The organism is Pseudomonas sp. GW823-FHT02F05 (assembly GCF_058797315.1).
On the sequence record NZ_JBXAJM010000022.1, the window covers coordinates 1 to 56,887 of the forward strand.

General features: G+C 61.4%; 57 protein-coding genes. 11 read left to right on the forward strand and 46 right to left on the reverse strand.

Annotated elements, in window-relative coordinates:
* Positions 1-162: 162 nt before the first annotated feature.
* The gene (locus AC1RAC_RS23100) at positions 163-951 is read right to left on the reverse strand and encodes a substrate-binding periplasmic protein (protein ID WP_072448046.1); all 789 of its coding nucleotides are present in this window, start codon (positions 949-951) and stop codon (positions 163-165) included.
* Positions 952-1,043: 92 nt separating this feature from the next.
* Positions 1,044-1,667, reverse strand: a complete 624-nt coding sequence (locus AC1RAC_RS23105; RefSeq protein ID WP_034126813.1) for a TetR/AcrR family transcriptional regulator — start codon at positions 1,665-1,667, stop codon at positions 1,044-1,046.
* A gap of 153 nt (positions 1,668-1,820) precedes the next feature.
* On the opposite strand from AC1RAC_RS23105, the gene AC1RAC_RS23110 reads away from it, so the two are divergent.
* From AC1RAC_RS23110 to ppnP, 8 genes are all read left to right on the forward strand, one after another.
* Positions 1,821-3,599: an acyclic terpene utilization AtuA family protein gene (locus tag AC1RAC_RS23110; protein WP_492617019.1), complete on the forward strand. Its 1,779-nt coding sequence runs from the start codon at positions 1,821-1,823 to the stop codon at positions 3,597-3,599.
* Between the two features lie 12 nt (positions 3,600-3,611).
* Positions 3,612-4,484: an SDR family oxidoreductase gene (locus AC1RAC_RS23115; protein WP_492617020.1), complete on the forward strand. Its 873-nt coding sequence runs from the start codon at positions 3,612-3,614 to the stop codon at positions 4,482-4,484.
* A 4-nt stretch (positions 4,485-4,488) separates the two neighbouring features.
* Complete coding sequence (gene atuC / locus AC1RAC_RS23120) at positions 4,489-6,102, forward strand: geranyl-CoA carboxylase subunit beta (RefSeq protein WP_127881070.1); 1,614 nt, start codon at positions 4,489-4,491, stop codon at positions 6,100-6,102.
* Positions 6,103-6,195: 93 nt separating this feature from the next.
* Positions 6,196-7,353, forward strand: a complete 1,158-nt coding sequence (atuD, locus tag AC1RAC_RS23125) for a citronellyl-CoA dehydrogenase (RefSeq protein WP_057976972.1) — start codon at positions 6,196-6,198, stop codon at positions 7,351-7,353.
* Complete coding sequence (locus tag AC1RAC_RS23130) at positions 7,350-8,111, forward strand: enoyl-CoA hydratase/isomerase family protein (protein ID WP_492617021.1); 762 nt, start codon at positions 7,350-7,352, stop codon at positions 8,109-8,111. The genes atuD and AC1RAC_RS23130 overlap by 4 nt, the downstream gene beginning before the upstream one ends.
* 109 nt (positions 8,112-8,220) lie before the next feature.
* On the forward strand, positions 8,221-10,104 hold the full coding sequence (locus AC1RAC_RS23135; protein ID WP_492617022.1) for an acetyl/propionyl/methylcrotonyl-CoA carboxylase subunit alpha: 1,884 nt from the start codon (positions 8,221-8,223) through the stop codon (positions 10,102-10,104).
* Between the two features lie 74 nt (positions 10,105-10,178).
* A complete protein-coding gene (locus tag AC1RAC_RS23140) occupies positions 10,179-10,721 on the forward strand; it encodes a 3'-5' exonuclease (RefSeq protein WP_181125474.1) in 543 nt (180 codons plus the stop codon).
* A gap of 222 nt (positions 10,722-10,943) precedes the next feature.
* Positions 10,944-11,228 carry a pyrimidine/purine nucleoside phosphorylase gene (gene ppnP, locus AC1RAC_RS23145; RefSeq protein ID WP_003226701.1) on the forward strand — a complete coding sequence of 95 codons (285 nt, stop codon included), beginning with the start codon at positions 10,944-10,946 and terminating at the stop codon, positions 11,226-11,228.
* Between the two features lie 47 nt (positions 11,229-11,275).
* Here ppnP and AC1RAC_RS23150 read toward each other — a convergent pair whose 3' ends face one another.
* Both AC1RAC_RS23150 and AC1RAC_RS23155 read right to left on the reverse strand, forming a co-directional pair.
* The gene (locus AC1RAC_RS23150; protein ID WP_054920414.1) at positions 11,276-12,082 is read right to left on the reverse strand and encodes an MOSC domain-containing protein; all 807 of its coding nucleotides are present in this window, start codon (positions 12,080-12,082) and stop codon (positions 11,276-11,278) included.
* 38 nt (positions 12,083-12,120) lie between these two features.
* Positions 12,121-13,056, reverse strand: a complete 936-nt coding sequence (locus AC1RAC_RS23155; RefSeq protein WP_034126805.1) for a chemotaxis protein CheV — start codon at positions 13,054-13,056, stop codon at positions 12,121-12,123.
* A gap of 547 nt (positions 13,057-13,603) precedes the next feature.
* Between AC1RAC_RS23155 and AC1RAC_RS23160 the strand changes: the two genes are divergently transcribed.
* The 3 genes from AC1RAC_RS23160 (at position 13,604) to AC1RAC_RS23170 (ending at position 15,954) form a co-directional block, all read left to right on the forward strand.
* Positions 13,604-14,047 (forward strand): hypothetical protein, encoded by a 444-nt coding sequence (locus AC1RAC_RS23160; protein WP_169918712.1) that lies wholly within the window; start codon positions 13,604-13,606, stop codon positions 14,045-14,047.
* Positions 14,048-14,404: 357 nt separating this feature from the next.
* Entirely contained in the window at positions 14,405-15,298 is an 894-nt protein-coding gene (locus AC1RAC_RS23165) for a sensor histidine kinase (protein WP_060765047.1), read from the forward strand.
* Entirely contained in the window at positions 15,295-15,954 is a 660-nt protein-coding gene (locus AC1RAC_RS23170) for a response regulator (protein ID WP_492617023.1), read from the forward strand. The genes AC1RAC_RS23165 and AC1RAC_RS23170 overlap by 4 nt, the downstream gene beginning before the upstream one ends.
* On the opposite strand, the gene yegS is transcribed toward AC1RAC_RS23170, so the two are convergent.
* From yegS to AC1RAC_RS23380, 42 genes are all read right to left on the reverse strand, one after another.
* Positions 15,913-16,833 (reverse strand): lipid kinase YegS, encoded by a 921-nt coding sequence (gene yegS, locus AC1RAC_RS23175; RefSeq protein WP_072448056.1) that lies wholly within the window; start codon positions 16,831-16,833, stop codon positions 15,913-15,915. The two genes, AC1RAC_RS23170 and yegS, sit on opposite strands and share 42 nt — an antisense overlap.
* Before the next feature lie 223 nt (positions 16,834-17,056).
* Positions 17,057-17,449 carry a DUF2802 domain-containing protein gene (locus AC1RAC_RS23180; protein ID WP_057976958.1) on the reverse strand — a complete coding sequence of 131 codons (393 nt, stop codon included), beginning with the start codon at positions 17,447-17,449 and terminating at the stop codon, positions 17,057-17,059.
* Positions 17,450-17,932, reverse strand: coding sequence for a chemotaxis protein CheW (locus tag AC1RAC_RS23185; RefSeq protein ID WP_003192896.1), 483 nt, complete (start codon positions 17,930-17,932; stop codon positions 17,450-17,452).
* A 79-nt stretch (positions 17,933-18,011) separates the two neighbouring features.
* Positions 18,012-18,803, reverse strand: a complete 792-nt coding sequence (locus AC1RAC_RS23190) for a CheW domain-containing protein (RefSeq protein ID WP_492617024.1) — start codon at positions 18,801-18,803, stop codon at positions 18,012-18,014.
* Entirely contained in the window at positions 18,803-19,591 is a 789-nt protein-coding gene (locus AC1RAC_RS23195; RefSeq protein WP_014719332.1) for a ParA family protein, read from the reverse strand. Before AC1RAC_RS23195 ends, AC1RAC_RS23190 begins: the two co-directional genes overlap by 1 nt.
* Before the next feature lie 51 nt (positions 19,592-19,642).
* The gene (motD, locus tag AC1RAC_RS23200; RefSeq protein ID WP_014719333.1) at positions 19,643-20,530 is read right to left on the reverse strand and encodes a flagellar motor protein MotD; all 888 of its coding nucleotides are present in this window, start codon (positions 20,528-20,530) and stop codon (positions 19,643-19,645) included.
* A 205-nt stretch (positions 20,531-20,735) separates the two neighbouring features.
* Positions 20,736-21,476, reverse strand: coding sequence for a flagellar motor protein (locus tag AC1RAC_RS23205; RefSeq protein WP_003192902.1), 741 nt, complete (start codon positions 21,474-21,476; stop codon positions 20,736-20,738).
* Positions 21,476-22,606, reverse strand: a complete 1,131-nt coding sequence (locus tag AC1RAC_RS23210) for a protein-glutamate methylesterase/protein-glutamine glutaminase (RefSeq protein WP_034126798.1) — start codon at positions 22,604-22,606, stop codon at positions 21,476-21,478. Before AC1RAC_RS23210 ends, AC1RAC_RS23205 begins: the two co-directional genes overlap by 1 nt.
* Positions 22,607-22,654: 48 nt before the next feature.
* The gene (locus tag AC1RAC_RS23215) at positions 22,655-24,856 is read right to left on the reverse strand and encodes a chemotaxis protein CheA (RefSeq protein WP_072448066.1); all 2,202 of its coding nucleotides are present in this window, start codon (positions 24,854-24,856) and stop codon (positions 22,655-22,657) included.
* Between the two features lie 11 nt (positions 24,857-24,867).
* On the reverse strand, positions 24,868-25,656 hold the full coding sequence (locus tag AC1RAC_RS23220; protein ID WP_003192906.1) for a protein phosphatase CheZ: 789 nt from the start codon (positions 25,654-25,656) through the stop codon (positions 24,868-24,870).
* An 18-nt stretch (positions 25,657-25,674) separates the two neighbouring features.
* Positions 25,675-26,049, reverse strand: coding sequence for a chemotaxis response regulator CheY (locus tag AC1RAC_RS23225; protein ID WP_003192908.1), 375 nt, complete (start codon positions 26,047-26,049; stop codon positions 25,675-25,677).
* 167 nt (positions 26,050-26,216) lie between these two features.
* The gene (gene fliA / locus AC1RAC_RS23230) at positions 26,217-26,957 is read right to left on the reverse strand and encodes an RNA polymerase sigma factor FliA (protein WP_003192909.1); all 741 of its coding nucleotides are present in this window, start codon (positions 26,955-26,957) and stop codon (positions 26,217-26,219) included.
* A complete protein-coding gene (gene fleN / locus AC1RAC_RS23235) occupies positions 26,954-27,787 on the reverse strand; it encodes a flagellar synthesis regulator FleN (RefSeq protein WP_003192912.1) in 834 nt (277 codons plus the stop codon). Before fleN ends, fliA begins: the two co-directional genes overlap by 4 nt.
* Before the next feature lie 105 nt (positions 27,788-27,892).
* Positions 27,893-29,209, reverse strand: coding sequence for a flagellar biosynthesis GTPase FlhF (gene flhF, locus AC1RAC_RS23240; protein WP_003192914.1), 1,317 nt, complete (start codon positions 29,207-29,209; stop codon positions 27,893-27,895).
* An 11-nt stretch (positions 29,210-29,220) separates the two neighbouring features.
* Positions 29,221-31,335 carry a flagellar biosynthesis protein FlhA gene (flhA, locus tag AC1RAC_RS23245; protein ID WP_034126796.1) on the reverse strand — a complete coding sequence of 705 codons (2,115 nt, stop codon included), beginning with the start codon at positions 31,333-31,335 and terminating at the stop codon, positions 29,221-29,223.
* Between the two features lie 461 nt (positions 31,336-31,796).
* Positions 31,797-32,000: a cold-shock protein gene (locus tag AC1RAC_RS23250; protein ID WP_054920168.1), complete on the reverse strand. Its 204-nt coding sequence runs from the start codon at positions 31,998-32,000 to the stop codon at positions 31,797-31,799.
* Between the two features lie 679 nt (positions 32,001-32,679).
* Positions 32,680-33,816, reverse strand: a complete 1,137-nt coding sequence (gene flhB / locus AC1RAC_RS23255; RefSeq protein ID WP_054920172.1) for a flagellar biosynthesis protein FlhB — start codon at positions 33,814-33,816, stop codon at positions 32,680-32,682.
* Between the two features lie 3 nt (positions 33,817-33,819).
* Positions 33,820-34,605, reverse strand: coding sequence for a flagellar biosynthetic protein FliR (gene fliR, locus AC1RAC_RS23260; RefSeq protein WP_034126792.1), 786 nt, complete (start codon positions 34,603-34,605; stop codon positions 33,820-33,822).
* 4 nt (positions 34,606-34,609) lie between these two features.
* A complete protein-coding gene (gene fliQ / locus AC1RAC_RS23265) occupies positions 34,610-34,879 on the reverse strand; it encodes a flagellar biosynthesis protein FliQ (protein ID WP_003192936.1) in 270 nt (89 codons plus the stop codon).
* Between the two features lie 4 nt (positions 34,880-34,883).
* Positions 34,884-35,627 (reverse strand): flagellar type III secretion system pore protein FliP, encoded by a 744-nt coding sequence (fliP, locus tag AC1RAC_RS23270; RefSeq protein ID WP_003192937.1) that lies wholly within the window; start codon positions 35,625-35,627, stop codon positions 34,884-34,886.
* Positions 35,627-36,061, reverse strand: coding sequence for a flagellar biosynthetic protein FliO (fliO, locus tag AC1RAC_RS23275; protein ID WP_034126791.1), 435 nt, complete (start codon positions 36,059-36,061; stop codon positions 35,627-35,629). The genes fliP and fliO overlap by 1 nt, the downstream gene beginning before the upstream one ends.
* A gap of 1 nt (position 36,062) precedes the next feature.
* Positions 36,063-36,530, reverse strand: a complete 468-nt coding sequence (gene fliN / locus AC1RAC_RS23280) for a flagellar motor switch protein FliN (protein ID WP_003192941.1) — start codon at positions 36,528-36,530, stop codon at positions 36,063-36,065.
* Between the two features lie 43 nt (positions 36,531-36,573).
* Positions 36,574-37,542: a flagellar motor switch protein FliM gene (gene fliM / locus AC1RAC_RS23285; RefSeq protein WP_014719344.1), complete on the reverse strand. Its 969-nt coding sequence runs from the start codon at positions 37,540-37,542 to the stop codon at positions 36,574-36,576.
* Positions 37,543-37,551: 9 nt separating this feature from the next.
* Positions 37,552-38,052 carry a flagellar basal body-associated protein FliL gene (gene fliL / locus AC1RAC_RS23290; protein WP_019818373.1) on the reverse strand — a complete coding sequence of 167 codons (501 nt, stop codon included), beginning with the start codon at positions 38,050-38,052 and terminating at the stop codon, positions 37,552-37,554.
* Between the two features lie 253 nt (positions 38,053-38,305).
* A complete protein-coding gene (locus tag AC1RAC_RS23295; RefSeq protein WP_492617025.1) occupies positions 38,306-39,610 on the reverse strand; it encodes a flagellar hook-length control protein FliK in 1,305 nt (434 codons plus the stop codon).
* Positions 39,611-39,694: 84 nt separating this feature from the next.
* Positions 39,695-40,042 carry an Hpt domain-containing protein gene (locus AC1RAC_RS23300; RefSeq protein WP_014719347.1) on the reverse strand — a complete coding sequence of 116 codons (348 nt, stop codon included), beginning with the start codon at positions 40,040-40,042 and terminating at the stop codon, positions 39,695-39,697.
* Positions 40,043-40,072: 30 nt separating this feature from the next.
* Entirely contained in the window at positions 40,073-41,791 is a 1,719-nt protein-coding gene (locus AC1RAC_RS23305) for an ATP-binding SpoIIE family protein phosphatase (protein ID WP_057976942.1), read from the reverse strand.
* A complete protein-coding gene (locus AC1RAC_RS23310; protein WP_034126788.1) occupies positions 41,788-42,093 on the reverse strand; it encodes an STAS domain-containing protein in 306 nt (101 codons plus the stop codon). Before AC1RAC_RS23310 ends, AC1RAC_RS23305 begins: the two co-directional genes overlap by 4 nt.
* A gap of 183 nt (positions 42,094-42,276) precedes the next feature.
* A complete protein-coding gene (gene fliJ, locus AC1RAC_RS23315) occupies positions 42,277-42,726 on the reverse strand; it encodes a flagellar export protein FliJ (RefSeq protein WP_034126787.1) in 450 nt (149 codons plus the stop codon).
* A 3-nt stretch (positions 42,727-42,729) separates the two neighbouring features.
* Positions 42,730-44,088 (reverse strand): flagellar protein export ATPase FliI, encoded by a 1,359-nt coding sequence (gene fliI, locus AC1RAC_RS23320; RefSeq protein WP_034126786.1) that lies wholly within the window; start codon positions 44,086-44,088, stop codon positions 42,730-42,732.
* Entirely contained in the window at positions 44,078-44,842 is a 765-nt protein-coding gene (gene fliH / locus AC1RAC_RS23325; protein WP_096143464.1) for a flagellar assembly protein FliH, read from the reverse strand. The genes fliI and fliH overlap by 11 nt, the downstream gene beginning before the upstream one ends.
* A 10-nt stretch (positions 44,843-44,852) precedes the next feature.
* A complete protein-coding gene (gene fliG / locus AC1RAC_RS23330) occupies positions 44,853-45,869 on the reverse strand; it encodes a flagellar motor switch protein FliG (protein ID WP_003192957.1) in 1,017 nt (338 codons plus the stop codon).
* Entirely contained in the window at positions 45,862-47,637 is a 1,776-nt protein-coding gene (gene fliF / locus AC1RAC_RS23335) for a flagellar basal-body MS-ring/collar protein FliF (RefSeq protein WP_014719351.1), read from the reverse strand. The genes fliG and fliF overlap by 8 nt, the downstream gene beginning before the upstream one ends.
* A 16-nt stretch (positions 47,638-47,653) precedes the next feature.
* On the reverse strand, positions 47,654-47,983 hold the full coding sequence (fliE, locus tag AC1RAC_RS23340) for a flagellar hook-basal body complex protein FliE (protein ID WP_003192959.1): 330 nt from the start codon (positions 47,981-47,983) through the stop codon (positions 47,654-47,656).
* A gap of 261 nt (positions 47,984-48,244) precedes the next feature.
* Positions 48,245-49,621 carry a sigma-54-dependent transcriptional regulator gene (locus AC1RAC_RS23345; RefSeq protein ID WP_032897832.1) on the reverse strand — a complete coding sequence of 459 codons (1,377 nt, stop codon included), beginning with the start codon at positions 49,619-49,621 and terminating at the stop codon, positions 48,245-48,247.
* A gap of 7 nt (positions 49,622-49,628) precedes the next feature.
* Complete coding sequence (locus AC1RAC_RS23350) at positions 49,629-50,840, reverse strand: sensor histidine kinase (protein WP_492617026.1); 1,212 nt, start codon at positions 50,838-50,840, stop codon at positions 49,629-49,631.
* A 110-nt stretch (positions 50,841-50,950) separates the two neighbouring features.
* Complete coding sequence (locus AC1RAC_RS23355) at positions 50,951-52,423, reverse strand: sigma-54 dependent transcriptional regulator (RefSeq protein WP_034126784.1); 1,473 nt, start codon at positions 52,421-52,423, stop codon at positions 50,951-50,953.
* 169 nt (positions 52,424-52,592) lie between these two features.
* Complete coding sequence (gene fliT, locus AC1RAC_RS23360) at positions 52,593-52,889, reverse strand: flagellar protein FliT (RefSeq protein ID WP_034126783.1); 297 nt, start codon at positions 52,887-52,889, stop codon at positions 52,593-52,595.
* Positions 52,890-52,914: 25 nt separating this feature from the next.
* Complete coding sequence (gene fliS / locus AC1RAC_RS23365) at positions 52,915-53,319, reverse strand: flagellar export chaperone FliS (protein ID WP_054898643.1); 405 nt, start codon at positions 53,317-53,319, stop codon at positions 52,915-52,917.
* A gap of 139 nt (positions 53,320-53,458) precedes the next feature.
* Positions 53,459-54,862, reverse strand: coding sequence for a flagellar filament capping protein FliD (fliD, locus tag AC1RAC_RS23370; protein ID WP_096143466.1), 1,404 nt, complete (start codon positions 54,860-54,862; stop codon positions 53,459-53,461).
* 81 nt (positions 54,863-54,943) lie between these two features.
* On the reverse strand, positions 54,944-55,294 hold the full coding sequence (locus AC1RAC_RS23375) for a flagellar protein FlaG (protein WP_034126780.1): 351 nt from the start codon (positions 55,292-55,294) through the stop codon (positions 54,944-54,946).
* A 74-nt stretch (positions 55,295-55,368) separates the two neighbouring features.
* Positions 55,369-56,883 (reverse strand): flagellin N-terminal helical domain-containing protein, encoded by a 1,515-nt coding sequence (locus AC1RAC_RS23380; protein WP_197901373.1) that lies wholly within the window; start codon positions 56,881-56,883, stop codon positions 55,369-55,371.
* Positions 56,884-56,887: the final 4 nt, after the last annotated feature.

The window sequence follows — 56,887 nt, forward strand, 5'->3', positions numbered from 1 at the left end:
TTTCAAAAGTGAGCCGCTGTAAAAGCGGAACCCTAAGTGGCCGTTACCGCAGGAATGGATATGTACACGGTCCAACTATGTTGACTGTCAGGCCGTCATCGCAGGCAAGCCAGCTCCCACAGTTGATCCCACTGAGCCCGAAGGATTTTACTTACTAAGACCTCAGGGCAGCGCCGTCACATCAATACGATACGGCTCAAAAATCTTCAGCATCTGGCCACTGTCGCGCAGACGCTTGAGCAGTTCGGCAAACGCCGGACCAGTGATCGGTGCCTTGGGCCGCAACAACGCATAGTGGTGATACACCTGGTCAATACGCTCCGACACCAAAAACTGCCCCGCCATGTCTGCGTTGCGCACCATGAAATCACTCAGGTACGAACGGGTAACCAGTGCAATATCCGCACGCCCACGAGCAACCATCAGCAAATTACTGTCATGGGAATAGGTCAACGTCGCGTTGAAACGCTCGGCCATGTTCTTGGGATCGGGATTGAAGTCGGCAAAGGCATAGTGATACCCGCTGAATACCGCCAGGCGCTTACCGGTGAGGTCGGCGAAGTAGCTCTGGTCGCGCCCGGGTTGACGCTGGGCAACGAATATTTCCGCATCTTCCAGCCCCATATCAACACTGGTATGGGCAATATTCTGCCAACCCCAGGACGGGTTTTCGAAGATGGCCATGTCGACCCGGCCTTGCTCGAAGTCACGAAAACGCCGGGGGATGGAGGTAGGCACCACCACGAACTGGTAATCCGTTTGCGCAGCGTTCAACGCCTCGACCAATTGCGGCAGCAACCCGGTGTCGGCGCCTTGTTCAGGGCGTACGGTGTAGGGCGGAAAATGCGCCGCGCCGATTCTCACCAACTGCGCGGCACCGGCCTGCGTCCACGCGGCGGTGCCCAGTGCCCATAAAGTAAGTCCTGCAGCCAGCCGCCATGGCGAAAACATCGAGGCACGCACCGTTGAAGAGTTCAATGCCGATAAGCTAGGCGTTTTTACTGGGGGAGACAACTTTCGCCAGCAAATTAATAACTTGCGCCTCAGTCCGACTTCAGCACCATCAACAAGGCCTCTTCGGCCAACTCCTCAAGGGTCAGGCTGCCTTGGGCGCGAAACCAGGTGGTGGTCCAGGACAAGGCGCCAGTGAGGAAGCGCCGGGTGATAAACACATCGCCCCGGATGTAGCCAGCGGCCTTGGCCTCGCCCAGTACCTGCAACCAGATCTGCTCATACACGTCACGCAGGGCCAGCACGTGCGCCTGGCCTTCGGCCGACAGCGAGCGCCATTCGTAGACCAGCACCGCCATGGCCTCGCCACTGCCACCCATGATCGACTGCAACTCGCAGCGGATCAGCGCCAGCACGCGTTCGCGCACCGTGCTCGCCTCCTCCAGTGAAGCGCGCATCATCGCGGTGTTGTAATGGATGGTTTCCTCCATCACCGCACGCAATATCTCATCCTTGCTCTTGAAGTGATGAAAGATGCTGCCGGACTGGATGCCCACGGCGCTGGCCAGATCTCGCACAGTGGTGCGCTCGAAACCCTTGTTGCGAAACAGATGAGCTGCGGTTTGCAGCAACTTGCCGCGGGCGCTCTCGGGGTCGGTCAATTGGCCACCATCGACCATGGTGCGCATCACCCCCAGGGCTTTGTGCTCATCCATGCTGCTCTCCTTCACGTCTACTGTCGTCTTGGCCGGCAATTTAGGCCGTGACTGCCACCCAAGCAAGCGCTTGGGTAAAACTTGTGACTGGAGTTTACAAACCAAGCGCTTGCTTGGTAGTCTCGGCACCAGCCCTTGGAGGAAGGATTTCTCATGAGCAAGACGGTACGTATCGGCTGCGCCAGCGCCTTCTGGGGCGACACCTGCACCGCCGCCGCCCAATTGGTGCAGGGCGGTGCCTTGGATTACCTGGTGTTCGATTACCTGGCGGAAGTCACCATGTCGATCCTCGTCGGTGCCCGCCTGAAAGACCCCAAGGCCGGTTACGCCACGGATTTTGTCGAGGTGCTTACGCCCCTGCTGGCGGATATCCAGCGCCAGGGCATCCGGGTGATCAGCAATGCCGGCGGTATCAACCCCCAGGCCTGCGCCGCCGCCCTGCAAGCAGCCTGCGATAACGCCCACATCCCGCTGAAAATCGCCGTGTTGCTCGGCGATGACCTGCACCCTCAACTCAAACAGCTGCCACCTGTCACCGACCTGTACAACGGCGCCCCGCTGCCGCCCCTGTGCGTGTCCGCCAACGCCTACCTCGGCGCACCGGGCATTGCCCAGGCATTGGGGCTCGGCGCCGATATTGTCATCACCGGCCGGGTGGTCGACAGCGCAGTGGTCAGCGCGGCACTGGTGCATGAATTCAATTGGTCATGGCAGGACTACGATCACCTGGCCCAGGCCGCCCTGGCCGGGCATATCATCGAATGCGGCGCCCAATGCACCGGCGGTAACTTCACCGACTGGCGTGACGTGCCCGACTACGAACACATCGGCTTCCCTATCGTCGAAGTCAGCGCCGACGGCCAGTTCACCGTCAACAAGGTCGAAGGCAGCGGCGGGCTGATCAGCGAACTCAGCGTGGCCGAACAACTGCTGTATGAAATCGGTGACCCGCGCGCCTATGTGCTGCCGGACGTGATCTGCGATTTCAGCCAGGTCAAACTGCAGCAACAAGGCAAACACGCGGTGCGCCTGCACGGCGCCAAGGGCCTGCCACCCACCGACCAGTACAAGGTCAGCGCCACCTACCCCGATGGCTTTCGCTGCACCGCCAGTTGCCTGCTCGCTGGCATCGACGCGGTGGCCAAGGCCGAGCGGGTCAGCCAGGCGCTCATCAACAAGACTTCGGAGCTGTTCAGCCAGCGCGGCTGGGCGCCCTACACCGACGTCAACATCGAACTGCTCGGCAGCGAAGCCACCTACGGCGCCCACGCCCGGCGTGCGGATTGCCGCGAAGTGGTGGTGAAGCTGGCGGTGCGGCATCCGAACAAGCAGGCGCTGGTACTGTTCGCTCGCGAGATCGCCCAGGCGGCCACCGGCATGGCACCGGGGCTGACCGGCATTGTGGGCGGGCGGCCGACGGTGTATCCGCTGATTCGGCTGTTTTCGTTCCTGGTCGACAAATCACGGTGTAGCGTCGCCATCGAGTACCAAGGCCAACGTCATGCCGTCGAGCTGCCCGCCTCCGCGTCTCTGCTCACGCCCGCTGCGCCCATCGAGCCGGCCAAGCCCCAGGGCCGTGCCGATGCCAGTGTGCCGCTGGTGAAACTCGCCGTGGCGCGCTCTGGTGACAAGGGCAACCACAGCAATATCGGCGTGATCGCCCGCCACCCCGACTACCTGCCGTGGATCGCCGAAGCCCTGACCCCGGAGGTGATCGTCGACTGGATGGACCACGTGCTCGACCCGATCCATGGCCGCGTCGAGCGCTGGTACTTGCCCGGCAGCCACAGCCTGAATTTCCTGATGGAGAATGCCCTGGGCGGCGGCGGTATCGCCAGCCTGCGCATCGACCCGCAAGGCAAAGCCTTCGCCCAGCAACTGCTGGAAATCCCCATCGCCGTGCCGCAACACATTGCCGATCAACTCACCTAAAGGACCGTCGCCGTGGCCTTCGACTCGATCTTCAAAGCCGACCTGTTCAAGGGGCAAACCGTGATTATCACCGGAGGCGGCAGTGGCATTGGCCGCTGCACCGCCCATGAGCTGGCGGCCCTTGGTGCCTGCGTGATCCTGGTGGGGCGCAAGCCAGAAAAACTGCAGAAGGTCGCGGCGGAAATTGCTGAAGATGGCGGCGTCGCCCATTGGCATGCCTGTGACATTCGTGAGGAAGAGGCGGTGGAAGCGCTGGTCACGCAGATCCTGCACGACCACGGCCCCATCCATGGCCTGGTGAATAACGCGGGCGGCCAATACCCGTCGCCACTGGCGGCGATCAATCAGAAGGGCTTTGAAACCGTACTGCGCACCAACCTGGTGGGCGGTTTCCTGATGGCGCGGGAAGTGTTCAACCAGTCGATGAGCAAGCACGGTGGCGCGATCGTCAACATGCTCGCCGACATGTGGGGCGGCATGCCCGGCATGGGCCACTCCGGCGCGGCGCGCTCCGGCATGGACAACGTCACCAAGACCGCCGCGTTTGAGTGGGGCTATGCCGGGGTGCGCGTCAACGCCGTGGCGCCTGGCTGGATTGCCTCCAGCGGCATGGACACCTACGAAGGCGCGTTCAAGGCGGTGATTCCCACCCTGCGTGAGCATGTACCGCTCAAGCGCATCGGCACCGAGTCGGAAGTCAGCGCGGCCATCGTCTTCCTGCTCAGCCCGGCTGCGGCCTTTATCAGCGGTAGCACCCTGCGCATCGACGGCGCCGCCAGCCTGGGCAGCCGCGCATGGCCGCTGCACAAGGCGCAGGCGCCGAGCGAGCCATTCAACGGGTTCCACCGCGCCTACCTGCCGGATGTGCTCAAGGCGGAGCAATAACGCCATGTCAGTCATTGAAACCATGATCGAGCCTAACAGCCCAGCGTTCGCGCAAAACCGCGAAGCCATGCTGGCGTCCATTGCCCAGCTACGCCAACTGGAACACACCCTGCTGGCCAAGGCCCAGGAAGCCAAGCCCAAGTTCGACAAGCGCGGCCAATTGCTGCCCCGTGAGCGCCTCAACCTGCTGCTGGACCCCGGCGCGCCTTTCCTGGAGCTGGCCAGTCTGGCCGGCTACAAACTCCACGACGACAAGGACGGTAGCGCCGCCGGTGGCGGGCTGATCGCTGGTATCGGCTATGTCAGCGGCGTGCGCATGCTGGTGGTGGCCAACAACAGCGCGATCAAAGGCGGCACCATTTCCCCCTCCGGGCTGAAAAAATCCCTGCGCCTGCAACAGATCGCCATGGAGAACAAACTGCCAGTGGTGACCCTCGCCGAAAGCGGCGGCGCCAACCTCAACTACGCAGCCGAGATTTTCGTCGAAGGCGCGCGCAGCTTTGCCAACCAAGCACGCATGTCCGCCATGGGCTTGCCGCAGATCACCGTGGTGCACGGCTCGGCCACGGCCGGTGGTGCGTATCAGCCGGGCTTGTCGGATTACGTGGTGGTGGTGCGCGGCAAGGCCAAGCTGTTCCTCGCCGGGCCACCGTTGCTCAAGGCCGCCACCGGCGAAGTCGCCACCGATGAAGAACTGGGGGGTGCGCAGATGCACGCGCAAACCGCAGGCACCGCTGAGTACCTGGCCCAAGACGATGCCGACGGCGTGCGCATCGTGCGTGAAATTGTGGGCCTGCTGCCCTGGAATGACCGCTTGCCGCACGCGCCACCCCGCGCCTATCGCGAACCGCTGTACCCGATTGAAGAGCTGTTGGGGCTGATTCCCGATGACCCAAAAAAGCCCTATGACGTGCGCGAAATCCTGGCGCGCCTGGCCGACGGTTCCAACCTGCTGGAATTCAAAGGCGAGTTCGACCCCCACACCGTCTGCGCCCATCTGCATATCCAGGGGCGCGCCGTGGGAGTGATCGGCAATAACGGCCCCATCACCCCAAAGGGCGCGAGCAAGGCCGCGCAGTTTATCCAGCTGTGCGACCAGAGCCGTACGCCGCTGCTGTTCTTGCATAACACCACCGGCTTCATGGTGGGCACCGAGTCGGAACAGCAAGGGGTGATCAAGCACGGCGCGAAGATGATCCAGGCGGTGGCCAATGCCCGCGTGCCTAAACTCACCATCGTGGTCGGGGGTTCCTACGGTGCCGGCAACTACGCCATGTGCGGCCGCGGCCTGGACCCGCGCTTTATCTTCGCCTGGCCCAACAGCCGCACCGCGGTAATGGGCGGCGCACAAGCGGGCAAGGTGCTGCGCATTGTCACCGAGGCCAAGCAACTCAAGGACGGCCTGGTGCCCGACCCCAAGGTGCTCGACATGCTCGAACAGGTCACCGCGCAGAAGCTCGACAGCCAGTCCACCGCCCTCTACGGCAGCGCCAACCTGTGGGACGACGGGCTGATTGATCCACGGGATACCCGCACCTTGCTCGGGTTTGTGCTGGATATCTGTCACGAAGCCGAACTGCGGCAACTGCAACCGAACAGCTTTGGCGTGGCGCGCTGAACGTTCCCACGCTCCACGTGGGTGATCGTTCCCACGCTCCGCGTGGGAATGCAAACCAGGACGCTCCGCGTCCCAACAGGGAGAACAATAAAAATGATCTTCACCCAGGAACACCAGGAACTGCGCCGCACCGTGCGCGCCTTCGTCGACCGCGAGATCAACCCGTACGTGGATGAATGGGAAAAAGCCGGGCGCTTCCCCATTCACGAAATCTTCCGCAAGGCCGGCGACCTCGGCCTGCTGGGCATCTCCAAACCGGAAAAATTCGGCGGCATGGGCCTGGACTACAGCTACTCCATTGTCGCCGCCGAAGAGTTCGGCATCATCCGCTGCGGCGGCATCCCCATGTCCATTGGTGTGCAGACCGATATGTGCACTCCGGCCCTGGCGCGCTTCGGCTCCGATGAACTGCGCGAAGAGTTCCTGCGCCCGGCCATCAGCGGCGAACAAGTGGGCTGCATCGGCGTCTCGGAAACCGGCGCCGGCTCCGACGTGGCCGGGCTCAAGACCCATGCGCGCAAGGACGGCGACGACTACGTGATCAATGGCAGCAAGATGTGGATCACCAATTCGCCCAGCGCTGACTTCATCTGCCTGCTGGCCAACACCTCGGACGACAAGCCGCACATCAACAAATCCCTGATCATGGTGCCGATGAACAGCCCCGGCATCAGCGTCAGCCCGCCGTTGGAAAAACTCGGCATGCACAGCTCCGAGACCGCCCAGGTGTTTTTCGACGGCGTGCGCGTACCGCAACGCAACCGCATCGGCCACGAAGGCGCGGGCTTTATGATGCAGATGTTGCAGTTCCAGGAGGAACGCCTGTTTGGCGCGGCCAATATGATCAAGGGCCTGGAGTACTGCATCGACAGCACCATCGAATACTGCAAGGAGCGCCAAACCTTCGGCAAGGCGTTGATCGACAACCAGGTGATCCACTTCCGCCTGGCGGAACTGGCCACCGAAATCGAATGCCTGCGCGCCTTGGTCTACCAGGCCACCGAGCAGTACATCAAGGGCCAGGACGTCACGCGGCTGGCCTCCATGGCCAAACTCAAGGCCGGGCGCCTGGGCCGTGAGGTCAGCGACAGCTGCCTGCAATATTGGGGCGGCATGGGCTTCATGTGGGACAACCCGGTGGCCCGCGCCTATCGCGACGTGCGCCTGGTGTCGATTGGCGGCGGTGCCGACGAAATCATGCTGGGCATCATCTGCAAACTGATGGGCACCCTGCCCGGTAAAAAACCATGAACACCTTGCTGCTAGAAGCCCACAACGGCGTGCTGCATATCACCCTCAACCGGCCCGAATGCCGCAATGCAATGAGCCTTGAAATGGTCAATGAGCTGCGTGCGGTACTGGCGCAGTTGGACAGCCAGGTGCGCGCCGTGGTGATCAGCGGCGCGGGCGGGCATTTTTGCGCGGGGGCCGATGTGAAGGATCTGGTCAGCGCGGGGGATCAACTGCAAGCGTTGAACCGCGCATTTGGCACCTTGCTGCAAGAGGTGCAGGCACTGACACCCGTGGTGATCGCGGTGCTGCAAGGCGCGGTGCTGGGCGGTGGGTTCGGGCTGGCGTGCGTGAGTGATATTGCGATTGCAGAGGGCCAGGCGCAGTTCGGCTTGCCCGAGACCCGCCTGGGCTTGTTGCCGGCGCAGATTGCGCCGTTTGTGGTTAAGCGTATTGGCCTCACCCACACGCGGCGCCTGGCGCTGACGGCGGCGCGGTTTGATGGGGTGGAGGCTGGGCGGCTGGGAGTGGTGCATTTTGTCGAGCACGACGCCCAGGCATTGGCGCAGCGGGTGGATGAGGTATTGGGGCAGGTGTTGCAGTGTGCGCCGCGGGCGAACGCGCGGACTAAAGCGCTGTTGCTGGCCAGTGTGGATGAGCCCCTTGAGGCCGTGCTGGATCGCGGGGCGCAGTGGTTTGCCGAGGCGGTGAGGAGTGAAGAAGGGGTTGAGGGGACGCAGGCGTTTGTGCAGAAGCGAAAGCCGAGTTGGTGCAAATGACGCCTTCGCGAGCAAGCCCGCTCCCACAGGGGGAGACATTTCAAATGTGGGAGCTGGCTTGCCTGCGAAGAGGCCCCAACACACGCCACATCCACCAAGGGATAACCCAATGCCCGCATTCACCAAGATCCTGATCGCCAACCGCGGTGAAATCGCCTGCCGCATCCAGCGCACTGCCCAGGCCCTCGGCTACCGCACCGTGGCCGTGTACAGCGACGCGGATACCGATGCCCTGCACGTGCAGATGGCCGACGAAGCCGTACACATCGGCCCGGCGCCCGTACACCAGTCCTACCTGAACACAGAGGCCATCCTCGCCGCCGCCCAACTGACCGGCGCCGACGCCATTCACCCCGGCTACGGCTTCCTCTCGGAAAACCCCGACTTCGCCCGCGCCTGCCAGCAGGCCACGCTCACCTTCATCGGCCCCAGCGCCGAGGCGATCGAACTGATGGGCAGCAAACGCCTGTCCAAACTCGCCATGCTCGACGCCGGCGTACCTTGCATCGCCGGCTATCAAGGCAGTGCCCAGGACGATGCCACCCTGCAACGGGAAGCCGAACGCATCGGCTTCCCACTGATGATCAAGGCCAGCGCCGGCGGCGGTGGGCGTGGCATGCGCCTGGTGCACCAGCGCGAACAGCTGCTGGAGCAACTGCGCACCGCACGCTCGGAAGCCATGAATGCGTTCGGCAGCGACGAACTGATCCTCGAACAGGCGCTGATCGACCCGCGCCACGTGGAAGTGCAGCTGTTCGGTGACAGCCATGGCAACCTCATTTACCTCGGCGAACGCGACTGTTCGATCCAGCGCCGCCATCAGAAAGTCATTGAAGAAGCGCCCTGCCCCGTGATGACGCCCGATCTGCGCCAGGCCATGGGCGAAGCCGCGCTCAAGGCCGGGCGGGCGGTGAACTATGTAGGTGCCGGCACCGTGGAGTTTCTGCTCGACCGCAACGGCCAGTTTTATTTCCTGGAAATGAACACGCGCCTGCAAGTCGAACACCCCGTCACCGAGATGATTACCGGCCTCGACCTGGTGGACTGGCAGTTGCAGATCGCCGCCGGCCAACCGCTGCCACTCACCCAATCACAGGTGACCCTGACCGGCCACGCCATGGAAGTACGCCTGTACGCCGAAGACCCGGCCCAGGGCTTCCTGCCGCAAACCGGTGACGTGTTGCGTTGGGAACCAGCCCCCGACGTCCGCATCGACCATGGATTGCTTGAAGGCCAAACCGTCAGCCCGTTCTACGACCCGATGCTGGGCAAGATCATCGCCCACGGCGCCAGCCGCGAAGAAGCCCGGCGAAAACTGCTGCGGGCCGTGGAAGACAGCGTATTGCTGGGCGTGGCGACCAACCAGCGTTTGCTCATCGACCTGCTCAAGCACCCGGACTTTATCAATGGCGACTTCAGCACGGGGTTGATCGCCGAACACTTCAGCGTCATCCCACAGCAGACGGCGACCGCTGAACAGCTCAAGCTGGCCGCCGCGCTGTTTTATCAACACAGCGCCAACCAGCACACCCAAACACTTGCGCGCTGGCGCAATACGGCGAGTGTCCCGGTAACGTACCGTCTGGAGGCCAACGGCCAACTCCACAGCGTCAGCGTTGACGACCTGCAACTCACCACCGACGGCCGCCACGCCAGCCTGGTCATCAAGGGGGTCCGCCGACGCATCGCTTATCACCTGGACGGCAACCGGCTATGGCTACCAGGGCTGACCGTCACAGACCGCACCCAGCAAGTCGCCAGCCGCCAGGCCGACGCCAGCAGCGGCACGGTCCAGGCGCCCATGGACGGCGCCATCGTCGATATTCGGGTGTGCGTCGGTGAGACCGTCAGCAAAGGCCAACTGTTGCTGGTGCTCGAAGCGATGAAAATGGAGCACCCGTTGAAGGCCGGCATTGATGGCACCGTCAAGGAGATGCGCGTCATGACGGGCGACCAGGTGCGCAACCGTCAGGTTTTGCTGGAGATCGAATAACGCCCCTAGGCGGAACTACAGGGCCGGGCTACGCTCTATCCCCATCAGGAAGGGACGAGTACGGGAACCTGCACATGCCTCATTGGCTGATTATTGACCTTGAAGCCACAACGGATGACGGCGGCTGGCCCGTGACAGAGATGGAAGTCATCGAGATCGGCGCCAGCCTGGTCAACCGCCAGGGCCGCGAACTGGACCACTTCCAGCGCTTTGTGCGGCCCTTGCGCCGGCCATTGCTGACACCCTTTTGCCGCAAACTCACCCATATCACCCAGGCCAATATCGACATGGCCGCGCCGATCACCGAGGTGTGGCCGCTGTTCGAGCGCTGGCTGGGCCAACATCAGCCACGCCTGGAAGGCTGGGCCAGTTGGGGTGACTATGATCGCGTGCAGCTTGAGCTGGAGTGGCAGCGCCATGGCCTCGCCAGCGCCTTGGGCGAAACCCCGCATGTGAACCTCAAGCAACGCTTTGCCAAGGCCCGGCGCCTGGACAAGCCGCTGGGGCTCAATGGTGCGCTGCAATTGGCAGGAATGCAGTTCAATGGCCAGCAGCATCGCGCCCTGGAGGATGCACGCAACACCGCACGCCTGCTGCCGCTGATATTGCCGGTCTAGGCAGCGCTTGCAGCCTTGGGCATACTGGCCAGCCAATTTCCTTTGATGCTGCCCACCTGCACCAACGAAATCCTGTGGCGAGCAAGCTTGCTTGCGCTGGGGTGCGAAGCTCCCCCAAAAAACGGGGACTGCTACGCAGTCAACGGGAGCAAGCTCCCTCGCCACAGAAGCCCGCGCCTGCAGTGATGAGCGTAAGCATCCATCTTTTCCGAGGATTCACCCATGTTCAAAGTCAACGAGTACTTCGACGGCACCGTCAAGTCGATCGCTTTCGGCACCGCAGAAGGGCCGGCGACCATCGGCGTGATGGCTCCGGGTGAATACGAATTCGGCACCGCCCAACGTGAAATCATGCACGTGGTCTCCGGCGCCCTGACCGTGAAGCTGCCCGACAGCAGCGACTGGGAAACCTTCGCTGCCGGCAGCCAGTTCAACGTACCGGCCAACAGCAAGTTCCAGTTGAAGGTTGCGGTGGACACCGCCTACCTGTGTGAATACCGCGGCTAAGCGGTACCCGGCACACAAAAAGCCCGTCTCCCACGAGACGGGCTTTTTTATTCCAGCACCGTTACCGGCATGCCGACTTCCAGGCGCCCGATGCCATCGTTGACCAGGTTCTGGCCGAACATCGCGCCCTTTTCGGTCTGGCGGTAGGTTTGCAGCGTCGCGAAAGGCTCGCGGTCGGGGCTGCGCTCACCGGTCTGGGGGTCGACTGTGGTGAGGATGCACCGCGAGCACGGCTTGACCACCCGAAACTCCACGTCGCCGATGCGCAAGCGCTTCCAGCCGTCTTCGGCGAAAGCCTCGGCGCCCTCGATGACCAGGTTGGGACGAAAACGCAGCATCTGCATCGGGCGGCCGATCTTTTCACACAAGTCGTCGAGGGAGCCCTGGCCGATCAACAGCAACGGGTAGCCGTCAGCGAAGCCGACCTTGTCGTCATCCTTGCCATACCCGGCTTCGGTGGTGCGCGCACGTTCCAGGGGCAGTTGCACCAAGCGCGTCGGCTTGCCAATGAATGCACTGACCCAGGCCGCGGCCTCATCGCCAGCATCCGGCACACGCAGGGTGTCGCGCCAGATGGTCACACCACGCAGTTCGCTGGCGCTGCCCGGCAATGCCACATCCAATGGCGCGTAGCCCGGCGAACTCAGGGTCAGGCCCCCGCTGCTGTTCCACAACGCCGAGAGCTGGCTCATCTTCGCCACGGCCCGTTGCGTCAGGAACCGCCCGCTGGCTTCATCCACCAGCATCCAGCGTCGATCCCCGTCCAACCCGAGTTTATCCAGGCCAATCTGCTGCAAGGCTTCGGCCTTGCCGGACTTCAAGGGGTAACGGTACAACGCGCTGAGACGCAGCATGGGCCTGCCTTCCTAGGAAACAAAGTGTCATCCTAAAGTCAGGCGGGCATTTCGTCCAACATCAGTCGCTGGCGTACCACGTCCACCAGCTTGTCCGGCTGGAATTTGGAGAGGAAATTGTCGCAGCCGACCTTTTTGACCATCGAGTCATTGAAGCTGCCCGACAGCGAGGTGTGCATCACCACGTACAGACCACGCAGGCGCGGGTCGTTGCGGATTTCGGTAGTGAGACGGTAGCCATCCATCTCGGGCATTTCGGCGTCGGTGAAGATCATCAGCAGTTTGTCGGTCATCACCTGGCCGCTGTCGGCCCAAGCCTTGAGCATGTTCAGTGCCTTGAGACCGTCGCTGGCGACGTGCATCTTCACGCCCAACTGGCCCAGGGTGTCACGCAACTGCGACAACGCCACGTTGGAATCATCCACCAGAAGCACTTCGCGGCCACGGGCACGCTCCAGCACCGGGTCTTCAAGTTTGTCCCGGGAGACCTTGGCGTTGTAGGGCACGATCTCGGCGAGGACTTTTTCCACGTCGATGATTTCCACCAGTTGCTCATCGACCTTGCTGATGGCGGTGAGGTAGTGCTGGCGACCGGCGCTGGTCGGCGGCGGCAGGATGGCTTCCCAGTTCATGTTGACGATGCGGTCGACACCGCCCACCAGGAACGCCTGCACCGAGCGATTATATTCGGTGACGATAATGGTGCTGTTGGGGCCCGGCACCAAAGGACGCATGCCGATGGCCTGGGACAGATCGATCACCGGCAGGGTCTGGCCACGCAGGTTGACCACCCCACACACGAACGGGTGGCGCTGGGGCATCAGGGTCAGCTTGGGCAACTGCAGCACTTCCTGCACTTTGAACACGTTGATCGCGAACAACTGCCGTCCGAAGAGGCGGAACATGAGAATTTCCAGGCGATTCTCACCCACCAATTGCGTGCGTTGATCTACCGTGTCGAGAATGCCGGCCATTAAAAGCTCCTGGTGTACACGCCGCAGGCGCGTGAAAGGGTATGCAGCTGTATAAGCACGTTATCGGCGGCAAGCGCCGGACCTTGACCCCAATAAAATGCCATGCAAATCCATTGATGTCACACTGACATCATGCTTTACTGCTTGGGCCCTTGATGCTCTATCAAGCCGCCTTGCGCGACAGTCGAATTGACGTGCAGTTCCACCACATAGGGGATTCCCCTATACGCAATCAGGCCCAACCTGATATTCGCGATATCTAATAGCCATTAATGTGACGCCATTCTCATTGCATGAATGGAGTCAGGCTTTTGTTTGCCCACCCAAGCCCTTGGTCTACGGGCCTTTCAGGCACTCACCTATCGGCAACTGAAGTTGCGTCATCCCGCCTAACAGCGGTTAAAGGCGGCATTCGTGAGTTTTTCAATAAACGTCCTACTGGATTATCGGAAGCAACCTACACGCCCCAGTCGTATTTCAGCGCTAATTTTAAGCCATTCACCCGGTGCGACATCTCATCACCCGACCTTAAGTTGTGGAGACTTGCATGATGAATAGCGCGAACGAATGGCAAACCGCGCTTCCCGAGTTTTTGCTGGAAGCCGAAATGCTGCTGGCCAAGTCCGAGGAATGCCTGAACCACCTGCATTTGATCCGCAATGACAGCGACGCCATCGACTGCATGAAAACCAGCTTGGCCAAACTGGCAGAAAAAGCCGATGGCCTGGCCTTGCAGGCGATCAGCGAGTTCTCCCGGCATATTCAATACCTGATCGCCAATGCCGTGAGCCCGGTGCAACTGCATGACCAGGCCCTGGAGGCGTTGCACGACTGCCTGAGGTTACTGGCTTGGCAACTGGAGCTGATTGACATCCGTACCGGGGAACTGGGCCTGGATGACAGTGAGCAAACTTCGCTGATTGCCACGGTGACCTCGCAGATTCCGCAAAAAGACTACGGCCATCAGCAGCGTCTACAGCAGAGGTCTTAAATCAAGGAGAGGTCGTATTTAATACCGTGTTATCTAAAAGCGACCGTTTAAGCCAAAGATGAAACACTTCTAGAGACTGAAGAAATATCAATTAGCCAGCACCTTAAAAATTGTACAAATCAGTCTAACTAATACAACTCAAGAGCGCTGGCCTGACCGTCAGGGCATTGACGTGGTTAATATATCGAGGGAGGAATATGCCAGGCGACCAACGGTAATAGTGGTGGTACCATGCCCCGCTCGAAATGAAGCAACTTCATTATGGATAACCACGATCCGGCACCGCACTCTCGACAGAGCCCAGTCAACCGCCGTGACCGGTCTTCGCGCAGTGAACCCTCATTGGCTCCATCCGCTATGTACGCCAGCCTCAAGTCACTCATCGCAAGGTTCGTGTCCCGCCGCCATGCGCGCCCCCTCATCCTTGCCCTGTGCCTGTGCTCACTGCTGGTCAGCCTGTGGGTTTACCTGCAAGGCGCGCCGCTGCCATTAGTGATTGTGTTGCTCAACCTGGTCACGTTGGCAGTGGTCGCCCTGCACCAGTGGCGCTCGCGCAAAGCCATCAAGTTCCAGCCCCAGGAGCTGGCCGACCGCCTGCTGCAAGTCCAGGAAAACGAACGCCACCGCCTCAGCCGCGAGCTGCACGATGACATCGGCCAACTGCTGACCGCCGCCAAGTTGCAGAGCGAATGGTTGCAGCGTCGACTGCCCCAAGACCTGCAAATTCATTGCTCGGTGCTGTGCAATACGCTCAATGAAACCCTGGCCAAGGTGCGCGACGTGTCCGCCATTCTCAACCCTCGCCAACTGGCAAGCCTGGGGCTGGAAGCCAGCCTGCGCGCGCACCTGCTCAAGGCCCTGGAAAATACCCAGGTGTGCTGGAGCCTGGAGTGTCAGCAACGCCTCACCGGCATTCCCGAAGAAATGGCCGTGGCGGCCTTTCGCATCACCCAGGAAGCGGTCACCAACATGCTGCGCCATGCGAAGGCACACAACCTGCTGGTGCGCCTGCAACGCTTGCCGGAAGGGCTGTCACTGACGATATGCGATGACGGTCAGGGCTTCGCACCTGCCGCCGACCCCGGCAAGGAAGGCCAACGGGGCATGGCCGGCATGTGCGAACGGGCCCACCAGTTGGGCGGCACCGTGTCCGTCAGCAGCCAGCCGGGCAACGGCACACGCATCCACGCACTTTTCCCCTGGCCCCCCCGCGCCCTCGAACGGGCCAGTGCCCATAAGGTTCTCCGGTGACCTGCAATCTGCTCCTGGTCGATGACCATGCCTTGATCCGCGCCGGCGTGCGTGCACTGATCCTGGATATCCCCGGCTACGCCGTCGTTGGAGAGGCCAGCGATGGCGCGCAACTGCTTGAGAAATTCTGCGCCCTGCAGCCCGACATTGTGCTGCTGGACCTGTCGATGAAACACACCGGGGGCCTGGATGCCTTGCAGCAACTCAAGCGCGCCTACCCCAAGTGCAAAGTGCTGATCCTGTCGATGCACACCGATCCCGAGATGATCATGCGCGCCCTTGAGTCTGGTGCCCACGGCTACCTGCTCAAGGACACCACCGCCAACGAGCTGGAACATGCCCTGCAGGCGCTGCGTAACAACGAACGCTACCTGAGCCCCGCCATCGCCCACACAGTGATCAACCAGGCGCTGATCCGTAGCCAGGCCCCCAGTGCGCCTGTCGCCCACAGCCACAGCCTGACGGCGCGGCAACTGGAAATCCTGCGCTTGATCGTGCGCGGCAAATCCACCCGGGAAATTGCCCACGGCCTGGGCCTGAGCATCAAGACTGTCGAAGCCCACCGCTCGCAGATCATGAAGCGCTTGCAGATTTTTGACGTGGCGGGCCTGGTGTTATTTGCCGTGCGTGAGCAGATCATCAGCCTGGACGACTAACGGCGAACCCAGCGGCAAGTGCACGCGCAGGGCCTTGGGCAGCGCCTCGAAGTGCAGGTCGTCGCCTTCCAGCGGCTCGCCGTCGAGGTTGATGTACAAGCCTTGTGCGACCTTGATCTTCACCCACGGCAAGCGTGCGCGCACGAACATGGTGTCCAGGCCCCAGCCGTTGTTCATCAACTCACGCAACGTGCCCACCACTTCCTGGGGCGCCGGCAGGATGCTGACATCCAACAGCCCGTCATCAGCCAATGCACCGGGGCACAACACATGCCCGCCACCGGCCTGGCGACCGTTACCGATGCCCAGCGCGAGCAACTCGCCTTTCCAATGGAAATCCGGGCCTTCCAATTCACCGTAGGCGGCTTTCAATTCACTGAAGCGGGTTAAACCGGTAAACAGGTACGCGGCACCGCCCAGGACCTTCTTCAGGTCTTCGGACGTGTTGGCCGTGACCTGGCTGCCAAAACCACCGGTGGCCATGTTCAGGAAGATTTGCCCACCGACCTGGCCCAGGTCAATCGCCTTGGGCTGTACGTCCAGCAAGGCCAGGGCGCCTGCCGGCTCCAACGGCACGCCGGCGGCCTTGGCGAAATCATTGGCGGTGCCCAGGGGCATCAGCACCAGGCTGGCGTCGGTGTTGGCATGGGCCATGGCTTCGGCCACATCGCGCAAGGTGCCGTCGCCACCGCCGGCAATGATATGGGTGTACCCCTCGGCCAGGGCTTCATTGACCAGTCGCCGGGCATCACCGCCCTCCCAGGTCACCCGCACCGCCAACTCCCCACCCTGCTCACGCCGCGACAGCACAGCAGCGCGCACATCCTCGTTGAGGGCTTGTTTGCCGTGGAGGATCAACAGGGCTTTGGGGGCGGTCATTTGGGAGAATCTCCTGGGTCAAGGTGCTTGAAGGATGTTGACCTTTGGGGAACAGGAAAAGTCTGTGGCTGGAGAAAATTGATTGAGGTATGCAGATCAAAATGTGGGCTGTCAGGCAGATAGATGTCGGCTGGCAGGCCGTCATCGCAGGCAAGCCAGCTCCCACAGTTGGATCGTTGGGCGCAAGGTAGAGAAGCGTCGGCTGCCAGGCCGCTATCGAGAATCAGCCCTTGTGCAACTTGCTCATCAACTGCGCCTCAGCCTGGGTCAGCCCGCACGACTGGGTCAACTCATCCACCGTCGCCCCCATGCCAACCAGCTTGGCCGCCTGGGCAAACGACAGGTTCGACGGATCACGCTGCTCCAACTGCACCAACCTGTCGGGCAACGGCGCGAGAATCGCGCGCAGTTCATGCACTTCATCCCCAACCCGCACCGCACTTTGCTGGAAGTGATCAACACGCTTGACCAGTTCCAGAATGCGCCGGTCGCGCACCGCATCGCGCTCGGCCTGTTGCAAGGCTGACTCCCGCTGCTGGCGCATAGAGCGCAGCACAAACGCCAAGGTCCCGGCCCACAACAGGGCCAGGACAATCACCGCTGCCTCAAGGAACAATCAGATGCTCTCCAGTTCCGACCATTCTTCTTCGCTCATCATCTTGTCCAGCTCAACCAGAATCAGCAGCTCGCCGTTCTTGTTGCACACGCCCTGGATGAACTTGGCCGACTCTTCGTTACCCACGTTCGGTGCGGTTTCCACTTCCGATTGGCGCAGGTAAACCACCTCGGCCACGCTGTCGACCAGGATGCCAACCACTTGCTTGTCGGCTTCGATGATCACGATACGGGTGTTGTCGCTGACTTCAACCGTGTCCAGACCGAACCGCTGACGGGTGTCGATCACCGTCACCACGTTGCCGCGCAGGTTGATGATGCCCAGCACGTAGCTTGGCGCGCCTGGAACCGGGGCGATCTCGGTGTAGCGCAACACTTCCTGCACCCGCATCACGTTGATGCCGTAGGTTTCGTTGTCCAGCTTGAAGGTCACCCATTGCAGGATCGGATCATCCAAACCTTGTGCGGACGCTGACTTGTTCATTCATCTGACCCCTTCAAATGCCGCTATCGACGGCGTGTGTGCACGTAGGCCGCGCAACCGCACGGCCCTTATTGTTCAATCAACTGCGTTTGTTCTGTGGCATTGCCTTCACCGCACCACTGGCGATCAACTCGGCCAGTTCGGCGACATCCAGCAACGCGCACATGTGTTCGATCACAGTGCCCGCCAGCCACGGCCGCTGGCCGCGGTGGCTGCGCCATTTGATTTCATTGGGGTCCAGGCGCAACGAGCGGCTGACTTGATGCACCGCCAGCCCCCACTCGTAGCCCTGCACCGAAATCACGTATTGCAGGCCCTGGCGAAAATCATCGCGGTAGCGGTCGGGCATCACCCAACGCGCCGTGTCCAGCACCTTGAGGTTGCCGGCCTGGCTGGGCAGGATGCCGAGGAACCACTCCGGCTGCCCGAACAGCGGCGTCAGCTCCTGGCCTTCCAGGGAATAGATCGAGCCCAGGCACACCAGCGGCACCGCCAGGGTCAACCCGGCAACGTCGAACAGCAGGCACTCGAACGGCTCGGCAGCCCATGAGGGCCGACCGTCGCCCGTCACCGGCGGCGGCGTGAGGCTGGGCGGCAGGTGCACTTCCACCAGCGGTTCAACCACCGGGGGCGCCACCACCGCCGGGACGCTTGGCACCACCACGGGAGCCTCCACCACCTGCGCATCCCGTGCCTGTTCTTCCATCACCGCCTGCTGGAATTCATCCAGCGGGCTTTCGGGTTCGACAGCAGGCTCAAGTACCAGAATCGGTTCTGGCAGTTCCTCGGCTGTCGCATCCTGCAGCAAGGCATCCAGGTAGGATTCCAGTGCCAGTTGCGGGCGGGTCTTGAATTCGACAGGACGGTTCATCACGCCACCTGCGCCACAAGTTGTTGCGACAGCAGGTGTTTGAGCAACGCACGGTAGGCCAGCACGCCACGGCTCTTGCCGTCGAACTGCGACGGTGTGAGCCCGGCACGGCTGGCGTCACGCAGGCGCGTGTCCACCGGGATGTAGCCATTCCAGATGGTGTCCGGGTAGGCATCGCGCAATACGCGCAAGGTGCCGAGGGACGCCTGGGTGCGACGGTCGAACAAGGTCGGCACGATGCTGAACGGCAGCGCCTGCTTGCGCGAACGGTTGATCATCGCCAGGGTGCTGACCATACGCTCCAGGCCCTTGACCGCCAGGTGCTCGGTCTGCACCGGGATCACCAATTGCTGGCTGGCCGCCAACGCATTGACCATCAGCACGCCGAGCAACGGCGGGCTGTCGATGATCGCGTAATCGAAGTCCTGCCACAGCTGCGCCAGGGTCTTGGCGATCACCAGGCCCAGGCCGCTCTGGCCTGGCGACTGGCGCTCCAGGGTGGCCAGGGCGGTGCTCGACGGCAACAGGGAAATGCTTTCGTTGCTGGTGGGCAACAGCAGTTGCCCAGGCAGATCCGCCGGCACGCTGCCCTTGTGTAAAAACAAGTCATAGCAGCTGTGTTCCAGCGCATCCGGGTCGTAGCCGAAATAGCTGGTCATGGAACCGTGGGGGTCCAGGTCGACCACGACCACACGCTTGCCCGCTTCGGCCAGCAAGCCGGCCAAGGCGATGGAAGTGGTGGTCTTGCCGACCCCACCCTTTTGATTGGCAACTGCCCAGACTCTCATTCGGTTGGTTCCTCCCGGCGGGCACAGGCGCGACCGAGACATTGCATACGGTTATTGAGCCAGCGACGGAGAATTGACGTTACTCGGTCGGACCGGCGGTTTGACAACGGGCGGTGCAGTTTGTGTGCCAGCACGCTTCAACGCCGCATCCGGGGTGGCATTGGCGGTACCGGTACCGGTCAGGCTGCGACGCACATCCAGGTTGCGCGAGACCACCAGCACCACCCGGCGGTTACGGGCACGGCCTTCCACCGTGGCGTTATTGGCCACCGGCTGGAATTCACCATAGCCCACCGACGCCAGGCGCTGGGGGTTCACGCCCTGCATGGCCAACATGCGCACGATGCTCGATGCGCGGGCCGAGGACAGTTCCCAGTTGGTCGGGTACTGCGCAGTGCTGATAGGGAAATTGTCGGTGAAGCCTTCCACGTGGATCGGGTTTTCAAACGGTTTGAGGATCGCCGCCACCTTGTCGATGATCGTGAACGCCTGGTCACTGGGCAACGCATCGGCACTGGCGAACAACAGACTGGAGTTCAGCTCGATCTCCACCCACAACTCATTGCCGCGCACGGTCATCTGGTTGGAGCTGATCAGGTCGCCAAAGGCGGCACTGATATCGTCGGCGATACTTTTGAGCGGGTCGCTGGTGCCTTGGATGCCGGCGGCGGTTTCATCACTGTCATTGACCAGGGGCTTGGCCGGGGTCACGGTCTTGGGCCGCTCTTCGCCGATAGGGATCGGCTTGAGCGACCGCTCGGCATCGTTGAACACGCCCACCAGCGCCTGGGAAATGATCTTGTACTTGCCTTCGTTGATCGACGAGATCGAGTACATCACCACGAAAAACGCGAACAGCAAGGTGATGAAGTCCGCGTAGGACACCAGCCAACGCTCGTGGTTGACGTGTTCTTCAGGCTCGCGACGGCGACGGCTCACAGGCAAATACCTCCCTGACCGCTATTGGCCGCTTTACTGTGGCGAGCGAGCTTGCTCGCGCTGGGGCGCGAAGCGGCCCCCATCCAGGCAACGCATTTGTTCAGACAGATTGCTGTGCCTGGTTTTGGGGCTGCTTCGCAGCCCAGCGCGAGCAAGCTCGCTCGCCACATAAAGCTCACTGGCCACAGGTCAATGCGCATACCCATCAATCCATGAAGCCCTGAAGCTTCAATTCGATGGAGCGCGGGTTTTCGCCCTCGGCAATCGACAGGATGCCTTCGAGCAACATTTCGCGATAACGCGACTGGCGCATGGCAATCGACTTGAGCTTGCTGGCCACCGGCAGCAACACCAGGTTGGCACTGGCCACGCCGTAGATGGTCGCGACAAATGCCACGGCAATGCCGCTGCCCAGTTGCGAAGGGTCGGCCAGGTTGCCCATCACGTGGATCAGGCCCATCACCGCGCCGATGATGCCAATGGTCGGCGCATAGCCGCCCATGCTTTCAAAGACTTTGGCCGCATTGATGTCACGGCTTTCCTGAGTGTAGAAATCCACTTCGAGGATGCTGCGGATCGCTTCCGGTTCGGCGCCATCGACCAATAGTTGCAGGCCTTTGCGCGCGTAGCTGTCAGGTTCGGCATCGGCCACGCCTTCCAGGCCCAGCAGGCCTTCCTTGCGGGCGGTGAGGCTCCAATTGACCACGCGGTCGATGCCTCCAGCCAGGTCGACCCGTGGCGGGAAAATGATCCACACCAGAATCTGCATGGCACGCTTGAACGAGCTCAGGGGCGACTGCAACAACGCCGCGCCCACGGTGCCACCGATCACGATCAGCGCTGCCGGGCCGTTGGCCAAGGCGCCGAGGTGGCCGCCTTCCAGGTAGTTGCCACCAATGATGGCGACAAATGCCATGGTGATGCCGATCAGGCTCAACACATCCATCAGAGGCAGGCCTCCACCAGGTGCTTGCCGATGTCGTCCAGGCTGTAGACCGCATCGGCCAGGTCAGCCTTGACGATGGCCATGGGCATGCCATAGATCACGCAACTGGCTTCATCCTGGGCCCAGATGGCGCTACCGCCCTGTTTGAGCAGGCGCGCACCTTCACGGCCATCGGCGCCCATGCCGGTGAGCACCACCGCCAGAACTTTGTCGCCGTAGGACTTGGCTGCAGAACCGAAGGTGATGTCCACGCACGGCTTATAGTTCAGGCGCTCATCGCCCGGCAGGATTTTGATCGCGCCACGCCCGTCCACCATCATCTGCTTGCCGCCCGGCGCCAGCAGTGCCAGGCCAGGACGCAGGATGTCGCCATCCTCGGCTTCCTTGACGGTAATACGGCACAGCTTGTCCAGGCGCTCGGCGAAGGCTTTGGTGAACGCCGCCGGCATGTGTTGCACCAGCACAATCGGCGCCGGGAAGTTGGCCGGCAGTTGGGTCAGGACCCGCTGCAAGGCCACCGGGCCGCCAGTGGAGGTGCCGATGGCGACCAGTTTGTAAGCCTTGCGCTTGGGCGCGGGCGAATGCGCACTCGGCGCTGCGGCGGCACGTACCGGCGCTACCGCAGGCCGGGCCACGGGCGCAGGCGCCGGGCGCGCAAACGACGAGGTCGGCGCCGCTGCTGCGGGCGCAGGCGTGGCAGCTGGCGCGGGCGTGCTGAACAAGCTGCGACGGTTACTGCGGGAAATGCTGTGCACCTTCTCGCACAGCATCTGCTTGACCTTGTCAGGGTTGCGCGAGATGTCTTCGAAATTCTTCGGCAAAAAGTCCACCGCGCCGGCATCCAAAGCGTCGAGGGTCACCCGCGCGCCTTCGTGAGTCAGCGAGGAAAACATCAATACCGGTGTAGGGCAGCGTTGCATGATGTGGCGCACGGCCGTGATGCCATCCATCATCGGCATCTCGTAGTCCATGGTGATCACGTCCGGCTTCAAGGCAATGGCTTGATCGATCGCCTCTTTGCCGTTGGTGGCCGTGCCGACCACCTGGATCGTTGGATCAGCGGAAAGAATTTCCGAGACGCGGCGGCGGAAGAAACCCGAATCGTCCACCACCAGGACCTTGACTGCCATAAACACTCCGTTAGGCGGGGCGGGCATGACCGCCCTGCCCCACCAAAATCAAATACGCCGTGCGGCGTAACGCTTGAGCATGCTCGGAACATCGAGAATCAGTGCGATGCGACCGTCACCGGTAATGGTTGCGCCCGACATGCCTGGGGTTCCCTGCAGCATCTTGCCCAAAGGCTTGATCACCACTTCTTCCTGGCCCACCAGTTGGTCGACCACAAAGCCGATGCGCTGGGTGCCCACGGACAGAATCACCACATGGCCTTCGCGCTGTTCTTCATGGGCGGCCGAGGCCACCAGCCAGCGCTTGAGGTAGAACAGCGGCAACGCTTTGTCGCGCACGATCACCACTTCCTGGCCGTCCACCACGTTGGTGCGCGACAGGTCGAGGTGGAAGATCTCGTTGACGTTGACCAGCGGGAAGGCGAACGCCTGGTTGCCCAGCATCACCATCAGGGTCGGCATGATCGCCAGGGTCAACGGCACCTTGATGACGATCTTGGAGCCCTGGCCCTTGGTCGAGTAGATATTGATCGAGCCGTTGAGCTGGCTGATCTTGGTCTTCACCACGTCCATGCCCACGCCACGCCCGGACACGTCGGAGATCTCGGTCTTGGTCGAAAACCCCGGGGCAAAGATCAGGTTGTAGCACTCGGTATCGGTGAGGCGGTCGGCGGCGTCCTTGTCCATCACGCCGCGCTTGACCGCGATATTGCGCAAGATGGTCGGGTCCATGCCTTTGCCGTCATCGGTGATCGACAGCAGGATGTGGTCGCCCTCTTGCTCCGCCGCCAAAATCACTTTGCCGTTGCGGGACTTGCCCGCAGCTTCGCGTTCTTCCGGAGTTTCTACGCCGTGGTCGACCGCGTTGCGCACCAAGTGGACCAGCGGGTCGGCCAGGGCCTCGACGAGGTTTTTGTCGAGGTCGGTTTCTTCGCCCACCAGCTCCAGGTTGATTTCTTTCTTGAGCTGGCGCGCCAGGTCGCGAACCAGGCGCGGGAAACGGCCGAAGACTTTCTTGATCGGCTGCATCCGCGTTTTCATCACCGCGGTTTGCAGGTCGGCGGTGACCACGTCGAGGTTCGACACGGCCTTCTGCATGGCTTCGTCGCCACTGTTCAGGCCCAGGCGCACCAGGCGGTTACGCACCAGCACCAGTTCGCCCACCATGTTCATGATGTCGTCCAGGCGCGCGGTATCCACGCGCACGGTGGTTTCGGCTTCGCTGGCAGGTTTTTCCGCTGCCGCTGGGGCCGCTGCACGCGCAGGGGCCGGGGCGGCGGCAGGTGCTGGCTTGGCAGCCGGCGCAGGTTTGGCAGCAACCGGTGCCGCAGTGGCTGGTGCTGCAACCTGCGCGGCCGCGGCCGGGGCCACTTCGCTGAACTTGCCTTTGCCGTGCAACTCGTCGAGCAGGGCTTCGAATTCGTGATCGGAGATCAGCCCATCATCGGCAGGTGCTGCGCTGGCCGCTGGCGCAGCGGCGGCAGTGGCCGCCACCTCAGGCAGGGCTTCAGCCACAAATGTGCCTTTGCCATGCAGTTGGTCGAGAAGTGCCTCGAACTCGTCGTCGGTGATGTCGGTGCTGGCGTTGGCAGCGGGTGCTTCTGGCGCAGCGGCAGGCGGGGCCACGGCATCTGCTGCGAACTGGCCTTTGCCGTGCAACTGGTCGAGCAACGACTCGAATTCGGCGTCGGTAATGTCTTCACTGCTCGGCGTCGCGGCAGGCTGCACCGGCGCTTCAGCCTCGGCCTTGACCGCGCTGAGGGAGTTGAGCAGTTGTTCGAACTCACTGTCGGTCACGTCCGGCTCGGCTTGCGCCACCGGCTCCGGTGCGGCCTCGACCACCGGCGCAGCCGCGGTGTCGGCAGGTTCGGCCAGGCGCGCCAGGGCGGCCAGCAGTTCCGGCGTGGCGGCAGTGATCGGCGCACGTTCACGCACCTGGCTGAACATGCCGTTGACCGCATCCAGTGCTTCGAGAATCACGTCCATCAATTCCGAGTCGACGTGACGCTCACCCTTGCGCAGGATGTCGAAGACGTTCTCGGCGATGTGGCAGCACTCCACCAGCTCATGGAGCTGGAGGAAGCCGGCGCCCCCTTTTACAGTGTGAAAACCGCGAAAAATTGCATTGAGCAGGTTCGCATCATCCGGTCGGCTTTCCAGCTCGACCAGTTGTTCGGACAGTTGCTCTAGAATTTCGCCGGCCTCTACAAGGAAATCCTGAAGGATTTCTTCATCGGCGCCGAAGCTCATGTGGGTGCTCCTTAGAAGCCTAAACTGGATAACAGGTCATCTACGTCATCCTGACCTGACACAACGTCTTCACGTTTATCGGCATGAATCTGCGGACCTTCACCCTTGGCGAGATGTTTTTGTGGATCTTTTTCCGAGAGGATCGCTTCGCGGTCATGTTCGATGCCGGCAAAACGATCGACCTGGCCGGCCATCAGCACCAATTTGAGCAAGTTGCTTTCCACTTCGGTGACCAACTGGGTCACGCGCTTGATCACCTGACCGGTGAGGTCCTGGTAATCCTGGGCCAGCAGGATGTCGTTGAGGTTGCTGGCCACCGTGCGGTTTTCCTGTTCGCTGCGCGACAGGAACCCGTCGACGCGACGCGCCAATTCACGAAACTCTTCAGCGCCCACTTCGCGGCGCATGAAGCGGCCCCAGTCCTGGCTCAAGGCCTGGGCTTCGGTGGCCATGCCGTTGACCAGGGGCGTGGCGTTTTCCACCAGGTCCATGGTGCGGTTGGCCGCTGCCTCAGTCAGCCTGACCACATAGGACAGACGTTCAGTGGCATCAGTGATCTGGGAAATTTCTTCGGCCTGGGGCATGCGCGGGTCAATCTGGAAATTGACGATTGCGCTGTGCAGCTCGCGTGTGAGCTTGCCCACTTCCTGGTACAGGCCGCGGTCACGGGTCTGGTTAAGCTCATGGATCAACTGCACCGCATCGGCGAACTGGCCTTTTTCCAGGCTGTCGACCAACTGGTGAGCATGTTTTTTCAGGGTCGACTCAAAGTCGCCCTGTGACGTTTCGTTATGCTCCATAGCTCCCCCGCGATGGCATTAGCCGTGGATGCGTTCGAAGATTTTCTCGATCTTCTCTTTCAAGGCCAGTGCCGTGAATGGCTTGACCACGTAACCGTTGACCCCGGCTTGGGCGGCTTCGATGATCTGTTCGCGCTTGGCTTCGGCGGTCACCATCAGCACAGGCAGGCTGCGCAGTTTTTCATCGGCGCGCACATGGCGCAGCAGGTCGATACCGGTCATGCCCGGCATGTTCCAGTCGGTCACCAGAAAGTCGATGCTCCCGCTGTTGAGGATCGGAATGGCCGTCAGGCCGTCATCCGCCTCGACCGTGTTGGTGAACCCAAGGTCACGCAACAGGTTTTTTATGATCCGCCGCATCGTTGAGAAGTCATCAACGATGAGGATTTTCATGTTCTTGTCCAATTCGACCTCCAAGCAGTCTTAAACGCGCCCAGCACCTGGACGCGCCATTTCAATCAACAGGCGTTACACAAAAAGGACTGCCCAGGGCACCACGGCACACAGCCGCGAAACCTTGCGATCTCACGGCAGCGTCTGCAGTGCCCCCACACTGCCTGTCAGCGCGCGCGCCACTCGGCCAATCGGCCCCGCAAGCGGGCTGCGCACTGGCTATGCAACTGGCTGACACGCGATTCGCTGACCCCCAGGACCTCACCGATTTCCTTGAGGTTCAGCTCTTCGTCGTAGTACAGCGCCAGCACCAGCCGCTCACGCTCTGGCAAATTGGCGATTGCATCGGCCAACGCGCCCTGGAAACGTTCATCTTCCAGGTCGCGCGACGGCTCCGTATGCGCGCTCGCGCCGTCCTCGTGCAGCCCTTCGTGCTCGCCGTCCTGTAAAAGGTCGTCGAAACTGAACAGGCGGCTGCCCAAGGTATCGTTCAAAATCCCGTAGTAATCGTCGAGACTCAATTGGAGTTCGGCCGCAACTTCATGATCTTTAGCGTCACGGCCGGTTTTTGCTTCAATTGCACGAATTGCATCGCTGACCATGCGCGTATTGCGGTGTACCGAACGCGGCGCCCAATCGCCTTTACGCACTTCATCGAGCATCGCGCCACGGATACGGATACCCGCATACGTTTCGAAACTGGCACCCTTGCTGGCGTCGTACTTGGTGGAGACTTCAAGCAGGCCGATCATGCCGGCCTGGATCAAGTCTTCGACCTGCACACTCGCGGGCAAGCGCGCCAACAGGTGATAGGCAATGCGCTTGACCAACGGCGCATAGCGCTCGATCAATTCGCCCTGGCTGTCACGTGCCGACTTTTTGTAAAGGTTGTAGCCGCTGGATGTCATAGCACCGGTCCTGCGCTCGTCTGATGCACCAAACGCTCGACGAAAAACTCCAGATGCCCCCGCGGGTTGGCGGGCAACGGCCAGGTATCGACCTTCTGGGCAATGGCCTTGAACGCCAGTGCGCACTTGGAACGAGGGAACGCTTCGTAGACCGCACGCTGCTTTTGCACGGCCTTGCGCACACACTCGTCATAGGGAACTGCGCCGACGTATTGTAAAGCCACATCGAGGAAGCGATCCGTGACCTTGGTCAACTTGGCAAACAGGTTGCGCCCTTCCTGCGGGCTCTGGGCCATGTTGGCCAACACGCGAAAGCGGTTCATGCCGTAGTCACGGTTAAGCAGTTTGATCAGCGCATAGGCGTCGGTGATGGAGGTGGGTTCGTCGCACACCACCAACAGCACTTCCTGCGCTGCGCGTACAAAGCTGACCACCGACTCGCCGATCCCGGCGGCGGTGTCGATCACCAGCACGTCGAGGTTGTCGCCGATGTCGCTGAACGCCTGGATCAGCCCGGCATGCTGCGCGGGGCTCAGGTGCACCATGCTCTGGGTGCCCGAGGCCGCCGGCACGATGCGAATGCCTCCGGGGCCCTGGAGCAGCACGTCGCGCAGCTCACAACGGCCTTCGATCACATCGGCCAGGGTATGTTTGGGTGTCAGCCCCAGCAGAACGTCCACGTTCGCCAAGCCCAGGTCAGCATCCAGCAGCATGACGCGACGGCCAAGCTCTGCCAGGGCCAGGGACAAATTCACTGACACGTTAGTTTTCCCGACGCCACCTTTGCCGCCGGTCACCGCGATCACCTGTACGGGATGCATGCTGCCCATTTTATTTCTTTACCTTGTCTTGCTTAGACGCAGGCTACATGGCTTGGCCGCGTGAATCGCTTGCAGACCATCGATGTAGGTACATTTCACGGTGTTCATCCTGCCTCAACCCACCCGTTTAGCCGGGTGGTGGTAAAGGTCGGCGAACATATCGGCCATCGCTTCCTCGCTAGGCTCGTCTTGCATTTGCACACTCACGGCACGGCTGACCAACTGATGACGGCGCGGCAGATGCAGATCATCCGGGATCCGCGGCCCGTCGGTGAGGTAGGCAACCGGTAATTCATGGCTGATGGCCAGGCTCAACACCTCGCCCAGGCTCGCGGTTTCATCGAGCTTGGTGAGGATGCAACCGGCCAGGCCGCAACGCTTGTAACTGTGATAAGCAGCGGTAAGAACCTGTTTCTGGCTGGTGGTTGCAAGCACCAGGTAATTTTTTGACTTGATGCCTCGCCCGGCCAGGCTTTCGAGCTGCATGCGCAGCGCCGGATCACTGGCTTGCAGGCCGGCGGTATCGATCAGCACCACGCGCTTGCGCAGCAACGGGTCGAGGGCATTGGCCAGGGACTGGCCCGGGTCGACATGGGTTACCGGCACGTTGAGGATGCGGCCCAGGGTCTTGAGCTGCTCCTGAGCGCCGATACGGTAACTGTCCATGCTCACCAGGGCGATATTCTGCGCGCCATATTTAAGCACGTAACGGGCCGCAAGCTTTGCCAGGGTGGTGGTCTTGCCCATGCCGGCGGGGCCGACCATGGCGATTACACCGCCCTCTTCCAGGGGTTCGATTTCCGGCGTGGCAATCATGCGCGCCAAGTGCGCCAGCAGCATGCGCCAGGCCTGGCGCGGCTCCTCGACTTCAGCGGTCAAGGCCAGCAGGTCGCGGGACAACGGGCCGGACAGGCCGATGCGTTGCAGGCGACGCCAGAGGTTGGCTTGCTGCGGCTTGCTGCCTTGCAGTTGGGTCCAGGCCAGCGAGCCGAGCTGCACTTCGAGCAATTCACGCAGGCCGTTGAGTTCAAAACGCATCGAGTCAATCACGCGCTGGTCAACTGCGGCAGCCGGGGCAGGCGCTGCAGGACGCGGCGGTTCGACAAAGGTGGGTTCAACCAGCGGCTCGGCGGCGGTCAGCGGCAGGCCGGCAAACAGCTGGCGATTGGTGCTGGCATCGCTGTCGCCACGCATGCTCAGTTCAGCCTGGGCCGACACAATGCGCGAGGCGGTCTTGCGCAGCTCGTCTTCGAGCTCCATGTTTGGCACGCGCGGGGCCAGCGCCTGGGGCGTGTAATCCAGGGCAGCCGTCAGCTCGACACCGCCGGCAATCCGACGGTTACCGATAATCGCGGCATCGGCGCCCAGCTCATCACGGACCAGTTTCATGGCCTGACGCATATCGGCGGCGAAAAAACGCTTAACTTGCATAACCCACTACCTCAGCCATTGGGCCCAACTGTCGCGACAATAGTCACTTGCTTATTGTCAGGAATTTCCTGGTAAGCCAACACGTGCAAATTCGGTACGGCCAGGCGTCCGAACCGCGACAACATCGCGCGAACCGGGCCGGCCACCAGCAGGATCACCGGGTTGCCCTGCATTTCCTGGCGCTGTGCGGCGTCGATCAACGAACGCTGCAGCTTTTCAGCCATGCTTGGCTCCAGTAAAACGCCCTCTTCCTGGCCTTGCCCTGCCTTCTGAATACTATTGAGCAATATTTGTTCCAACCTGGGCTCCAGGGTGATCACAGGCAGCTCCGACTCAGTCCCTACAATGCTTTGCACGATTGCGCGGGACACGCCGACACGCACCGCCGCCACCAGAGCGGCAGTATCTTGACTCTTGGCGGCATTGTTGGCGATGGCCTCGGCAATGCTGCGAATGTCGCGCACGGGCACCTGTTCGGCCAACAGCGCTTGCAACACCTTGAGCAACTGCGACAGTGACAGCACGCCAGGCACCAGCTCTTCGGCCAGTTTTGGCGACGATTTGGCCAGCAAGCCCATCAATTGCTGGACTTCCTCGTGGCCGATCAACTCGTGGGAGTGCTTGTAGAGAATCTGGTTGAGGTGCGTGGCGACCACGGTGCTGGCATCCACCACGGTGTAACCGAGGGACTGCGCCTGGCTGCGCTGGCTGACTTCGATCCACACCGCTTCCAGGCCGAAAGCCGGATCTTTGGCGGTAATGCCGTTGAGGGTACCGAACACTTGGCCGGGGTTGATCGCCAGTTCGCGGTCCGGGTAGATCTCGGCTTCGGCCAGGATTACCCCCATCAGGGTCAGGCGATAAGCGCTGGGGGCCAGGTCGAGGTTGTCACGGATATGCACAGTGGGCATCAAGAAACCCAGGTCCTGGGACAGCTTCTTGCGCACACCCTTGATCCGCGCCAGCAGTTGCCCACCCTGGTTGCGGTCGACCAGCGGGATCAGGCGGTAACCGACTTCCAGGCCGATCATGTCGATGGGCGTGACGTCGTCCCAGCCCAACTCCTTGGTTTCCTGGGCGCGGGCCGGGGATGGCAGCAGCTCCTGTTGACGGGCGATTTCCTGCTGGGCCTGGACTTTGACCTGGTTCTGCTTTTTCCAGAACAGGTACGCCGCACCACCCGCCAGGGCCGCCATGCTCAGGAACGAGAAGTGCGGCATGCCCGGCACAATGCCCATGATCGCCATGATGCCCGCCGCCACGGCCAGGGCCTTGGGCGAAGCGAACATCTGCCGACTGATCTGCTTGCCCATGTCTTCGGAGCCCGAAGCACGGGTAACCATGATGGCCGCCGCTGTGGATAACAACAGTGATGGCAATTGCGCCACTAAACCGTCACCGATGGTCAGCAAGGCATACACCTTGCCGGCATCGCCGAATGTCATGCCGTGCTGAAACATACCGACGGCCACACCGCCGATCAGGTTGATGAACAGAATCAACAGGCCGGCGATGGCGTCGCCGCGCACAAACTTGCTGGCACCGTCCATGGAGCCGTAGAACTCGGCTTCCTGGGCGACTTCCGCCCGACGGGCCTTGGCTTGGCCCTGGTCGATCAGGCCGGCGTTGAGGTCGGCGTCGATGGCCATCTGCTTGCCGGGCATGGCGTCGAGGGTAAACCGCGCGCTCACCTCGGAAATCCGCCCGGCGCCCTTGGTCACCACGACGAAGTTGATGATCATCAGGATCGCGAACACCACGATACCGACCACGTAGTTACCGCCGATGACCACCTCACCGAACGCCTGGATCACCTTGCCGGCGGCGGCGTGGCCGTCCTGGCCGTGGAGCATCACCACCCGCGTGGAAGCGACGTTCAATGCCAGGCGCAGCAGGGTCGCCACCAGCAGAATCGTCGGGAACACCGCGAAATCCAGCGGCCGCAAGGCGTACACGCACACCAGCAACACAACGACGGACAGGGCAATGTTGAAGGTAAAGAACACGTCGAGCAGGAACGGCGGCATCGGCAACATCATCATTGCCAGCATCACCAGCAACAACAACGGCACACCCAGATTGCCCCGCGACAGGTCAGTCAGGGTGCCACGGGCCGTGTTGAGCATTTGAGAGCGATCTACCACCGGTATTCCTCGGGTCCTTGAAGCAAAGTTTTGACGCTGGAGGGCGACTTGGAGGCGGGGTTGCAAGAAGCCTTCCAACTTTGCTTTCGGGGCCGATTTTCGAGTGGTAACCGATTCAAGTGTGGGAGCTGGCTTGCCTGCGATGCGGTGTGTCAGGCGCACGACTTGAGCACTCTGCAAGGGTGACGCAGAGCGTCACGCGATGCGCTCCCCACGCGGGAGCGTGGGAACGATCAAGAGGCTTGATACCTGAGGCTAGAACAATAACGCGGTTCCCTCGATCATTCCCACGCTCTGCGTGGGCATGCCGCCTGGGACGCTCCGCGTCCCCAGCCAGGCGCACGACTTGAGCACTCTGCAAGGGTGACGCAGAGCGTCACGCGATGCGTTCCCACGCGGGAGCGTGGGAACGATCAAGCCAGCTCCCACATGTGATCCAGTTTTTAAACTGGCCGCACATTCTCAGCCTGAGGGCCTTTTGGCCCTTGCGTGATGTCAAATTCTACTTTTTGGTTTTCATCCAGGTTTTTTTGCCCCTGCGACTGGATTGCCGAGTAATGGACGAAAACGTCATCCCCCCCATCCTCCGGGGCAATAAAGCCAAACCCCTTCTCCGCGTTAAACCATTTCACAGTACCCGTTGCCATTTTTGCTCTCCTTACCCTCACTCAGACCCCAACCAACCCCGGTGATGCCCCCTGACGGGCAACGCATAGATGCCCTTGGGCCGATGGACCATTTGAAACCTCAGTTGCTTACCCACCGACAGCGCTGTGCAACGCCAATCCTTGCGATTGATAAATACCTCTTCTGCCTCATCATCCAATTCGATCAGCCAATCGCCCCTGACCCGGTCATAGGATTTGACAGTCCCTGTAGCCACCTTCAATCCCGCTCTCCCTGCATCTCGTTTACTACATACGCGCAGTGCTTGGTTCAGTCATAAAACAACGGGAAGCATCCTTTGGCTACTGTCAGAGTTGACAGGTAGACGTGAGCTACCGATGGGTGGTAGCGGCGGAACAGCAGAAGATTCATGCATCCGAGGGTTTCTTGCGCTTGCGGGGTTTTCGCGGTTTGGGAGGGGTGGGAGGAACGTTACCGTGTTGAGCGCCTGTCGACTGGACGGCAACCTCGTTGCCATCGCGATCCCGGGCAATAAAGCCGATGCCTTTGACCGCATCAAACCACCTGACCGTACCCCTATCCATCACCGCCTCCCGAGTCGTGCAGAGCTGCACGTCTCATCGCTGTATCAAACAGTGAAGGCGGCGTAATGGCTACTGTCAAAGTTGACAGGTAAACAGCACACCACTGTAGGAGCGTTCAAGAATCGCGACGCAGGTCCGGCGGGATCGGCAAATCCTTGAGCGGATCGGGCCGCTTGCCCTTGCCGGCGCGGTATTGACGGATTTGGTAAACGTAGGCCAGTACCTGTGCAACGGCCAGGTACAAGCCGGCCGGGATTTCCTGGTCCAGATCGGTGGAGTAGAAAATCGAGCGCGCCAATGCTGGCGACTCCAATAACAGAATGTCGTTGGCCACCGCGATTTCGCGGATTTTCAACGCGGTAAAATCACTGCCCTTGGCCAGCAGCATCGGTGCGCCGCCCTTCTCCGGGTCGTACTTAAGCGCTACGGCGTAGTGAGTCGGGTTGGTGATGACCACATCGGCGTCGGGCACCGAGGCCATCATCTTGCGCTGGGACATTTCCCGCTGCAGTTGGCGGATGCGTTGCTTGACCTCGGGGCGGCCTTCCTGGTCCTTGTGCTCGTCGCGCACTTCCTGCTTGGTCATCAGCAGTTTCTTGTGGCTTTCCCACAACTGGATCGGCGCATCCACGGCGGCGATGAGGATCAGCCCGGCCGCCATCCACAGCGCACTCCAGCCCACCACTTGCACGCTGTGGATGATCGCTGATTCCAGCGGCTCATGGGCAATGCGCAGCAAATCGTCGATGTCGGACGACAACACCGCCAGCGCCACGAACAGAATCAGGAAAAACTTGGCCAGGGCCTTGAGCAATTCCACCAGGGCCTTGGCGGAAAACATGCGCTTGAGCCCCGCCCCCGGGTTCATGCGGCTGAACTTGGGCGCCATGCTGCCCGCGGCAAACAGCCAACCGCCGAGGGCCACCGGGCCGATCAGCGCGGCCAGCAACAAGGTGATCAGGATCGGCTGCACCGCCAGCAGCGCGATTTTGCCCGAGTGCAGCAGGTACTGGCCCATGGCATCGGGGTTGAGCAACACTTCGCGCGGCAAGCTGAAGTTGTGCTTCATCATCTCCAGCAGGTCCAGCGCCAGGCCACCGCCGTAGATCAGCAAGGCACCGGCGCCGGCGATCATGGTGGCGAAGGTGTTGAGCTCTTTGGAGCGCGCGATCTCGCCCTTTTCCCTGGAGTCCTTTTTACGTTTCTCCGTGGGGTCTTCTGTTTTGTCCTGACCACTCTCGCTCTCGGCCATGGCTCAGCGCGCCCGTGCCAGGTCACGTAAGAACTGCAAGGCATCGGTGGCCAGCGGTTGATACTGATTGAGAATGTCAGCCAGGCCGACCCAGAAAATCCCCATACCCAACACCAGGGTCAGCGGGAAACCAATCGAGAAGATATTCAGTTGCGGCGCCGCACGGGTCATCACGCCGAAGGCGATATTGACCACCAGCAGCGCAGTGATCGCCGGCAGCACCAGCAACAGCGAAGCCCCCAGTACCCAGCCGAGGCGCCCCACCAGCTCCCAGAAATGGTTGACCACCAACCCCGAGCCCACCGGCAAGGTGGTGAAGCTTTCGGTCAAGACTTCGAACGCCACCAGATGACCGTTCATGGCCAGAAACAGCAAGGTCACCAGCATGGTCAGGAACTGCCCGATCACCGCCGCCGACACGCCGTTGGTGGGGTCGACCATGGACGCGAAGCCCATGCCCATCTGGATCGAGATGATTTGCCCGGCGATCACAAAAGCCTGGAAGAACAGCATGAGGGAAAACCCCAGCATGGCACCGATCAGAATCTGTTCGGCAATCAGCAGCAAGGCGCTCAGGTCGAGAGCGTTCACCGGCGGCATCGGCGGTAGGCCAGGCACGATTACCACGGTGATCGCCACCGCGAAATACAGGCGCACACGACGCGGAACCAGGGTGGTGCCGAACACCGGCATGGCCATCAGCATCGCCGTGACGCGAAACAGCGGCAGGATGAACGAGGCTACCCAGGTACTGATCTGGGTGTCGGTCAAGGCCAGCAACGATTGCATCGGCTCAGCCGATCAACTGCGGAATACTGCCGTACAACTGCAGGATGTATTCCATGAAGGTTTGCACCAGCCACGGGCCGGCAACGATCAGGGTCACCAGCATCACCAGCAGGCGCGGCAGGAAGCTCAGGGTTTGTTCGTTGATCTGGGTGGCCGCCTGGAACATCGCCACCAGCAGGCCGACCAACAGGCTCGGCACCACCAGCACGGCGACCATCAGGGTAGTCAGCCACAGCGCTTCGCGGAACAGGTCGACGGCGACTTCTGGCGTCATAGCGCTATACCCCTCCGAAACTGCCGGCCAGGGTGCCAATAATCAGCGCCCAACCGTCCACCAGCACAAACAGCATGATCTTGAACGGCAACGAGATGATCAGCGGCGACAGCATCATCATACCCATGGCCATCAACACGCTCGCTACCACCAAGTCGATGATCAGGAACGGGATGAAGATCATGAAACCGATCTGGAACGCGGTCTTCAATTCGGAGGTGACGAACGCGGGTACCAGGATGGTCAGCGGCGCCTGGTCCGGGGTGGCGATGTCGGTGCGCTTGGACAGGCGCATGAACAGCTCAAGGTCGCTGGAGCGGGTTTGCGACAGCATGAAGTCCTTGATCGGGCCCTGAGCCTTGTCGATGGCATCCTGGGCTGTGAGCTTTTCCGCCAGATAAGGTTGCAGGGCTTGCTGGTTCACCTTGTCGAACACCGGCGCCATGATGAACAGCGTCAAAAACAGCGCCATGCCGGTGAGGATCTGGTTCGATGGCGTCTGCTGCAGGCCCAGGGCCTGGCGCAGGATCGAGAAGACGATGATGATCCGCGTAAAGCTGGTCATCAGCATGACGAACGCCGGGATGAAACTCAGCGCCGTCATGATCAGCAGAATCTGCAGGCTGACCGAATATTCCTGCGCGCCCGCCGCGTTGGTGCCCAGGGTGATCGCCGGGATCGACAACGGGTCGGCGCCCAGGGCCATCGGTGCGGCCAGCAACAGCATGAGCGTCAACAAAACGCGCATTACTTCTTATCCTTCTGATCCTTGCCCAGCAACTCCATCAGGCGCTGGGCGAATTCTGGCGTGGCGGCTTCGGTCTTGACCGCGTCCACCGGGGTCTTGAGTACATGCAGCGGGGTGATGCGGCCGGGGGTGATGCCGAGCAGGATCTGCTCTTCGCCGACCTGCACCAGCACCAGCCGATCACGCGGGCCGAGGGCGCGCGAGCCCACCAGCTCTATCACCTGGCCGTTGCCCGGGCCGATGCGCTGCACGCGGCGCATCAACCAGGCCAGCAGGAAGATCAGGCCGATCACCAGCAACAGGCCCAGCACCAGTTGCGTCAACTGCCCGCCGACGCTGCCGACCGCTGGCGCCGCAGCCACCTGCGCCACCGGCTCAGCCGCCAAGGCGCTCAATGGCAGCGCCAGCAACAGTCCCGCCATCGAGTACTTCATCTCAGCGCAACTTCTTGATGCGTTCGCTCGGGCTGATCACGTCGGTCAGGCGGATGCCGAACTTCTCGTTGACCACCACCACTTCGCCATGGGCGATCAGGGTGCCGTTGACCAGCACGTCCAATGGCTCGCCGGCCAGGCGGTCCAGTTCGATCACCGAGCCCTGGTTGAGCTGCAAGAGGTTGCGGATGTTGATTTCGGTGCTGCCCACTTCCATGGAAATCGACACCGGGATGTCGAGGATCACATCCAGGTTCGGGCCATCGAGGCTCACCGGGTCGTTGTTCTTCGGCACGCTGCCGAATTCTTCCATGGCCAGGCGGTTGCCGGCCGGCGCGGTGGCGGCGTCGGCGGCCAGCAGCGCGTCGATGTCGTCCTGGCCAACATCGCCGGTTTCTTCCAGGGCCGCAGCCCACTCGTCAGCCAGGGCCTGGTCTTCGGCGGAAGTGTTTTCGTGTTCGGTAGCCATTACATGTCCTCGGCGCAGCAAACAATCATGAATTGGGGTTGAATCAGCGGCGGTTGATCGGCTCAACCACTTGCAGCGCCAGGTTGCCCTTGTGGGAACCGAGCTTGACCTTGAACGACGGCACGCCGTTGGCGCGCATGATCAGCTCTTCCGGCAAGTCGACGGGGATGATGTCCCCAGGCGCCATGTGCAAAATATCGCGCAGGCGCAACTGGCGGCGGGCCACGGTGGCGCTCAGCGGCACGTCGACGTCCAGCAGGTCTTCGCGCAGGGCCTTGACCCAGCGTTCGTCCTGGTCGTCGAGGTCGGACTGGAAGCCGGCGTCGAGCATTTCGCGCACCGGTTCGATCATCGAGTAAGGCATGGTCACGTGCAGGTCGCCGCCACCACCATCGAGTTCGATGTGGAAGGTCGACACCACAATGGCCTCGCTGGGGCCGACGATGTTGGCCATGGCCGGGTTCACTTCCGAGTTGATGTACTCGAAATTGACCTCCATGATCGCCTGCCAGGCTTCCTTCAAGTCGATGAAGGCCTGCTCCAGCACCATGCGCACCACCCGCAGTTCGGTGGGGGTGAATTCACGGCCTTCGATCTTGGCGTGACGGCCGTCGCCACCGAAGAAGTTGTCCACCAGCTTGAACACCAGCTTGGCGTCGAGGATGAACAGCGCGGTACCGCGCAACGGCTTGATCTTGACCAGGTTGAGGCTGGTGGGCACGTACAGCGAGTGCACGTACTCACCGAACTTCATCACCTGCACGCCGCCCACGGCCACGTCCGCCGAGCGGCGCAGCATGTTGAACATGCTGATGCGGGTGTAGCGGGCAAAGCGTTCGTTGATCATCTCCAGGGTCGGCATGCGTCCCCGCACGATGCGATCCTGGCTGGTCAGGTCATAACTTTTGACGCTGCCGGGTTCGGCAGCCATTTCGGTCTGTACCAGACCATCGTCCACGCCATGCAACAGCGCGTCGATTTCATCCTGGGACAGCAGGTCTTGCACGGCCATGTCGTGATCCTACTGCAATACGAAGTTAGTGAAGAGCGCCTGCTCGACCACAACTTTGCCGAGTTCTTTCTGGGCCACTTCCTGCACGCTGGCAGTGACCTTCTGGCGCAGCATTTCCTGGCCGACTGGCGTGGCCAGGCTGTCGAAGCTCTGCCCGGAGAACAGCATCACCAGGTTGTTGCGGATCACCGGCATATGCACCTTGAGGGCATCCAGGTCCGCCTGGTTGCGCGCCAGCAAGGTGATGCTCACCTGCAGGTAGCGTTGACGACCATTCTGGTTGTAGTTGGCGACAAAGGCCGGAAGCATCTGCTCGAAGATTGCCGGTTGCTTGACGTTCGTGGCAGTTTCGGCGGTGGGCGCCGGTTTACTCGCACTGCTGTGCATGATGTACCAGGTGCCGCCCACCGAGGCACCGATCGCCAGGAGCAGGCCCAGCACAATCAACAGGATCAGCTTGAGCTTGCCTTTGCCTGCGGGGGGAGTTGCTGCGTCGTCGCTCTTCGCCATGCCAATAATCCGTCACTATTCGGGGATTCGTAGATCTATGGCAAGGCAAGAGCAAGTGTTATGCCAGAGTTGTCTGGCAGGCGCAGGAAGATGATCGTTCCCACGCTCTGCGTGGGAATGCATCTTGTGACGCTTCGCGTCACCGTGTGCAATGGTCGAAAACATCGCCGACTTCGGGACGCGGAGCGTCCGGGGCGGCATTCCCACGCAGAGCGTGGGAACGATCAGCCACTGACCGGGTTTGAGCAGGAAGTCAGGCGTAGTAGTCGACGGCGCTGGAGCCGATCACGCTCTGGCTCACGGGCGCTGCCACTTCGGCCACATCCACAGGGCCACCGGCGTCGCCGCTGTCAGCGCGCCTGCCGCTGCTACTGACGCCTCGCGCCTGGCTCTGCTGTTGCTGCTGGTCCTGGCCCCGCGACTGGTCGGAGACATTCACATCCACCTGCCCCATGCCCTGCTGGGCAAACATCTCGCGCAAACGGCCAGACTGGCTTTCCAGCGCTTCACGCACCACCGCATGGCCGCTCATGAAGTTGACCTGGGCCTGCTGGTCCGCCGTCATGTTGACCTTGATGTCCAGGCGCCCCAGCTCAGCGGGCTGCAACTGGATCTCAGCCGACTTGAGGTTGGCGCTGGACAGATACATCACGCGGTTGACCACCTCCTCGGTCCAGCCGCTCTGGTGCATGGCCAGGGGCGCATTGGGGACGGGCGGCAAGGCATTCGCGGTTTTCGGCGTGGCCGCCTGGGTCAGCGCCGCCAGGCGGTTGGCGAAGTCATCCACACGGGTGTCGCTGCTGGCGTTCTTGAGGTCCTTGAGGCCGTCATCGATCAGCGCGCCGAAGGCCTTGTCGCCCCCCTGGTCGGTGCTGTCCTTGGTGGCTTGCTGGTCGACCATGTTGGCCAGGCCGGCGGCAAAGCTCTGCGCGGCGGTCGGCTGGTCCTGGGTGGCGGGCGCGCCTTTCTGCGGCGCCTGGCTGCTGGCCGAGACATGACCGCCCTGCTCCATCGCCAGGCGCACGGCCGGCATCGAATCCAGCGGGTCGGCCTCAGGGTCGAAGGTTGGCTGCTTGGGCTCCTCGGTTACCGCAATGAGCGGCTGGGCGTTGTCATCTGCGGCCGTGACGGCAGGCGCTTGTACGGGCACAGGCACCGCCACAGGCGTCACGGTGGCAACCAGCGCCGGGTCGGCAACTGGTTGCAGCGCCAGGGACGGGTCGGCAGGTGGCTCGCCTTCACTGTCAGCGTGGTCGTCGCTCTTGGCCGGCTTGGCAGGCAAGGGATTGCCGCTATCGGCAACCGCTGGCGAGCTGGCGGCAGGTTTATCGTCGCCGGCGGCCGGTTTGGCGCTGGCATCAGAAGCCTTGTCGCGCACCGGTTTGGCTGGCGCGTCGTCGCTCTTGGCCTGCGGCTTGGCAGCTTGCTTGGCAAACACTTGAGCGAAGCCAGCGCCCTTGTCCCGCGGAGCCGCAGGCGCTACCGCAGGCGTGGCGGCCGGCGCTTGAGGCTTGGCCGCAGCGGCAGCCTGAAGAAGCGAATTGGGGGCGACTGGCATAAGTTAGAGTCTCCACTGCATGGGGTCGGGGATGCAGTCTGTGGAGGTAGAGCAAGAGTCGGGCCAAGTCAGGCCGATAAAATATCAAACCCCAGAAAACCGCTCCCGTTCATGCTCATAAAGCGGCCGAACCAGCGCAAACTCACGATCAATCTGATCCACCAACGCCCCCAAGTCGGAAGCAGACTTGAAGGACTCGGTCTCCAACCGCTCACACAACGTTGCCAACCGCAGCGCCCCCAAGTTGCCACTGCTGCCCTTGAAGCTGTGTGCGATGCGCCCCAACGTCTTGGCGTCGTCCCGCGCCTTGCGCAGCGCTTGCACGCGCTCTTCAGAATCATGCAGAAAGGTGTCCAGCAGCGTGGGGTATTCGCTTTCCATGACTTCCTGCAAACCCGACAACACCTCGGGGTCCATATGAATCTCAGCCACTTGCTCGCTCCTTGATCAAGAATCGGCGGATTATGCCAGAGCCGCCCAACAAAACTCCACGCAGACAGTGCGCCCGCCATCGGACCAGCCTACAGCGCTGCTCAGTTGACGCACCAGGCTCAGTCCCCGGCCAGACAGACGGTCGATGTCCACGGGGCGCGCCAGCTCTTGCTCCACATCAAAACCCTGCCCGCTGTCTTCGAGGCGCAAGGTCAGTTTGCCGCCCTTGTCGGTGGGCACCACCTGCATATGCACGCGCACATAGCCGCTGTCCAACTGCGCCAGGCGCTCATGGCGCTGGCGATAATACTGCGCAAACCCTTGGGCATCGCGCTTGAGGCGTGAGTCCAGGCCCAGCACGCCATGCTCCAGCGCGTTGGAATACAACTCGGCCATCACACTGTAAAGCGCCCCGCTCTGCTCGCGCAGGCCGTGGATCTCCAACAGCAGCTGCAGCAGGTACGGCAGCGGGTTGTAGGTCCTGAGCGTCTGGGCGCGGAATTCGAAACTCACCGACCAATCCAGCGGGCACGACTGGCCGCTGTCGGCATACATCGGTTCTGCCGCCCGCAAGGGTTGGCCCGCCTGCAACGTGATCTCGACCATGCTGACGTCATCGCGCGCCTGGCCGCGAAAGGCCGCCAGGGCCTGCTCGATGTCCTCGAACAGGCGGTCGGGCTCGCGGTTGGCGGCGAACACCTGCTGCAAGCGCTCGGCACCGAACAGTTGATCGTTGGCGTCAGCGGTGTCCAGCACGCCGTCGGAGAGCAGGAATACCCGGTCGCCCAACGCCATGGGCCAGACCTCGGTGCTGTCATCGAACGCCTCTGCCGACAACACCCCCAACGGCAGGTGCCGCGACATCAATGGCGTGCGCCTGCCCGTGGCGACTTCATGCACATAGCCTTCGGGCATGCCGCCGTTCCACACCTCCACCGCACGCCGCTGGGCGCTCAGGCACAGCAAGGTGGCACAGCAGAACATGTCTACCGGCAGGATACGCTTGAGCTTGGCGTTCATTTCCCGCAGGGTCTGCGTGAGGCCATAGCCCTTGGCGGTCATGCCGTAGAACACCTCGGCCAGGGGCATGGCGCCGATGGCGGCCGGCAAGCCATGGCCAGTGAAATCCCCTAGCAGCACGTGCATATCGCCGGACGGTGTGTAGGCCGCCAGCAACAGGTCACCGTTGAACAACGCATAAGGCGATTGCAGGTAGCGGATATTCGGCGCGGCGTTGATGCAACCGGAATGGGCGACCTTGTCGAACACCGCCTTGGCCGCCCGCTGCTCATGCATCAGGTGTTCGTGATGCCTGGCGATCAGGTCACGCTGTTGCAAAACCGTGGCTTGCAGGCGGCGCAGGCGGTCCATGGCGTTGATCTTGGCCGCCAGGATCAAGGGGTTATAGGGCTTGGGCAGAAAGTCATCGCCGCCGGCGTCCAGGCACTGGGCCAGGGCTTCGCTTTCGCGCAGCGACGTGAGGAAGATGATCGGCACCAGCGCCTCCCCCGCCAGTTGCTTGATCTGCCGCGCGGCTTCAAAGCCATCCATGACCGGCATCAGTGCGTCCATCAACACCAGTTGCGGACGCTCGCGGGCAAACACCTCAATCGCTTCGGCGCCATTGCTGACAGTCAGCGCCTGATGGCCCTGGCGGCGGATGATGCTCGCCAGCAACAGGCGGTCGGCGGCGCTGTCTTCGGCGATCAGGATGGTCAGCGCCTCCAGGACAGGGGCCAGGGCGCTCAATTGATATCGAACAGTTTGTCGAAGTTGGAGATGGCGAGGATCTTGCGCACGTCGTTGCTGCTGTTGATCACTCTGACTTCGGCGTCATCACCACCGGCATGATCCCGTAGCAACAGCAGCATGCCGAGGGCTGAACTGTCCATATAGGTGGCATCCTTGAGGTCGACGATATAGGTCTCGGGGACCTTGTAGAAACGCTCGTAGGCTTCCCGAAACGCCTGGTGGCTGCCGAAATCGAACCGGCCCTTGATTGCGATCGTCAACTTCTTCCCGTCCAGGGATACTTCTGACTCGACTGACATGTGACTGCTTCCTTGTCATTGCACTAGACACAAGGTGTAGCAGTTGAAGAGCATCTGAGCAACACAGTGAATCAACTGTGGGAGCTGGCTTGCCTGCGGTGGCGGCGTGTCAGCCACTGAATCTTTAAATGAACCACCGCCATCGCAGGCAAGCCAGCTCCCACACTGGATTTGTGGTGCCGGTTAGAACTGTTCTGGGCGGGGAAGGCGCTGGGACAATTCATCGAGCAGTTTTTGCTCGCGCTTGTCTTCGATGGCTCGCGCTTCGTCGATGTAGCGCTGCACCAGCTTGCGCAGCCCCTCGACCCGGGCAAACGCCTGTTGCCAAGCCTCGCGGGCTTTGTCGAGGTTGGTCTCGTGCCAGGCCAGGCTCTGGCGTTGCTGGCCGACGGCGGTTTCAAGCTGATTGAGAAAGCCCTGGTACCCCATCAGCCACTGGCCAGAAACACCCTGGCTGCCGCGCTCGATCCACTGTTGTTGGTACTCGCCACGAAAACGCTCCAGGTCGCCCAGCTTGCTTTGGGCCAACCGCACCTGGCCCTGGAAGTAACCCAGGCGCTGTACGGCGGCTTTCTCGGCCTTTTCGGCCATGTCCACCACCGGGGCCAGGCGTGCGGCGCGGCTGTTGGCCATGGATTAGCCGCCCGGCGCCGGGGCGAAGATGGACTGCAAGTGCGACTGGCTCTCGCCCATGGTGATCTTGTCGTTGAGACCCTGGCGCAGGTAGGTCACCAGTTGCGGCTGCAAGGCGATGGCCAGGTCGGTGTCGCGGTCGCCACCGGCCACATAGGCGCCGACGCTGATCAGGTCACGGCTTTGCTGGTAACGCGACCACAGCTGCTTGAACTGCTGGGCACGGGCCATATGCTCCGGCGTGACCACCGCCGGCATCACCCGGCTGATGGACGCTTCGATATCGATGGCTGGGTAATGCCCCTCTTCCGCCAGGCGCCGCGACAGCACGATGTGGCCGTCGAGCACACCCCGGGCCGAGTCGGCAATCGGGTCCTGTTGATCGTCGCCTTCAGACAACACGGTGTAGAACGCGGTGATCGAGCCGCCGCCGGCTTCGGCATTACCGGCACGCTCTACCAGCTTGGGCAGCTTGGCAAATACCGACGGGGGGTAACCCTTGGTCGCGGGCGGCTCACCGATGGCCAAAGCGATCTCGCGCTGGGCCTGGGCGAAACGCGTGAGCGAGTCCATCAGCAACAGGACGTTCTTGCCCTTGTCGCGAAAATATTCGGCGATGCGCGTGCAGTACATCGCCGCACGCAGGCGCATCAGCGGTGCATCGTCTGCCGGAGAAGCGACGACAACAGAACGCTTGAGCCCTTCTTCACCGAGGCTGTGCTCGATGAACTCCTTCACTTCGCGGCCCCGCTCGCCGATCAGCCCCACCACAATGATGTCGGCCTCGGTAAAGCGCGTCATCATGCCCAGCAATACCGACTTACCCACGCCGGTACCGGCGAACAGGCCCAGGCGCTGGCCGCGACCGACCGTCAATAAACCGTTGATGCTGCGAATGCCCACGTCCAGCGGCACGCTGATGGGGTTGCGCTTGAGCGGGTTGATGGTAGGGCCGTCCATCGGCACCCAGTCTTCGGCCTTCATGCCGCCCTTGCCGTCCAGCGCACGACCGGCCCCGTCGAGTACGCGGCCCAGCATGCTCATGCCCATGGGCAGGCGGCCAGTGTCGGCCAGCGGCACCACGCGGGCGCCGGGGGCAATGCCGGTGAGGCTGCCGACCGGCATCAGGAAAATCTTGCTGCCCGAAAAGCCCATCACTTCGGCTTCGACCTGCACCGGGTGGTAGCTGTTGTCGTTGATCACCAGGCAGCGGCTGCCCATGGCGGCGCGAAGGCCCTCGGCTTCGAGAGTCAGGCCGACCATGCGCAACAGGCGCCCTTCGAGGACCGGCTGGCCCGGCAACTCAGTGGCCTCGGCGTAGCTGCCCAGGCGCTTGGCGAAGCTGGTGCGATCAAGGCGCATCGGTGGCGTCCAGGTCAACGCTCAGGTCAGGCTCGGCGGGATGCAGGGCCTGTTCATGCAGTTGATCAAACAACTTGGCCATGATCTGGCTGATACGGGTTTCCACCGTCGCGTCAATGCGGCTGTGTTCGGTCTCGACACGGCAGCCACCGGGCTGCAACGAAGCGTCTTCGACGATGCGCCAGGTTTCTTCATGGCGCTCGCGCAGGGCTTTGACCTGTTCGAAATCCTGCGGATTGATGTACAGCCGCACATTGCCGACGCCCAGGGGCAGCAGCTTGAGGGCTTCACGCATCACGCCTTCGATCTGGCTGGAATCGAGCACCAGTTCGCGCTGGATCACTTGGCGCGCGATGTGCTGCACCAGGCCAACCATGGATTTTTCCAGCTGCGAGTCCTGTTCGGCGATAGGGTCGAACAGGTTGCCCATCAAGCGCTCCAGGCTGTCCAGCCTGGCGGCCAGCGCCACCTCGGCCTCCTGGCGAACCTTGAGGGTGGTACTGCGAAAGCCGTCTTTTTCCCCCGCCGCAAAGCCTTCGTTGTAGGCCTCTTGGCGAATGGTTTCCAACTCTTCGAGGGTCAGTGGCTGGACTTCATCCAGTGGCACTTCTTCCATCTCTGCCGGAGGTTCTTCAACCGGTTCAGGCTCGGGCTCCGGCACATGGGGGTCGAAACTGGGCAGCGACCAGATGTCGAAGCCGCCGACATCCCGCGCGCGAATCAGATCGCTGGGCGCCTCATCTTTAGTCGACATGCAAGGCGCCTTAGATCATTTCTTCGCCGCCCTTCCCGCCGAGAACGATTTCTCCGGCTTCGGCCATACGGCGGGCAATGGTGAGGATTTCTTTCTGGGCGGTTTCCACGTCGCTGACGCGCACCGGGCCCTTGGCTTCCAGGTCGTCGCGCAACAGCTCCGAGGCGCGCTTGGACATGTTCTTGAAGATCTTTTCTTTGACGTTTTCGTCCGAGCCCTTGAGCGCCAGCACCAGCACGTCCGAGGACACTTCGCGCAGCAGCGCCTGGATGCCACGGTCGTCGACATCGGCCAGGTTGTTGAACACGAACATCAGGTCTTCGATCTGGCCGGACAGGGTGTCGTCGATCTCGCGGATCGAGTCCATCAACTGGCCTTCGACCGAGCTGTCGAGGAAGTTCATGATGTCGGCTGCGCGCTTGATGCCACCCAGGGTGGTGCGCGAGGCGTTGGAATTGCCGGAGAACTGCTTCTCCAGAATGGTGTTGAGTTCTTTGAGCGCCGCCGGTTGCACAGTGTTCAGCGACGACACACGCAGGATGATGTCCAGGCGCACTTTATGGTCGAAGTGGCCAAGCACTTCGCCGGCCTGGTCCGGGTCCAGGTAGGCCACCACGATCGCCTGGATCTGCGGGTGCTCGTAGCGGATCACGTCGGCCACTGCCCGCGGCTCCATCCACTTGAGGCTATCCAGGCCGCTGGTGTTGCCACCCAGCAGGATGCGGTCGATCAGGCCGTTGGCCTTGTCTTCGCCCAGGGCCGAGGTGAGCATCTTGCGAATGTAGCTGTCGGATCCGACGCCCAGGCTGGTCTGGTCGCCGACGATCTCGACGAACTCGCTCATCACCTGCTCGACTTGCTCGCGGTGCACATTGCGCATCTGCGCCATGGCCACGCCCACTCGCTGGACCTCTTTAGGGCCCATGTGGCGCAGCACTTGGGCAGCGTCGGTTTCACCCAGGGACAGCAGCAGCACGGCGGCTTTGTCGACCCGGGACAGCTTGGCCACAGCGGCTCGATCATTCATCTGCGTTAATCCACTCTTTCACGACCTGAGCCACACGGCCCGGGTCTTCTGCCACCAGACTCTTGATTGCGTTCAACTGAGCGTCATAGCCTTCGCTCGGGCTTGGCAACAGGATGCTTTGCGGGCCGCCGAGGCTGACGCGGTCGTTGGCCAGTTCGCCGTCCAGGCCGCCCATGCCACCCAACTCGACGTCGCCACCGGCCAGCGCCAGTTGCTTCTTGCCGCCGCCAGTGATGTTGTTGAGCACCGGGCGCAATACACCAAACACCAGCACCAGGATGAACAGCACCCCCAGCACTTGCTTGACGATGTCCCAGAACCACGGCTGGGTGTAGAACGCCGGGTCAGCGATCACTTCACCGCGCTCGGCGGAGAACGGCATGTTGATCACGCTGACGCTGTCGCCACGGCTGGCGTCGAAGCCAACAGCGTCCTGCACCAGACGAGTGAAGCGCGCCAGTTCGTCAGCCGTCCAAGGCGCACGGGTCACCGCGCCGTCCGCAGGGTTGACCTTGACCTGGTCATCGACCACCACCGACACCGACAGGCGATTGATCTTGCCCTGCTGCTGCTTGGTGTGGCTGATGGAACGGTCGAGTTCGAAGTTCTTGGTGGACTGGTTACGCTTGTCCGCAGGGTATGGCGCAAGCATCGGCTGGCCGGTGGCCGGGTCCATGATCTGCTGGCCGTTGGCGTCCAACAGCGGCTGGCCAGGCTGGATCGCGCCAGCCGTGGCGGCGGCGCCACCAGTGGTTTGCGGTGCCGAGGCCGGCGCGGGTGGCTGGTTGCTCAGGGCGCCTGGCACACCTTGGGGGCCATTGCTGGCGGTGCGTTGTTCGCTGGTGGACTGCTCGCTGCGCAGGGCCGGCTGGTCCGGGTTGAACTGTTCGGAGGTGGACTCGACGGCGCTGAAGTCCACGTCAGCCGACACTTCAGCCTTGTAGCGGTCGTTGCCCAGTACCGGTTGCAGGATGTTATGCACGCGCTGGGTGAGCATGCTTTCCATGCGGCGGCTGTAGTCGAACTGCTTGCCGGCCTGGGTCAGCGCGGAGTTTTCGGCCATGTCGGACAGCAGGTTGCCCTTCTGGTCCACCACGGTGATTTGCGACTTGCTCAATTCGGGAACACTGGTGGCAACCAGGTTGACGATCGCCAGTACCTGGCCAGGCTCCAGGGAGCGGCCAGCAAACAGCTCGACCAAGACCGAGGCGCTGGGCTTGCGTTCGTCACGCACGAACACCGAGCTTTTCGGAATCGCCAGGTGCACACGGGCGGCCTTGACGTTATTGAGGCTGGAAATGGTGCGCGCCAGTTCGCCTTCCAGGCCACGACGATAGCGGGTGGCTTCCATGAACTGGCTGGTGCCCAGACCCTGGTCCTTGTCGAGGATTTCAAAACCAATGTTGCTGTCGGACGGCGCCACGCCAGCGGCGGCCAGTTTCATCCGCGCGCGGGCTACGTCATCAGCCTTGACCAGCAAGGCGCCGGAGTTGGGCTCCACGGTGTAGGCGATGTCGGCGGCGGCGAGGGTTTCCATGATCTGCTTGGAATCCATGCCCGACAGGCTGCCGTACAGGGGGCGGTAATCGGGTTGCTGCGACCACAGCACCACGGCAAAACCAATCGCCACGCTGGCGGCCAGGCCCACCATCAGGCCCACCTGACGCAGCATGGTCATTTCCGAGAGGTTTTCCAGGAACGACAGGCCAAACAACGGCGGTTTGCCGTCGGCCTTGGCGGGGAGGTTGTCGGAGACTGCTTCAGCCATGACTTAAATCTCGTCCTTAAACCGGCATCTGCATGATGTCTTGATACGCCTGAACCAGCTTGTTACGTACTTGGGTCAAGGCTTGGAAGGACACACTGGCCTTTTGCGAGGCGACCATCACATCGGTGAGGTCCACGCCGCTTTTACCGATCTCGAAGGCCGTCGCCAACTGGCTGGACGCCTGCTGGGTATCGCTGACTTTATTGATTGCCTGACCGAGCATGTCGGCAAAATTGCTTTGGCCCAATTCCGGCGCTGGCGCGACGGATTTCGGTTGAGCCATGGCATCCATTTGCATGGCGCGCATATCCAACATCAACCGATTGAACTCAATACCCTGGCTCATGACCTTCTCTCTCCGACGACCCGCAATTTTTTGACACTACGCAGCGGTTACTAGGGGTGGTAGCAACAAGGGTGCCAGCTCTGGAGCAACTCGTAAGAAAAGGCGACAAAGCTTGTCGAACTTGTTACCGCACGTTTTTGGTAGGAGCGAGCTTGCTCGCGAAGAACTCATGGACGCCGCGAGCATCCAGGAAGCACGCGTTATCGTTGACGTTTTTCGCGAGCAAGCTCGCTCCTACAAAAAAACGGTATGGGCGCGAGGTCATGTGGCGAAAAGATAGGCTTCCACATCCATACCGGCGTCGCGCATCTGCGCCAGCTTGTAGCGCAAGGTACGCGGGCTGATGCCCAGGCGTTCGGCCGCTTCTTTGCGGCGGCCACGCTCGGCGCGCAGGGTGTCGATGATCATCTGGAATTCACGGCGGCGCAGGTCATCGCCCAGGGCACCGGCTGATTCCGCCTCGGCGACCACTGGAGCCGGGGCCAGGCTCGGCAACGGCGCAGCGCCATTGCCCATGGCCAGGCAGAAATCCTGGGGCTGGATCAAACCGCCCTGCTGCAAAATCAGCGCACGCTGGATCGCGTTGTCCAGCTCGCGCACGTTGCCCGGCCATGGGTAACTGACCAGGCAGGCCTGTGCCTCGGGCGATAAACGCGCCTGGGCATGCTTCATTTTTTTGACGTGGTTGTTCAGCAGGCGCTCGGCCAGGGGAATGATATCCGCCGGGCGCTCACGCAATGGGCGCCAGGCCAGCGGGAACACCGACAACCGGTAGAACAGGTCTTCACGGAAGCGCCCCGCCGCCACTTCACCCGCCAGGTCGCGGTTGGTGGTGGCAACCACGCGGATATCCAACTGGATCGGCTTGCGTGCGCCCACACGCTCCACTTCACGCTCCTGCAATACCCGCAGCAACTTGGCTTGCAGGCCCAGGGGCATTTCCGAGATTTCGTCGAGCAGAATGGTGCCGCCGTCGGCTTGTTCGAACTTGCCGGCCTGGGCCGCGATGGCGCCGGTGAACGAGCCCTTTTCATGGCCAAACAAGGTGGCTTCCAGCATGTTGTCGGGGATCGCCGCGCAGTTGATCGCAATGAATGGTTGTTTGGCACGGCCCGATTGCTGGTGGATATAACGCGCCAGCACTTCTTTACCGGTGCCGGACTCGCCGGAAATCAGCACAGTGGAATCACTGCGCGCCACCCGCGCCGCCAGTTCCAGCAATTGCGCGCTGGCCGGCTCAAAGGCAATCGGGCCATCGCCGTCGGCTGCGGGCATTACGCCCAGGGCATGCCGGGCGACCAGTTCGATCAACGCCTTGGGTTCGAACGGCTTGACCAGGTAATCCGCCGCGCCCTGACGCATGGCATCCACCGCCCGCTCCACCGCGCCATGGGCGGTCATCAGCAGCACCGGCAGTTGCGGCTGGCGCACCCGCAGCAGGCCGAGCAATTGGTGGCCGTCCATGCCGGGCATGTTGACGTCGCTGACCACCAGGCTGAAGGTTTCCTGCTCGACCGCCTCCAAGGCTTCCTCGGCAGAGCCGACCGCACGGTAGTCATGGCCCGCCAACAGCAGCGTGTCAGCCAATGCTTCACGCAGGGCGCGATCGTCTTCCACCAATAAAACCTTGATAGCCATCATCCTCTTACTCCGCGCTTGCCGCGCTGGAAAACAGCGGCAAGGTCATCAATGCACAGGTGCCACGCCCCAGGCGCGAACGCAGCTGCAATTGTCCCTGATGGGCACGGGCCACTGCCTTGACCACGGTCAGGCCCAGGCCAGTGCCGTTGGTCTTGGTGGTAAAAAACGGCTCGCCCAGGCGCTGCAGCACCTGCGGGGCGATACCGCTGCCGCTGTCGCTGACGCACAGGCGCAGGGTTTGTCCGCGGCTATACAGGTGCACTTTCAGGCGCGCCCCGGGGCCACTGGCCTGGGTAGCGTTTTCGATCAGGTTGAGCAGCGCGCCCACCAGGGTGTCGCGGTTGCACAGCAATTCGCACTGGTGGCTGTCGCACTGCCAGCGCAGGTTGGCCTCCTGCACATGGGTCGCCGCTGCCGCTTGCAGCGACTGCATCAAACCGGCAGGGGTAACGCGATCGGTCAGCGGCAGTTCGCCGCGGGCAAATACCAGCATGTCACGTACTTGGTGTTCCAACTCATGCAGGCGCTCCTTGAGGCGCCCGGCAAAGCGTTGGTGGGTGGCCGCTGGTAATTGCTCGTCAGTCAAATGGCTGGCGTAGATCAATGCCGCCGACAACGGCGTACGAATCTGATGCGCCAAGGAAGCGACCATCCGCCCCAGGGACGACAGCCGCTCATGGCGAGCCAACTGATCTTGCAGGTGCCGGGTTTCTGTCAGGTCATTGAGCAGCACAAGCTGGCCCGGCTCGGCGTCCAGGGAACGGGTCGCAATGGACAGCCGGCGCCCGTCCTTGAGGGAGACTTCGTGGCCGTCGTCTTCACGGGGGGCGAAACAGCGGGTGATAACTTCACGCCACAGCTCGCCTTCCAGCGGCAAGCCAAGCAGGTCGCAGGCCGCCGGGTTGGCTTCGCGAACGCGGCCTTGGTCGTCGATGACGATCACGCCACCGGGCAACAGGTCCAGCAGGTTTTGCAGACGGTTGGCCAGGCGTTCTTTCTCGGCCAGCTCCTGCATTCGCTGGGCGCTGACGACCGCCAGTTCGCCTTTAAGCTCGGAAACCCGGGCCTCAAGCAGGCTGTAGGAGTCGGTCAGCTGGTTCGACATCTGGTTGAACTGCGAGAGCGCGTGCTCCAGGCCCTGGCGGGTCGGCGGTTCTACAGGCGAAACCAGCCCCTGGATGGCAGGGGCCGAAGATAGTTGGGCGGCGTGGGGCATGATGCTCTCTCGCTTGGCTGACCGTCAGTTAAACGGAACGTTGCGAGGGCTGTAGCAATACCCGTGCCGAAAAAAATCTACCTATAAATCAAGTAGTTGAAAAACAGGCGTCAATCATCCGCCTGTTCATCACCTTCTTTGCGGCTCATCCCGTACTTGCGCATCTTCTCCACCAGGGTGGTGCGACGGATACGCAGGCGCTCGGCGGCACGGGCGACGATGCCGTTGGCATCGTCCAGCGCCTGTTGGATCAGGCCTTGCTCCAGGTTGCCGAGGTAGTCCTTGAGATCCAGTCCTTCGGGCGGCAACATCGCGCTAGCGCCAAAGTCTGGAGTATGGCCGTTGATTGCCACGCGCTCTTCCATGTCGCTGCGCAGGCTGTCCATCTGCTCGTCCTCGTCGTCGACGTAGCGGAATTTCTTCGGCAACTCGACCACGCCGATCACCCCGTACGGATGCATGATCGCCATGCGCTCCACCAGGTTGGCCAGCTCGCGGACGTTGCCCGGCCAGCCGTGGCGGCACAGGGACATGATTGCCGCGGAGTTGAAACGAATGGAGCCGCGCTTCTCGTGCTCCATGCGCGAGATCAGTTCGTTCATCAGCAACGGGATGTCTTCCACGCGCTCGCGCAGCGGGGCCATCTCGATGGGGAATACGTTGAGGCGGTAGTACAGGTCTTCGCGGAAGCTGCCGACCTCGATCATGCTTTCGAGGTTCTTGTGGGTGGCGGCAATGATGCGCACGTCCACGCTCTGGGTCTTGTTGCTGCCCACGCGCTCGAAGGTGCGTTCCTGCAATACGCGCAGCAGCTTGACCTGCATCGGCAACGGCATGTCGCCGATTTCGTCGAGGAACAGGGTGCCGCCATTGGCCAGCTCAAAGCGCCCGGCACGGCTGGTGATCGCCCCGGTAAAGGCGCCCTTCTCGTGGCCGAACAATTCGCTTTCCAGCAGCTCGGCCGGGATCGCCCCGCAGTTGACCGGCACAAAGGGCCCGTCGCGACGCTTGGAGTGATAGTGCAGGTTGCGCGCGACCACTTCCTTGCCGGTGCCCGACTCGCCGAGGATCAGCACGCTGGCGTCGGTGTCGGCCACTTGCTGCATCATCTGGCGCACGTGCTGGATGGCGCGGCTGGTGCCGACCAGGCTGCGGAACAGGTTGGGTTCACGGTGACGGCCGCGCTCGCGGGCCTGGTCGTACATCTCGCGATAGACCTGGGCACGGTGCAGGGAATCGAGCAATTTGCTGTAGCTGGGCGGCATTTCCAGGTTGGATAGCACGCGGCGGCGCTGGTCTTCCGGCAGGTCCACGGAAGAAATATCGCCCATTAGCAACACCGGAAGGAACTCATCCCAGGTAGACAGTGTCTTTAACAGGCCCAGAACTGCGCCAGGAGCGTTTACCGTCCCGATCAATACACAAATGACTTCACGGCTCGACGACAACGAGCTGACCGCCTGCTGCCAATCGTGGCTGCCGCAGGGCAAATTTTCTTCACCGAGAAAATTTAAAATCACCGCTAAATCGCGGCGGCGGACGCTATCGTCATCGATCAGCAGAATTTTGGTTTCACGCCACATGCAATAGCAACTTCCCTAGTAAAACTTCCTGCCCCGGAATGAGGGCAATCAAGACGTCTGTAAGATTTCTTACCTTCTAGACGTCTGAAATCTGAAAACAGCACTAGTTAAGTCAAAAATGATGGCATAGTCAAATATATGACGCGCCGTTCGGATTAACTGCGCCCTTTCAACCGAACAGATGGTAAACCTTTGACGCATTTTTCGCTTGGTTGATCTGCGACATCTCTTCGAAAATCGCCTGGCGCTCGCCGGTCGTCACCTCAAGCAACTGCTGGTAAACCGCCAACAGGCTTTCCAGCTTTCCACGCAGCGCATCCTCATCCACCGGCGCTTCGCTCAGCACCTGATCGATCACACTGCGGCAGCCCAGGTCGAGCTCGCTGATGGCATCCCAGTTGCGCGCAGCCAGCGCGTCGACCAGGGCTTCACGGGTTTCATCAATGCGTTGCAGTGCGTGGCTCATGACGAGTTCCTCAAGGCCCGTGGCCTTATTCTGCTGCGCCTTGTGGCGCGCCGATAGCATCCCAGCCTTCTTTTACGGTAATCATCAAGCGAGCGACTTCGTCGATGATCTCGGCGTCGTTTTGTTGGTTAGCCTCCATCAACCGGTTGGTCATGTACACATAAAGGCTTTCCAACTGCTGAACATAAGCCGGGTTATCACTCTTTTCAGCATCCAGGCCATCGCGCAGCCCGATAACGATGTCGATGGCCTTGCCGAGCATCAAGCCCTTCTGTGCGATGTCACCACGCGCCAGGGCGCCCTTGGCCTGGGACATGCGATCCAGGCCGCCTTCCATCAGCATCTGCACCAGGCGATGCGGGCTGGCTTCGGAGATCTGTGCGTGGGAATTGACCTTCTGGTATTGGCGAAGGGCTCGCATAGGGTTCATGTTTCTACCTCGTGACAGGCGACAGCGAAAAGGATTCTAGTAACCAATATGTCGACTGGGCCGCAAAAAGCTTTAACACCGGTCGTCTTTCGGTACGAAAAGGCCAGGCAGGTTGCCTGGCCTTTTGCGTGAGTGGCGATCAGTTATTGGTTTTAGGGTTGTTCAAGGCATTGAGCGTGGTCATGACGCTGGTGCTTTGCTGGCGCAGTTGGGCAACCAGGGTGTCCATGGCGTTGTATTTGGCGGAGAGGCTGTTGGTCAGCAGTTCCATGCGCTGATTCAGGGTGTCCTGTTGCTTTGCGATGTCCTTGAGGCTATCGGACAAGGAAGTGGAACGTGTCGCCAACACCCCGGTGGTGGCTTTGGCAAAGTCATCCGTTGCACTTTTCATGCGCGCCAACATGCCATTCTTGCCAGCGAACATACTGTTGATGTCGGCCGCATTGGTCTTCACTGCAGCGTCCCACTTTTTGTCATCCATTGACAGCAAACCGGTAGTAGAGCTGGTGCTGACGCCAAATTGCGCCAGGGACTTGAACTGACCGGTACCGGAAATGGTATTGAACTCATTGCGGATCGCCGCCTGCAGCGAGCGCATGGTGGAGTCGCCAGTCAGGGCAGCGGCCGTGGTGCTGCCGTCCAGGTTCTTGGTGACCTTGGTTTCGGCGTTCATTGCCGTGATCAGGGCGTTATAGGTGTCGATGAAACCCTTAACGCCAGACTTGAGCGCGGTGTTGTTGGTACTGACAGTGATGAGCGTCGCATTACGCTCAGGCGTCGGAGAAGTGTCGCCCGCAGTCTTTAGTGCGGATACCGAGACCAGCTTGATATTTACCCCGCTGAGCGCACCCTCGATGTTGTTGGATTTGGAGACAGATGCAACACCATCGATGCTGTACAGCGCGTCCTTGGGCTCGTCGATAACCGTCGAGCCGACATCCAGCCCCGAATTACCCGACAACTTCAGATCCGAACCAGTGCCCATAGTGGTCGACGTCAGGATCAGACGCGAACCATTGGAGTCGGTCTGGATGTTGGCGCTCAACCCGGAGGTGCCGAATTGGGTGTTGATCGAATCGCGCACCTGCTGCAACGTTGCTCCAGCCGGGATATTAACGTCGTAACTCTTGCCCGACTGACTGATTGTTAGGGTCGTTGGCTTGTCGGTAGCGTTGACCACGCTGTTGGCACCACCGGTGAAGATTTTGCTCGATAGCTTCGAAGGCTGCGCCAACTGGTTCACGATCAGCCGGAAGCTGCCGTTGGAGGCTGTATTGCTCGCAGTCATGGTCGCAACTTTTTCATCCGAAGATGAGCCGGTCAAACCCGTGAAGCTGGAGCTGGCAGTCATATTGTCGAGAGCGCCACGGAATGCATCCAGGGCGGCCTGAATCTTGCCGATCGAAGACAGCGTGGTGGTCGCCTTCTGAGACGCGGTATTGATCTGCGTCTGCTTGGGCACCTTTTCGGCGTCCACCAAAGACTGCACAATCTTTTGCGTGTCGATATTCGAACCAATACCACTTACGGTTGTACCCGCCATCTTCGTATCTCCTGTTCGGTGGCTGCCGTTATCTTGACTTATTACGCCTCAAGACCTGACAGCAACAAATTTCATGCCAGCTCACACCTTGTCGTCAAACAACACGTTGCTTGCGCTGGAAAGATTCTGTGCCAGTTTCAACGCCGTTTCCGACGGAATCTGACGGATCACTTCACCACTGTCGGTGGCGATGACCTTGACCACGACCCGGTGGGTCGAATCGTCAATGGAAAAATCCAGGCTGCGCTGGGCAGCCTGGACGAATTCGCGAATGTCGGTTACTGCTTTTTCCAGGTCCGCGCGCTCAGGCTCTTTGCCGGTTGCCGCCACTTCCTGGGCCTTGCTGCTGCTTTGATCGGCAGTCACCTTGGGAGGCGCGCCTTGAGGGGCAACCGGCGGATAAGACTGGTTCAGCTTTACACTCATGTCCATGTCCAATCTCCTCTAAACCGAAAAAACGGAAGGGCACGTAAACGCGCCCTTCCGTTAGTTACCAAGCGCGCTGATTACTGAAGCAGTTTCAGTACAGCGGATGGCAGCTGGTTAGCCTGCGACAGGATCGCGGTGGAAGCCGACTGCAGGGTTTGTTGCTTGGTCAGTTCGGCGGTTTCGGAAGCGAAGTCGACGTCCTGAACGGTGGAGCGTGCAGCGGTGGAGTTCTTCTGAATGTTCTGCAGGTTGTCTGCAGTGGTAGTCAGACGGTTCTGGGTAGCACCCAGGCCCGAACGTACGCTGTCGATGGTGCCGATGGCCTTGTCCAGAATCGCAATGGCGTTCTGAGCGTTGTAGGCATCGTTCACGTTCGTTTCAGCGACGGAAGTCTTCTCCGAAGATACTTGGGCAGCGCCGAACAGAGTGGTTACCGAAGTACCGGTAGCGCCGTTGGCCAGGGAGTAGCCCTTGGCGGAGTCCAGCGAAACCTGGCCAGTAGCAATCAGGTCAGCACCAGCGGTGGCGGTCAGCTTGGTGTCAGCAGCTGCATATTTGCCAGCGCCATCTTTGATGTTGATGGAGACAGCAGCAGCATCCGCATCAGTGCTTTTGAAAGCGATGTTTTCACCGGAATCGGATTTGACTTCCAGGGTGCCCTTGGCTTCATCGTAGTTAACGCTGATGCCCAGTTTGGCAGCGTTGGATTTCAACTGATCGGCCAGGCTGGCGGTGTCGGTGACACCTACCATCTTGACTGAAGCACCACCAACGCTGATTTCAAAATTGGCGGGCTTACCGGCAACGGCAGGTACAGCTACAACTGGAGGAGTCGCGGTGGGATCGGCAGCGATCGCTGGGGTGCCCTTGGTCAGCGTCTCGTCAACGGACAGCTTGACCTCAGTGCTTGCAGTAGCGCTCAAACCACCGATCGCGCCATTCAAGCCGGCGGCGATGGTCTTGGCCGAAGCACCTGCCTTGATATCCACGTTAGCGGACTGACCGTTACCAGTGACGGCGATGGAACCAGCAGCCAGACCAGTTGGGCTAGGGGCCAGGGCAGCAGTTTTAATCTGCTGCGAACCAATGTTGTTAGCCGCAACGTTTTCCAGGCTCAGGTTGATAGTTTCGTTGGCGTTGGCGCCAACCTGGATAGCCTTGGTACCGTACGAACCGTCCAGCAGCTTCTGGCCACCGAAAGTAGTGGTTTGCGAGATACGGGTCAGTTCCGAAGTCAGGGCCTGGTATTCGTCGTTGTTCGACTTACGGTCGTCGGCGCTCAGGGAGCCGGTAGCCGAGGACAGGGCCAGGGTACGCATTTTTTGCAGGATGTCGGTCGAAGCCTGCATCGCGCCTTCAGCGGTCTGAGCGATGGAGATGCCGTCGTTCACGTTTTTTACAGCTTGGCCCAGGCCGTTGATTTGGCTGGTCAGGCGGTTAGCGATCTGCAGGCCGGCAGCGTCGTCTTTAGCGCTGTTGATACGCAGGCCGGAAGACAGGCGCTGCATGGAAGTGGCCAGGGCGCCGCCAGCTTTGTTCAGGTTGCCCTGAGTCGTGATGGAAGCAATGTTGGTGTTTACTGTTAAAGCCATGACG

Excerpts from the sequence above, each read along its gene's own strand:
- atuC (WP_127881070.1), top strand. The coding sequence starts at position 4,489 with ATGTCAGTCATTGAAACCATGATCGAGCCTAACAGCCCAGCGTTCGCG.
- fliR (WP_034126792.1), bottom strand. The coding sequence starts at position 34,605 with ATGCAATCGTTGCTGGCCTTGACCGACACCCAGATCAGTACCTGGGTA.
- AC1RAC_RS23190 (WP_492617024.1), bottom strand. The coding sequence starts at position 18,803 with ATGAACCGTCCTGTCGAATTCAAGACCCGCCCGCAACTGGCACTGGAA.
- AC1RAC_RS23225 (WP_003192908.1), bottom strand. The coding sequence starts at position 26,049 with ATGAAAATCCTCATCGTTGATGACTTCTCAACGATGCGGCGGATCATA.
- AC1RAC_RS23215 (WP_072448066.1), bottom strand. The coding sequence starts at position 24,856 with ATGAGCTTCGGCGCCGATGAAGAAATCCTTCAGGATTTCCTTGTAGAG.
- AC1RAC_RS23210 (WP_034126798.1), bottom strand. The coding sequence starts at position 22,606 with ATGGCAGTCAAGGTCCTGGTGGTGGACGATTCGGGTTTCTTCCGCCGC.
- AC1RAC_RS23350 (WP_492617026.1), bottom strand. The coding sequence starts at position 50,840 with ATGCCCCACGCCGCCCAACTATCTTCGGCCCCTGCCATCCAGGGGCTG.
- AC1RAC_RS23185 (WP_003192896.1), bottom strand. The coding sequence starts at position 17,932 with ATGAACAAGTCAGCGTCCGCACAAGGTTTGGATGATCCGATCCTGCAA.
- fliP (WP_003192937.1), bottom strand. The coding sequence starts at position 35,627 with ATGCGCGTTTTGTTGACGCTCATGCTGTTGCTGGCCGCACCGATGGCC.
- AC1RAC_RS23110 (WP_492617019.1), top strand. The coding sequence starts at position 1,821 with ATGAGCAAGACGGTACGTATCGGCTGCGCCAGCGCCTTCTGGGGCGAC.
- AC1RAC_RS23205 (WP_003192902.1), bottom strand. The coding sequence starts at position 21,476 with ATGGATGTGTTGAGCCTGATCGGCATCACCATGGCATTTGTCGCCATC.
- fliH (WP_096143464.1), bottom strand. The coding sequence starts at position 44,842 with ATGTCGACTAAAGATGAGGCGCCCAGCGATCTGATTCGCGCGCGGGAT.
- AC1RAC_RS23140 (WP_181125474.1), top strand. The coding sequence starts at position 10,179 with ATGCCTCATTGGCTGATTATTGACCTTGAAGCCACAACGGATGACGGC.
- AC1RAC_RS23150 (WP_054920414.1), bottom strand. The coding sequence starts at position 12,082 with ATGCTGCGTCTCAGCGCGTTGTACCGTTACCCCTTGAAGTCCGGCAAG.
- fliG (WP_003192957.1), bottom strand. The coding sequence starts at position 45,869 with ATGAATGATCGAGCCGCTGTGGCCAAGCTGTCCCGGGTCGACAAAGCC.
- fliL (WP_019818373.1), bottom strand. The coding sequence starts at position 38,052 with ATGGCGAAGAGCGACGACGCAGCAACTCCCCCCGCAGGCAAAGGCAAG.
- AC1RAC_RS23105 (WP_034126813.1), bottom strand. The coding sequence starts at position 1,667 with ATGGATGAGCACAAAGCCCTGGGGGTGATGCGCACCATGGTCGATGGT.
- fliQ (WP_003192936.1), bottom strand. The coding sequence starts at position 34,879 with ATGACGCCAGAAGTCGCCGTCGACCTGTTCCGCGAAGCGCTGTGGCTG.
- ppnP (WP_003226701.1), top strand. The coding sequence starts at position 10,944 with ATGTTCAAAGTCAACGAGTACTTCGACGGCACCGTCAAGTCGATCGCT.
- flhF (WP_003192914.1), bottom strand. The coding sequence starts at position 29,209 with ATGCAAGTTAAGCGTTTTTTCGCCGCCGATATGCGTCAGGCCATGAAA.
- flhB (WP_054920172.1), bottom strand. The coding sequence starts at position 33,816 with ATGGCCGAGAGCGAGAGTGGTCAGGACAAAACAGAAGACCCCACGGAG.
- AC1RAC_RS23160 (WP_169918712.1), top strand. The coding sequence starts at position 13,604 with ATGATGAATAGCGCGAACGAATGGCAAACCGCGCTTCCCGAGTTTTTG.
- AC1RAC_RS23345 (WP_032897832.1), bottom strand. The coding sequence starts at position 49,621 with ATGGCTATCAAGGTTTTATTGGTGGAAGACGATCGCGCCCTGCGTGAA.
- AC1RAC_RS23295 (WP_492617025.1), bottom strand. The coding sequence starts at position 39,610 with ATGCCAGTCGCCCCCAATTCGCTTCTTCAGGCTGCCGCTGCGGCCAAG.
- fliE (WP_003192959.1), bottom strand. The coding sequence starts at position 47,983 with ATGAGCCAGGGTATTGAGTTCAATCGGTTGATGTTGGATATGCGCGCC.
- fliS (WP_054898643.1), bottom strand. The coding sequence starts at position 53,319 with ATGAACCCTATGCGAGCCCTTCGCCAATACCAGAAGGTCAATTCCCAC.
- AC1RAC_RS23220 (WP_003192906.1), bottom strand. The coding sequence starts at position 25,656 with ATGGAGCATAACGAAACGTCACAGGGCGACTTTGAGTCGACCCTGAAA.
- AC1RAC_RS23375 (WP_034126780.1), bottom strand. The coding sequence starts at position 55,294 with ATGGACATGAGTGTAAAGCTGAACCAGTCTTATCCGCCGGTTGCCCCT.
- fliF (WP_014719351.1), bottom strand. The coding sequence starts at position 47,637 with ATGGCTGAAGCAGTCTCCGACAACCTCCCCGCCAAGGCCGACGGCAAA.
- AC1RAC_RS23135 (WP_492617022.1), top strand. The coding sequence starts at position 8,221 with ATGCCCGCATTCACCAAGATCCTGATCGCCAACCGCGGTGAAATCGCC.
- fliT (WP_034126783.1), bottom strand. The coding sequence starts at position 52,889 with ATGAGCCACGCACTGCAACGCATTGATGAAACCCGTGAAGCCCTGGTC.
- AC1RAC_RS23165 (WP_060765047.1), top strand. The coding sequence starts at position 14,405 with ATGTACGCCAGCCTCAAGTCACTCATCGCAAGGTTCGTGTCCCGCCGC.
- yegS (WP_072448056.1), bottom strand. The coding sequence starts at position 16,833 with ATGACCGCCCCCAAAGCCCTGTTGATCCTCCACGGCAAACAAGCCCTC.
- AC1RAC_RS23100 (WP_072448046.1), bottom strand. The coding sequence starts at position 951 with ATGTTTTCGCCATGGCGGCTGGCTGCAGGACTTACTTTATGGGCACTG.
- AC1RAC_RS23380 (WP_197901373.1), bottom strand. The coding sequence starts at position 56,883 with ATGGCTTTAACAGTAAACACCAACATTGCTTCCATCACGACTCAGGGC.
- flhA (WP_034126796.1), bottom strand. The coding sequence starts at position 31,335 with ATGCTCAACACGGCCCGTGGCACCCTGACTGACCTGTCGCGGGGCAAT.
- atuD (WP_057976972.1), top strand. The coding sequence starts at position 6,196 with ATGATCTTCACCCAGGAACACCAGGAACTGCGCCGCACCGTGCGCGCC.
- AC1RAC_RS23155 (WP_034126805.1), bottom strand. The coding sequence starts at position 13,056 with ATGGCCGGCATTCTCGACACGGTAGATCAACGCACGCAATTGGTGGGT.
- AC1RAC_RS23195 (WP_014719332.1), bottom strand. The coding sequence starts at position 19,591 with ATGAGAGTCTGGGCAGTTGCCAATCAAAAGGGTGGGGTCGGCAAGACC.
- fliN (WP_003192941.1), bottom strand. The coding sequence starts at position 36,530 with ATGGCTACCGAACACGAAAACACTTCCGCCGAAGACCAGGCCCTGGCT.
- AC1RAC_RS23355 (WP_034126784.1), bottom strand. The coding sequence starts at position 52,423 with ATGTGGCGTGAAACCAAAATTCTGCTGATCGATGACGATAGCGTCCGC.
- fliO (WP_034126791.1), bottom strand. The coding sequence starts at position 36,061 with ATGAAGTACTCGATGGCGGGACTGTTGCTGGCGCTGCCATTGAGCGCC.
- fliM (WP_014719344.1), bottom strand. The coding sequence starts at position 37,542 with ATGGCCGTGCAAGACCTGCTGTCCCAGGATGAAATCGACGCGCTGTTG.
- AC1RAC_RS23130 (WP_492617021.1), top strand. The coding sequence starts at position 7,350 with ATGAACACCTTGCTGCTAGAAGCCCACAACGGCGTGCTGCATATCACC.
- fliA (WP_003192909.1), bottom strand. The coding sequence starts at position 26,957 with ATGACATCCAGCGGCTACAACCTTTACAAAAAGTCGGCACGTGACAGC.
- fliD (WP_096143466.1), bottom strand. The coding sequence starts at position 54,862 with ATGGCGGGTACAACCGTAAGTGGTATTGGTTCGAATATCGACACGCAA.
- AC1RAC_RS23310 (WP_034126788.1), bottom strand. The coding sequence starts at position 42,093 with ATGTCAGTCGAGTCAGAAGTATCCCTGGACGGGAAGAAGTTGACGATC.
- fliJ (WP_034126787.1), bottom strand. The coding sequence starts at position 42,726 with ATGGCCAACAGCCGCGCCGCACGCCTGGCCCCGGTGGTGGACATGGCC.
- fliI (WP_034126786.1), bottom strand. The coding sequence starts at position 44,088 with ATGCGCCTTGATCGCACCAGCTTCGCCAAGCGCCTGGGCAGCTACGCC.
- fleN (WP_003192912.1), bottom strand. The coding sequence starts at position 27,787 with ATGGGCAGCATGCATCCCGTACAGGTGATCGCGGTGACCGGCGGCAAA.
- AC1RAC_RS23250 (WP_054920168.1), bottom strand. The coding sequence starts at position 32,000 with ATGGCAACGGGTACTGTGAAATGGTTTAACGCGGAGAAGGGGTTTGGC.